General features: G+C 58.7%; 50 protein-coding genes (1 of these 50 cut by a window edge). 24 read left to right on the forward strand and 26 right to left on the reverse strand.

The window, feature by feature from the left end:
* Positions 1-642 precede the first annotated feature (642 nt).
* A complete protein-coding gene (locus BFP95_RS29770; RefSeq protein WP_032900782.1) occupies positions 643-927 on the forward strand; it encodes a hypothetical protein in 285 nt (94 codons plus the stop codon).
* Between the two features lie 993 nt (positions 928-1,920).
* Here BFP95_RS29770 and BFP95_RS08095 read toward each other — a convergent pair.
* Positions 1,921-2,529: an RBBP9/YdeN family alpha/beta hydrolase gene (locus BFP95_RS08095; RefSeq protein WP_065909794.1), complete on the reverse strand. Its 609-nt coding sequence runs from the start codon at positions 2,527-2,529 to the stop codon at positions 1,921-1,923.
* A gap of 935 nt (positions 2,530-3,464) precedes the next feature.
* Positions 3,465-4,103 (reverse strand): TetR/AcrR family transcriptional regulator, encoded by a 639-nt coding sequence (locus tag BFP95_RS08100; RefSeq protein WP_065909796.1) that lies wholly within the window; start codon positions 4,101-4,103, stop codon positions 3,465-3,467.
* Positions 4,104-4,219: 116 nt separating this feature from the next.
* Between BFP95_RS08100 and BFP95_RS08105 the strand changes: the two genes are divergently transcribed.
* The 7 genes from BFP95_RS08105 (at position 4,220) to BFP95_RS08135 (ending at position 11,678) form a co-directional block, all read left to right on the forward strand.
* The gene (locus BFP95_RS08105) at positions 4,220-5,770 is read left to right on the forward strand and encodes an MFS transporter (protein WP_065909798.1); all 1,551 of its coding nucleotides are present in this window, start codon (positions 4,220-4,222) and stop codon (positions 5,768-5,770) included.
* A gap of 80 nt (positions 5,771-5,850) precedes the next feature.
* A complete protein-coding gene (locus tag BFP95_RS08110) occupies positions 5,851-6,453 on the forward strand; it encodes a hypothetical protein (protein WP_065909801.1) in 603 nt (200 codons plus the stop codon).
* 29 nt (positions 6,454-6,482) lie between these two features.
* On the forward strand, positions 6,483-6,791 hold the full coding sequence (locus BFP95_RS08115) for a hypothetical protein (RefSeq protein WP_065909804.1): 309 nt from the start codon (positions 6,483-6,485) through the stop codon (positions 6,789-6,791).
* Positions 6,792-7,236: 445 nt separating this feature from the next.
* Positions 7,237-8,088 carry a hypothetical protein gene (locus tag BFP95_RS08120; protein ID WP_065909806.1) on the forward strand — a complete coding sequence of 284 codons (852 nt, stop codon included), beginning with the start codon at positions 7,237-7,239 and terminating at the stop codon, positions 8,086-8,088.
* A 903-nt stretch (positions 8,089-8,991) separates the two neighbouring features.
* Positions 8,992-9,252 (forward strand): DUF6124 family protein, encoded by a 261-nt coding sequence (locus tag BFP95_RS08125; RefSeq protein WP_065909811.1) that lies wholly within the window; start codon positions 8,992-8,994, stop codon positions 9,250-9,252.
* A gap of 347 nt (positions 9,253-9,599) precedes the next feature.
* The gene (locus tag BFP95_RS08130; protein WP_065875327.1) at positions 9,600-10,109 is read left to right on the forward strand and encodes a hypothetical protein; all 510 of its coding nucleotides are present in this window, start codon (positions 9,600-9,602) and stop codon (positions 10,107-10,109) included.
* Between the two features lie 135 nt (positions 10,110-10,244).
* Positions 10,245-11,678 carry an ArnT family glycosyltransferase gene (locus tag BFP95_RS08135; protein ID WP_065909812.1) on the forward strand — a complete coding sequence of 478 codons (1,434 nt, stop codon included), beginning with the start codon at positions 10,245-10,247 and terminating at the stop codon, positions 11,676-11,678.
* Positions 11,679-11,692: 14 nt separating this feature from the next.
* Here BFP95_RS08135 and BFP95_RS08140 read toward each other — a convergent pair whose 3' ends face one another.
* On the reverse strand, positions 11,693-12,181 hold the full coding sequence (locus BFP95_RS08140) for a TIGR00645 family protein (protein ID WP_049711466.1): 489 nt from the start codon (positions 12,179-12,181) through the stop codon (positions 11,693-11,695).
* A 165-nt stretch (positions 12,182-12,346) separates the two neighbouring features.
* Here BFP95_RS08140 and BFP95_RS08145 point away from each other — a divergent pair, with 165 nt between their 5' ends.
* A complete protein-coding gene (locus BFP95_RS08145; protein WP_083224215.1) occupies positions 12,347-14,170 on the forward strand; it encodes a hypothetical protein in 1,824 nt (607 codons plus the stop codon).
* Between the two features lie 3 nt (positions 14,171-14,173).
* Here the strand turns inward: BFP95_RS08145 and BFP95_RS08150 are convergent, their stop codons facing one another.
* The gene (locus BFP95_RS08150; protein WP_049711465.1) at positions 14,174-14,482 is read right to left on the reverse strand and encodes a PA4575 family protein; all 309 of its coding nucleotides are present in this window, start codon (positions 14,480-14,482) and stop codon (positions 14,174-14,176) included.
* A gap of 413 nt (positions 14,483-14,895) precedes the next feature.
* Complete coding sequence (locus BFP95_RS08155) at positions 14,896-17,334, reverse strand: Lon protease family protein (protein WP_065875329.1); 2,439 nt, start codon at positions 17,332-17,334, stop codon at positions 14,896-14,898.
* 267 nt (positions 17,335-17,601) lie between these two features.
* Here BFP95_RS08155 and BFP95_RS08160 point away from each other — a divergent pair, with 267 nt between their 5' ends.
* The 4 genes from BFP95_RS08160 (at position 17,602) to BFP95_RS08175 (ending at position 21,209) form a co-directional block, all read left to right on the forward strand.
* Positions 17,602-18,090 carry a DUF3015 domain-containing protein gene (locus tag BFP95_RS08160; RefSeq protein WP_010206666.1) on the forward strand — a complete coding sequence of 163 codons (489 nt, stop codon included), beginning with the start codon at positions 17,602-17,604 and terminating at the stop codon, positions 18,088-18,090.
* Between the two features lie 93 nt (positions 18,091-18,183).
* Positions 18,184-20,037 carry an Lnb N-terminal periplasmic domain-containing protein gene (locus BFP95_RS08165; protein ID WP_065891137.1) on the forward strand — a complete coding sequence of 618 codons (1,854 nt, stop codon included), beginning with the start codon at positions 18,184-18,186 and terminating at the stop codon, positions 20,035-20,037.
* A 247-nt stretch (positions 20,038-20,284) separates the two neighbouring features.
* Positions 20,285-20,641, forward strand: a complete 357-nt coding sequence (locus tag BFP95_RS08170; protein ID WP_065875333.1) for a hypothetical protein — start codon at positions 20,285-20,287, stop codon at positions 20,639-20,641.
* Positions 20,642-20,711: 70 nt separating this feature from the next.
* Positions 20,712-21,209, forward strand: coding sequence for a GreA/GreB family elongation factor (locus tag BFP95_RS08175; RefSeq protein WP_065909813.1), 498 nt, complete (start codon positions 20,712-20,714; stop codon positions 21,207-21,209).
* Here the strand turns inward: BFP95_RS08175 and gdhA are convergent.
* Both gdhA and ettA read right to left on the reverse strand, forming a co-directional pair.
* Positions 21,206-22,543, reverse strand: coding sequence for an NADP-specific glutamate dehydrogenase (gene gdhA, locus BFP95_RS08180; RefSeq protein ID WP_065875335.1), 1,338 nt, complete (start codon positions 22,541-22,543; stop codon positions 21,206-21,208). The genes BFP95_RS08175 and gdhA overlap by 4 nt on opposite strands.
* A gap of 347 nt (positions 22,544-22,890) precedes the next feature.
* A complete protein-coding gene (gene ettA, locus BFP95_RS08185) occupies positions 22,891-24,555 on the reverse strand; it encodes an energy-dependent translational throttle protein EttA (RefSeq protein WP_049711458.1) in 1,665 nt (554 codons plus the stop codon).
* A 160-nt stretch (positions 24,556-24,715) separates the two neighbouring features.
* On the opposite strand from ettA, the gene BFP95_RS08190 reads away from it, so the two are divergent.
* The 3 genes from BFP95_RS08190 (at position 24,716) to glyA (ending at position 30,762) form a co-directional block, all read left to right on the forward strand.
* Positions 24,716-25,321 carry a LysE family translocator gene (locus BFP95_RS08190; protein ID WP_065875336.1) on the forward strand — a complete coding sequence of 202 codons (606 nt, stop codon included), beginning with the start codon at positions 24,716-24,718 and terminating at the stop codon, positions 25,319-25,321.
* A gap of 121 nt (positions 25,322-25,442) precedes the next feature.
* Positions 25,443-29,294: a bifunctional diguanylate cyclase/phosphodiesterase gene (locus tag BFP95_RS08195; RefSeq protein WP_065909815.1), complete on the forward strand. Its 3,852-nt coding sequence runs from the start codon at positions 25,443-25,445 to the stop codon at positions 29,292-29,294.
* A 214-nt stretch (positions 29,295-29,508) separates the two neighbouring features.
* Complete coding sequence (gene glyA, locus BFP95_RS08200; protein WP_049711455.1) at positions 29,509-30,762, forward strand: serine hydroxymethyltransferase; 1,254 nt, start codon at positions 29,509-29,511, stop codon at positions 30,760-30,762.
* Between the two features lie 123 nt (positions 30,763-30,885).
* On the opposite strand, the gene yjiA is transcribed toward glyA, so the two are convergent.
* The 3 genes from yjiA to BFP95_RS08215 all read right to left on the reverse strand — a co-directional run bounded on the left by yjiA (position 30,886) and on the right by BFP95_RS08215 (position 34,275).
* Complete coding sequence (yjiA, locus tag BFP95_RS08205; protein WP_065875338.1) at positions 30,886-31,845, reverse strand: GTPase; 960 nt, start codon at positions 31,843-31,845, stop codon at positions 30,886-30,888.
* Between the two features lie 150 nt (positions 31,846-31,995).
* Entirely contained in the window at positions 31,996-32,193 is a 198-nt protein-coding gene (locus BFP95_RS08210) for a YbdD/YjiX family protein (protein ID WP_003176208.1), read from the reverse strand.
* Positions 32,194-32,208: 15 nt separating this feature from the next.
* Complete coding sequence (locus BFP95_RS08215; RefSeq protein WP_057024512.1) at positions 32,209-34,275, reverse strand: carbon starvation CstA family protein; 2,067 nt, start codon at positions 34,273-34,275, stop codon at positions 32,209-32,211.
* 174 nt (positions 34,276-34,449) lie between these two features.
* Between BFP95_RS08215 and BFP95_RS08220 the strand changes: the two genes are divergently transcribed.
* Together BFP95_RS08220 and BFP95_RS08225 are read left to right on the forward strand one after the other, a co-directional pair.
* On the forward strand, positions 34,450-34,818 hold the full coding sequence (locus BFP95_RS08220; protein WP_065875339.1) for a PilZ domain-containing protein: 369 nt from the start codon (positions 34,450-34,452) through the stop codon (positions 34,816-34,818).
* A 9-nt stretch (positions 34,819-34,827) separates the two neighbouring features.
* Positions 34,828-35,574, forward strand: coding sequence for a sulfite exporter TauE/SafE family protein (locus tag BFP95_RS08225; RefSeq protein ID WP_065909817.1), 747 nt, complete (start codon positions 34,828-34,830; stop codon positions 35,572-35,574).
* A 27-nt stretch (positions 35,575-35,601) separates the two neighbouring features.
* Here the strand turns inward: BFP95_RS08225 and BFP95_RS08230 are convergent, their stop codons facing one another.
* Genes BFP95_RS08230 through katB form a run of 4 tightly spaced genes read right to left on the reverse strand, consistent with a single transcriptional unit; the run spans position 35,602 to position 39,895 of the window.
* Positions 35,602-36,336: a hypothetical protein gene (locus BFP95_RS08230; protein ID WP_065909819.1), complete on the reverse strand. Its 735-nt coding sequence runs from the start codon at positions 36,334-36,336 to the stop codon at positions 35,602-35,604.
* A 16-nt stretch (positions 36,337-36,352) separates the two neighbouring features.
* Positions 36,353-37,720 carry a DNA repair protein RadA gene (gene radA / locus BFP95_RS08235; RefSeq protein ID WP_065880426.1) on the reverse strand — a complete coding sequence of 456 codons (1,368 nt, stop codon included), beginning with the start codon at positions 37,718-37,720 and terminating at the stop codon, positions 36,353-36,355.
* Between the two features lie 35 nt (positions 37,721-37,755).
* Positions 37,756-38,295, reverse strand: coding sequence for an ankyrin repeat domain-containing protein (locus BFP95_RS08240; RefSeq protein WP_065875342.1), 540 nt, complete (start codon positions 38,293-38,295; stop codon positions 37,756-37,758).
* Between the two features lie 58 nt (positions 38,296-38,353).
* Complete coding sequence (gene katB / locus BFP95_RS08245; RefSeq protein ID WP_065909821.1) at positions 38,354-39,895, reverse strand: catalase KatB; 1,542 nt, start codon at positions 39,893-39,895, stop codon at positions 38,354-38,356.
* Between the two features lie 287 nt (positions 39,896-40,182).
* Here katB and mscL point away from each other — a divergent pair, with 287 nt between their 5' ends.
* On the forward strand, positions 40,183-40,602 hold the full coding sequence (mscL, locus tag BFP95_RS08250) for a large-conductance mechanosensitive channel protein MscL (RefSeq protein ID WP_065880427.1): 420 nt from the start codon (positions 40,183-40,185) through the stop codon (positions 40,600-40,602).
* A gap of 44 nt (positions 40,603-40,646) precedes the next feature.
* Here mscL and BFP95_RS08255 read toward each other — a convergent pair whose 3' ends face one another.
* A complete protein-coding gene (locus BFP95_RS08255; RefSeq protein ID WP_065909823.1) occupies positions 40,647-41,423 on the reverse strand; it encodes a ferredoxin--NADP reductase in 777 nt (258 codons plus the stop codon).
* Between the two features lie 383 nt (positions 41,424-41,806).
* On the opposite strand from BFP95_RS08255, the gene BFP95_RS08260 reads away from it, so the two are divergent.
* Positions 41,807-42,517 carry a helix-turn-helix transcriptional regulator gene (locus tag BFP95_RS08260; RefSeq protein WP_065909825.1) on the forward strand — a complete coding sequence of 237 codons (711 nt, stop codon included), beginning with the start codon at positions 41,807-41,809 and terminating at the stop codon, positions 42,515-42,517.
* Between the two features lie 161 nt (positions 42,518-42,678).
* Positions 42,679-43,803 carry a methyltransferase gene (locus BFP95_RS08265; RefSeq protein WP_065875347.1) on the forward strand — a complete coding sequence of 375 codons (1,125 nt, stop codon included), beginning with the start codon at positions 42,679-42,681 and terminating at the stop codon, positions 43,801-43,803.
* 68 nt (positions 43,804-43,871) lie between these two features.
* Here the strand turns inward: BFP95_RS08265 and BFP95_RS08270 are convergent, their stop codons facing one another.
* Genes BFP95_RS08270 through BFP95_RS08280 form a run of 3 tightly spaced genes read right to left on the reverse strand, consistent with a single transcriptional unit; the run spans position 43,872 to position 46,500 of the window.
* On the reverse strand, positions 43,872-44,039 hold the full coding sequence (locus tag BFP95_RS08270) for a DUF2474 domain-containing protein (protein ID WP_010562540.1): 168 nt from the start codon (positions 44,037-44,039) through the stop codon (positions 43,872-43,874).
* A gap of 12 nt (positions 44,040-44,051) precedes the next feature.
* Complete coding sequence (gene cydB, locus BFP95_RS08275) at positions 44,052-45,059, reverse strand: cytochrome d ubiquinol oxidase subunit II (protein WP_065875348.1); 1,008 nt, start codon at positions 45,057-45,059, stop codon at positions 44,052-44,054.
* Between the two features lies 1 nt (position 45,060).
* A complete protein-coding gene (locus BFP95_RS08280; protein WP_065880430.1) occupies positions 45,061-46,500 on the reverse strand; it encodes a cytochrome ubiquinol oxidase subunit I in 1,440 nt (479 codons plus the stop codon).
* Between the two features lie 320 nt (positions 46,501-46,820).
* Between BFP95_RS08280 and BFP95_RS08285 the strand changes: the two genes are divergently transcribed.
* Positions 46,821-48,059 (forward strand): MFS transporter, encoded by a 1,239-nt coding sequence (locus BFP95_RS08285; RefSeq protein WP_065875350.1) that lies wholly within the window; start codon positions 46,821-46,823, stop codon positions 48,057-48,059.
* A gap of 74 nt (positions 48,060-48,133) precedes the next feature.
* Here the strand turns inward: BFP95_RS08285 and BFP95_RS08290 are convergent, their stop codons facing one another.
* From BFP95_RS08290 to BFP95_RS08305, 4 genes are all read right to left on the reverse strand, one after another.
* Positions 48,134-50,317 carry a xanthine dehydrogenase family protein molybdopterin-binding subunit gene (locus BFP95_RS08290; RefSeq protein WP_065909828.1) on the reverse strand — a complete coding sequence of 728 codons (2,184 nt, stop codon included), beginning with the start codon at positions 50,315-50,317 and terminating at the stop codon, positions 48,134-48,136.
* The gene (locus tag BFP95_RS08295) at positions 50,314-51,303 is read right to left on the reverse strand and encodes an FAD binding domain-containing protein (protein WP_065880431.1); all 990 of its coding nucleotides are present in this window, start codon (positions 51,301-51,303) and stop codon (positions 50,314-50,316) included. Before BFP95_RS08295 ends, BFP95_RS08290 begins: the two co-directional genes overlap by 4 nt.
* Positions 51,300-51,806, reverse strand: a complete 507-nt coding sequence (locus BFP95_RS08300; RefSeq protein WP_065875353.1) for a (2Fe-2S)-binding protein — start codon at positions 51,804-51,806, stop codon at positions 51,300-51,302. Before BFP95_RS08300 ends, BFP95_RS08295 begins: the two co-directional genes overlap by 4 nt.
* 95 nt (positions 51,807-51,901) lie before the next feature.
* Positions 51,902-52,348 carry a DUF4879 domain-containing protein gene (locus BFP95_RS08305; protein ID WP_065875354.1) on the reverse strand — a complete coding sequence of 149 codons (447 nt, stop codon included), beginning with the start codon at positions 52,346-52,348 and terminating at the stop codon, positions 51,902-51,904.
* Between the two features lie 173 nt (positions 52,349-52,521).
* Between BFP95_RS08305 and BFP95_RS08310 the strand changes: the two genes are divergently transcribed.
* Together BFP95_RS08310 and trmA are read left to right on the forward strand one after the other, a co-directional pair.
* Complete coding sequence (locus BFP95_RS08310) at positions 52,522-53,817, forward strand: NCS2 family permease (RefSeq protein ID WP_034117796.1); 1,296 nt, start codon at positions 52,522-52,524, stop codon at positions 53,815-53,817.
* Positions 53,814-54,893 (forward strand): tRNA (uridine(54)-C5)-methyltransferase TrmA, encoded by a 1,080-nt coding sequence (trmA, locus tag BFP95_RS08315; protein WP_065875355.1) that lies wholly within the window; start codon positions 53,814-53,816, stop codon positions 54,891-54,893. Before BFP95_RS08310 ends, trmA begins: the two co-directional genes overlap by 4 nt.
* On the opposite strand, the gene BFP95_RS08320 is transcribed toward trmA, so the two are convergent.
* From BFP95_RS08320 to BFP95_RS08335, 4 genes are all read right to left on the reverse strand, one after another.
* Positions 54,876-55,346 (reverse strand): DUF2442 domain-containing protein, encoded by a 471-nt coding sequence (locus BFP95_RS08320; protein ID WP_065875356.1) that lies wholly within the window; start codon positions 55,344-55,346, stop codon positions 54,876-54,878. The genes trmA and BFP95_RS08320 overlap by 18 nt on opposite strands.
* On the reverse strand, positions 55,343-55,771 hold the full coding sequence (locus tag BFP95_RS08325) for a DUF4160 domain-containing protein (protein WP_065875357.1): 429 nt from the start codon (positions 55,769-55,771) through the stop codon (positions 55,343-55,345). The genes BFP95_RS08320 and BFP95_RS08325 overlap by 4 nt, the downstream gene beginning before the upstream one ends.
* Before the next feature lie 135 nt (positions 55,772-55,906).
* The gene (locus BFP95_RS08330) at positions 55,907-57,223 is read right to left on the reverse strand and encodes a TolC family outer membrane protein (protein ID WP_065875358.1); all 1,317 of its coding nucleotides are present in this window, start codon (positions 57,221-57,223) and stop codon (positions 55,907-55,909) included.
* On the reverse strand, positions 57,220-57,671 hold the end of the coding sequence (locus tag BFP95_RS08335) for an HlyD family type I secretion periplasmic adaptor subunit (RefSeq protein ID WP_065875359.1). It continues 874 nt past the right edge of the window; 452 of the gene's 1,326 nt are visible here — the last part of the coding sequence; its start codon lies off the right edge, out of view — the gene reads right to left on this strand; the stop codon is at positions 57,220-57,222. The genes BFP95_RS08330 and BFP95_RS08335 overlap by 4 nt, the downstream gene beginning before the upstream one ends.

The following is a 57,671-nucleotide window of genomic DNA, read 5'->3' on the forward strand; positions in this document are numbered from 1 at the left end:
TGAGGGCAAGGCGCAGAGTTGTAAAGCGCCGGGTGGGTGCTGTTGGGGCTGTTCGACCGTAAGGACGGCAATGACCAATACGTGGAGTACCACTTGGGCCAGCCCGCCGAGGCGACTGGGAGCGCGAGGGTATATCTGTCTAAGAGACTGCAAAAGTAAGCCCGGCGCGTTACCAATAACGCCGCTCACGTTCAAAAGGCCGCTACACCTAAGCCGGGTGTGTGGGCCTTTTTTTGCCGGCGGAAACCACACCCCCATACAGTGGTTTTACGCACTGATGCGCCCTCACTCGAAAAGGAAGCGCAGCCATGCCCTTACCCCGCTACGTGGTTTTCCCGTCGAGGAGTGCGGCCACAACAATTCACTAGCTCTAGCAATTGCACTCTCTGGGGGCGAAGGTGGCAAGACAAAAGTTCAGGGCGCATACGAGAATGATTTCCTCAGCACCGACAGCCACGAAAAGGCTATGGCAATCTACGCCGAGCACTCGGAGCCCTAACCCTAGGCTCAAGTTCGCTCCCTTTGGTCGCATAGCTTGATTGTCGCCTTCGGGTCGTCAGCTGCCGGTAGAGATAAGCTGCAACCGACCCTGTGCTGTCGCTTGTACCCCCCGCCCCACTTGAGCAGTGAAGGAGTCCCTATATGAAAAAGCCCCCCTTGTACCTCTTTGCCAAGGTGCGGTGCATTTGTGAGTATCGCCCCAGTGTTACGGCTATCGTGCTGTTTGGTCTCGAGGTTGAGGGTGAGGACGAACCACCGGTTTATATGGAGATTCGCTTCATTGATTACACCAGCCAGCAGATTGAAGGGGACCATCTGATGCTTTCGCTGGAGGAAGCACTTGAGTACGCTCAAGCTGATTACGGTATCCACCAGACTGATTGGCGTGCGATGAACCAAGAGGAAATTGATCGGATTACCTGGTAGCTAGAGCAGCTACCGGGCCTGTTCCTGACTCGGCGTTGAAAGACGAGTGAGAACCGCAACTGATCAAGAGGAGCCCCTTCCGATGATCGCTCGCAAGACGTTGCAGCCCTCAAGGCCCCAGAAGGAATCCGTTTCGGACATTGTAGAGTTCGGTAATTTGACTGCTCGCCTGCCGCTATGAGTCGAATGCCAGATCGCAGCTCGACGTTGCACTTAAAGCTGTCAAGGTTGCCTAATGCCCTAGGCAGCGTCCGATCCGAAACTGCCATTGCGTCTTTTACACGCCGAGAACGGCTTGGGCTTGGATTCGTTCGAACCTTTCGTGGATGGTTCAGTGCAGAATTTGCGCGATGGCAAATCCCTCTTCGAAACAGGTGAAGCCAAGGATCAGAAAACTGGCTCTGTGGGCTACTGCGAATAGTTGCCAGACAGCGAACAGCATCCTCCCACTGCGCCAATGCAAGCCAGGTGAGTATTTCCAGCTCGAACCAAATATGCTGCCAAGCCGCGTCGGCTTGGATCAAGGCAGTGTCTTGCCATAAAGATTCGGTTTGCGCGACAAAAGCCGACCATGCAAAGAGATTCTTCGACGCTTGTTCGCTCTCGCTGAGCCAGTACGTCCTGGCACCCATAAAATATCCCCTGGCATTGATCCGTAAGTGGCAGCCATCGGCTAGGCGTGAATCACACGCCCTTCAGTTAACATCGATACCAGGATAAAGATCCGCAAGTGGGTGGTAATCGGGATCTTCAAAACGACTATTGTTGTAATGCATTTTGGCAGTAGGCCCCTCGCCTTCGTACGTCACCTCAGAATTGGGAGTCAGATGCCATCCGGTCCCATCTTTGTCGCGTTCGATCAGCGACGGATACAACGTACATGTCCCGCCCGAACCGGATGTCAGCATGAGTTGGTAATAGCGTCCGGCTTGGAGCGTGAACTTTGCCGAGACATAGCAGTAACGAGTGCGTGTCCCGTGGATACGCCAGCGGCTAAATCTGTGTCTCGTGCCCAAGAAGCCTCGCAATAACCGTATATATTTCTGGAAACTGTACAAATCCCTCGCGGTCGAGAAAATGTCCCCCACCACTAACGACTTGTTGCTCGGCTTTGAGGTTGCGGGACAGTTCGATAGATGCTGCAGGCTCAACAATTGAATCGTTGTCGGAAAACAGCGAGATGATTTTCTGTGTACGACGGCAAACTTCCGCGTGGTCCAGCGGTGCATCTGTGAAGGCGTGTAGCTCTGGCAACGTAGACACCGTTCTATCGAAGCCGGAGACCAGCAAGACTCCGCCAGTTAAGGTGTGTGCGGGTAAGGACAACAAGTGCCGTAGAGCAGCGATGCATCCAAGACTATGCCCTATGAGGATCGTGTTTGTGTCAGCTGCTGGCAGTGATTGCTGCAACGCCAATGCCCATTTTATTGGATCAGGATTGAACGAATCAGGCATAGCTGGAATGCTAACTTGCGCGCCTTGCTCCCGTAGCACCTCCGCCAACCAAGGAAACCAGTTCACATTGGGCGAGGCAGTATAACCATGCACAATTACAACGTGTATACCGTCATAGCGGTTCGATGTTCTGTTGACTGCATGCATATTGGGTATCAGAGATCAGCGGATTGATCGGTCGCTGATACTACACTTTCTACTTTCGGCCGGCGAGGATGTCACAGCTGAGAAATTGAGCTAGCTGGATAATTCCCTGCAACGCGTGTCGTGGTATGCGTCCAATCGCGGCCATCGGCAATGCGGTTGTAATCTAGGGCTGATGGCAATTCGTGGCCGTCAATGACCACGACTCGTGCTGGTCACTCCGTTGAAAATGGCTGGTGAAATGCGATGCAAACGAGTGGTCAAGTGAGGGCCAATTTCGCATGAGTGACACAAGACCTGATTTCGGCAAACTTGCCCTCCGTCCAGCCACAGGGTGCGCAAAATTCCCGTGGTATTGCCTAAAGGCGTTGGTTTTTGTGCTGTTAGCGCCGGAAAGTATGCATAGTGGGAGCACTGCCGCAAGAAGCGATGTAGTCGTGTTTTTTGCGGCACAGGCGGCAATGGCAATGGATCACTGATTTGGATGTGGCGGGGATGGCTCCTAGGTGACGTCTGCGCATAAGCAGCTTCCTTGGTACACCGTTGTCGTACGCTTTTCCGATCATGCGAAAATGTCAGCGTAACCGTCCAATTAAGTCAGTCGACTACCCGTCAAGATACTAACTAACCAAACCGTCGAGGGCGTGGGTGGCTCACAATTACACTGCGATTTATCGGGCTGGCGAGTTGGAGGGCTGATGGGGTTTTCGCGAGCAAGCTCGCGCCTACAGGCGTGAGATGTCGGGGGGACGTATGCATAGCCCCAGGTCAGCGCCTTTCCAGCCAGGCAAGCCTGAGCATTTCATTTGCCTCGGTCGGTTACGAGGCCCATGGTAGCTCCCTTAAGCCACCGATATCCTGAGGCAACGCCAAGTAGAACGATAAGGCACCGAAATATACTGGCGAGCGTCTGCTTCTGGCCGAAGCACCGCCTCCGATCAGGCTTGTTTGACGCCGTTGGGTAACATCAGCAGGCAAGCATCAGCAACGGCATGGGCAAACGGGGCGAAGTCCTCGGTATTAGCGGCGATGATGTGATCAGTCGCGCCATGGACGCCCGCATAAATGAGCAATGCCACAACGCTCGGATGTTCTGGCGCCCAATTGCCGGCCAGCTTCCCCCCTTCAATAATCGCAAGCAATTGCTCGAGAATAGCGTTCTTCGAGCCGTTGGCACGATCATGATGGTGGTGGTTCACGTAGACGATATCGTGGATACGATATGTCTTGACGTAGGTTTCGATGTTGGCGTGAATCCAGGCGCGAAGACGCTCTTCCCAGTCATCGGCAGCGCAGCGCGCCATTGCATTGTCCAGGCTGAGCATGAAGCGCTCGGTGTAGCGCACGGCCAGGGCGTCAAGCATTTCGTTCTTGGAAGAAAAGTAGTGATAAAACGTGCCCTTGGCCACTTGAGCTGACTCAACGATCTCGTTGATCGTGGTGGCCTCGACCCCCTGAGCTAGAAAAAGCTCCTCGGCTGCCGCCATCAGTTCATCAAGACGTACTTCGGCGGGTTTGGTCCGGGGCTTGGGAGCACGTTCGGTCACCGGAGCTTTTACGGGGGCTTTGGTTTTCATCGTCTCGTTTCGAACAGGTCGTCAAATGAAATCAGTGTAAAGGAGGGAACCAATCGAGGTGGTAAAAAGTTGGAAAGCTCCATTGACCGACGGTCGGTCGGTTAATATCATGAGGCATGAACATTGATCGCTCTGCCTCAGATAACCCGGTCACCCGCCCCTTTCCACGCATAGCGGCGCTATGTGCAGCCTACTTGGGCACGTTTCTCGCCACGCTGGATATCAGCATCGTGAACGTGGCACTGCCGACACTGCAAGACGCGTTGCAAACGGATATTTCCGGTCTTCAATGGGTCGTCAATGCATACACGATCTGTTTGTCAGCCTTCATGTTGTCTTCGGGGCCCATCGCCGATCGTTATGGGCATAAGCGGGCTTGGCTGGCAGGTGTGGGGCTGTTTACTGTCGGCTCAGCAGTTTGCGTTATGGCATCCAACCTGGATTTACTGCTGTTCGGGAGGGCGGTGCAGGGAGTCGCCGGTGCGCTTCTGATCCCGGGTGCCCTGCCAATTCTCAGCCATGCATTTCCAGACGCTGAAGAGCGTGCTCACGTCATTGGTGGCTGGTCGGCGTTCAGCGCATTGGCGCTTATCCTGGGGCCATTGCTGGGTGGCTTGTTGCTCCATGGCATAGGTTGGCAGAGTATTTTTGTTATCAACCTGCCTCTTGGGATGATTGCCATAGGCCTGGGCATCTGGGGGATCAGGGAGCGCAAGCAGCAAGCGCGCACAGCGCTGGACCCGGCAGGGCAAGTGCTCAGCGTCGTGTGTCTTGCCAGCCTGACTTATGGGCTCATCAGTATCGGCCAGCCGGGCTTGAACCCTTTGATACCCATAGCGGCGCTGGCAGTTGCCCCGGTGGTGTTTTTTTTGTTTATGTTTGTAGAGCGGTGTGTAGATCGACCGTTATTGCCACTTTCGCTGTTTCGCAGGCGTTCGTTTGCCGTGGTCAACCTGGCCTCTTTTACCCTGGGTTTTTCGTACTACAGCTGCCTGTTCTTCTTCTCGATCTATTTACAGACGATTCAAGGCTTGTCGGTGGTTGAAACGGGTTGGCGAATGATGCCGCAGTTTCTGGTCACTGGCTGCGTGTCGATTTTGTACGGGCGCTTGAGCGCAGTGATGACATTGCGAAGACTTCTGGTGGCCGGTTATGGCGTGACGGCGCTGGCGATGTCTACCATGGTGACCTTCACAGCACATACCCCTTATTGGATTGTGGGCACCCTGTTCGGGCTTCTGGGGCTCGGAGCCGGTCTCGCAGTACCTGCCACCAGCATGGCGGTTATGACCGCCGCACCGATTGATCGTATGGGTGTGGCCTCTACCACGATGAACGCGTTGCGTCAGATGGGCATGACAATTGGCGTCGCCTTTTTGGGCACGCTCATGAGCAGCGAGGCGTCACGAGTGCTAACTGCCGCGTTGCGTGATCAAGGGGTAGCCAAAGCGCCTGAGATTGCGCGGTATGTGATTGCTCATGGTGTGGCATCAAGTGACTCGCTGATTGTTTCTGCACTTTTTGTTCCCGCGATGGAGCACGGGTTTCATGTGGCAATGATGGTTTCCGGGCTCGCCTGTGCACTGGTGGCCCTGATGCTGTTAATCACCTCTTTTGACGCCGACACCTTGCCATCGCCCCCACCGAAACACACAGATGGCGGCTGACTTTGCTTCAGAGTGGAGCCAGCCTTGAAATTCACCTGCAGTTCTGTGGTCTGTACAACAATCCCGTAAAGGACTGTTTTATGTCTATTCGCCGTACCCTCTGTTTCCTGACGCTGCCATTGTTCGCAGGTTGCCAGTATTTGCCCCACACCAACTACTTCACCGCGCCCGAAAACGAGCCCAACCCTGCCTGGGTACGTATCGTCGACTACACGCAGCACGCCGAAATTTACCAATACGAAAACGGCAAACGTTCGGGCGGCGCCGTTCGCACCGGCCCCCTGCCGTTCACCCATACACAAGACGTGGGCATGCCCAAGACAGGGCAAGACCTCACATGGGACTATTACGAAACGCGGATCCGACCCGGTATCGAAACGCAGGTGGATCTTTTCTGGGAGGGGTCACGCACTCGCTCCTGCCACATCTCGACGAAGTTTACTCCCCAAGCCGGACTCTATTACCAATTCAGGTTGACATCCGGCTCATCAGGCAGCTGTAGGGTGTACGCATCGCTGATTGAGCGCGACACAGAAGGAAACGGTTGGCATCTCACGCCGAATCCGCAGGTGACCTACAACGGTGATGGACCGACGGCCCAAACCTATTACCAGAACAGTAGGTTCGAGGACCCCGATTATCATCCACCTGAAGCTCTGTATCCGGGGATGGACATTTACTAGACAGGTGCACGACTACAAGGAATCGTTAATTGGCTAGCGCAAAATACTTCCGAAGGCTCGACGAGCGAGCCTCAGAAGATGTGTTCGCATGGGCGGCATTTGTCGCGCAAACAGAATTCCTGTGGAAAGACACAGCGTCAGTCCAGGACGCCGTCGCCTGGCAGCGTATTTGGTTCGAGCTTGAAATACTCAACGGACTTGCGTTGGCGCATTGGGAGGATGAGGGAAAGCCTATTAACTGGTCGAGCCGCTGGAATACCGACTATCGACAAGAAGCGGCGGCCCTGGCGAATGACTTGCTGGAGCTTTTGTGCGATGCAGAATCATCTGGAGGCTGAACCATCACGCTGGTCTCACGCAAAGTGCCCAGAAGTCGGATTGCGGCGAACAACGACCCGACGGTCAACTCAATAGGCATCTAAACCGCTCTTCAGGGAGTTCCTCTGCAAAATTGCGTCGGCTTTCAGCAGCACACCCTCAAATATGCCAGCTTATCCATACCCGTCCGCGCGCTTATGCAATAGAGCATTTTATAAACTGCTCACACCGTATTGTTCCTCACTGCGTTGATGCTCTTTTGGCTGATACTGCGCGTCGAAGTTGTAGGGTGATCACGGGATGACTGCTTCTGGCCGAAAGAGGTCTGTTATGAAAACCTGTTACTGGCCCGACCTTTCGTAGACGGGCAACCACGGGATCTGTACGCTTCTGAAAATCCCCCCAACCTGAGTAAAAACTTCTGGAAAGGAAATCCCTGCGTTGTTTTGCGATAGGAGTCGCGCCATGTTTTCAAAAAACAGACTGATCGGTTTGGCCGTGATGGTTTTTATAATATCGGTATGGGCGATGGCGTGGCCTGTATCGAAAGCGCTTCCTGGTGGGGCTTTCAGCGAACCGGTAGGCTCTGTATACAATGGACTGAACGTTCTTTTTACAGCACTGGCTTTTGGTGGAGTGATCATCACTTTGCTGTTCCAGGCCGAAGAAGCCAAACATGCAAGGCGTGAAGAAATCGAACGTTCTATATTCGATTTATTTCAAACGTTCACCTCTCAAGAGTTTCAAGACGTCAAGAACGGAGCATTTCGTGCCCTGCTGGCTGGCGTACAGAACGAGGAGTACGCGCATTTTCTAGCCAGTCGACTATACGCCGTGGATCAATTGCCTTTTCCGGCAACAGTTATTCCAATCCTGCGTGTACTCGATGAGTCGAAGGCGAACCTTGACGATGCTCAGATCGAGCAAGCGGATCGGGCTGATCGATTGAGGCTAGACAACGTGCTCAACTTCTTTGCACTGCTGGCACAGCGCAAGTCTTCGTCAATGGTCATCAAACACTGCGACTTTGCATACGATTGGTGGAGGCCAACTTTATGGCTAGTGGCACTACTGCAGCAGGAGCATTTTAAAAAGTCCGAAGCGATTCAGGTATATTGCAGAACTCGCAAGATCGCCGAGACTCTGATCGTACTGGACGAGATCTATGGGCACCCCCCTCTGACTTCGCCACTGGAGATACGTCATTATATTGATACGCATCCAAAGATTCTAATGTTTCGTAGAAAACCAGAGCAGCAAGGGTTGAGCAGTCATCAGCTACCAGTCAATGACTTAGAGCCCTATCCAATCCCATGACTCGTGCGGTGTCCTTTGCCGGCGGTAAGCCGAACAGGCGCATGTAATCCGGAGCTGAGCTGAGCTCTCGTAACCAATCTAGAACGCAGCCGCGGAAGCTGCGCGACGGGTTTTGAGCGTTGAACGTTACCCAGGTTTTGCAACGCCCGCTCAAGTCTTCGGGAGTGGCTTTTCCGCGAGCATCGCGGGCACTCAAATCTTTAATCGCGGAAATGTGAGTCGCTGCCCACATCGAAAGGTTGCCACGGGTCGATTTCTGTCGTTCGCGCCAGGCAGAAATTGGCCAGTTTCTGCCTGTCAGCACCTTCAGCCTCTTTCCAAATTTAACCTATGCTGCACGTAGATCCTACCTCCTCATAGATGAGAGGCAAGGGTGTCAAATCAATTACAGGCGACGAGCTAAGGCATGACTGTCTCGTGAGGTATTCCAATTGGTATTCCAATCAAAATAAAAAAATAAATTAATCTTAATAATCAATGACATAGAATATAGATTCAGATTACCCCGGCCCACCACTTCGAAGCATCGACAAAACCCGCCTAGTGCGGGTTTTGTTGTTTTTGGGTCTCTGAAATCACCGCCAAACCGCGCTTCGGATTTTTCCTTCAAGATGTCGCGCCCTTGGTGAACTGGTTCCACTCCACCTACCCGGCTAACCTCTCCACGTCGCTGCAAAATCAGCGACCGGGTTTAGCAGCTCGGTTAATATCAAGGCCTGCAAAGCCACCATCCGTTCAAGCGATGCTTTCAGCATCCGCTGGTTCGCATTATGGCGGCTGTGCGTGGGGCACTTTCGGGTGCGCTGGGTTCCTTGATTCCTGGTCTGCTAACCCGCGTACGGTCGCCACCCTTTTCGTTTAGCAGCGATGTCTGGCGACTCCACTAATCAAGGAGATTCAGCCATGAAAAAAATCACGCCCAATCCTCCAGCGACTCTCTTCACGGTCAATGAGAACATCGATCCCGAAACACTGCTGATCCAAGCCAGCGAAACCCTTGCATCGCTGGACGCAATCATCACAGACCTGGCCTTCGAACTCGACGGATTAACCCGTCAAAAACTCTTGGGTAGCCAGCAACTGGTGGTGCTGGGCGGATTACTCATCGAGCGTGTGCTCGTCACGCTGGCTTCCACCGCTGACGCGCAACCGTTCCCGACGTAACCTCAGTAGCAAATCAAAAAAGCCGAGTCGCGTGCAGGCTGACGCCGCTGAAAACGGTCCAACAACTCACCCTGGCAATCACCACTTCACACTGAGCTCAGGCTTTCACGCCCCTTTCACACTTGAGCGTCTATGGTAATCCCAGCTCCTTGTGAATATCCCTTTCAAGCCCGCTTCTCCCCATCGCGGGCTTTTCTTTGTCTGCGATTTGCCATCGTCTCATTTCCCCGGCTCACGCTCTCAGCGCACCACCCAAGGGGCACATCCATTACAATTCAATGCTGCACTACTGCCCTGTCTCCGAGAGACACCAGCGGCAGGCTCCGACTACAAGGACGAACGTCGCATTGAACAAAAACTCCTATGCCTACCTGATACCAACCACCATTGGCCTGCTACTCCTCATCGCGCTGATTCTGGTCTGGACATTCATTATCTGGCCGTCTGCACATTTCAACCCGATAGCTGAAAAGATCGCCCTGATCTCATCGCCAGCGCTGGCAATCATCTTGATGGTGTGGGGGTGGCATACCGGGAACTCCAGGTTCCTGCGCAAAAAACCGCTGGATCGATTAAAAGTCTTTTTCGGCTTGCTCATCGCCAGTGGCTTGGTGATGGATGCGCTGCTATCGGTGGTTATTCTGCTTACGAGCACGGTATTCAGCAGCTATGTGACTTCGTACGAATATGCAGCGGGAGGCAGGCATAATTGCGCAGGCATCCGGGTATTCGATACGGAAGTGAACAAACAGATTAAAATTTGCCGTACCAGCTACTACGGTGAACAGGGTTGGGTAAGGGTGGAAAAACGTAGTGGACCGTTGGGAATTGTTGTAATAGACACCACGCGCCTGTGACTTCCTATACCGCCCAATAGGCGCCCCTCACTATTCTCCCATCTGTTCACGAAACGTTCAGAAACACAGACGGATACTAGCCAACTGCAATGACCGTTCCCCCGGACGGTCCTCCTGCCTTGGTAGCCACAACCCATGACGCGTCCCGCTCCCCTATTACTCCTGCTTGCTGGTCTGTTGTTCTTCTTCGCCCTGGGTAACCATGAGCTGCAAGGCTCCACCGAAGCGCGCGTCGCCGGCATCGCCATGGCCATGCACCTGGACAATAACTGGGTGGTGCCCCAGTTGTTTCGTGAGCCCTTCCTGGAAAAACCGCCCCTGAGCCTGTGGATCGATGCCGGGGCCATTCGCCTGTTTGGCGGCACCACCTGGGCCGTGCGCCTGGCCTCGGCGTTTGCCGGGTTGTTCAGCGTGATGCTGCTCTATGGGATGCTGCGCCGGTTCGGACGGCCGCAGACGCTGGCGTTCAGCGCCGCGTTGATTCTGGCGACCATGGCCAGTTACTGGAGCAATGTGCGCGGCGTGGGCGAGGATTCGTTGCTCAGCCTGGGCGTGACCACCGCGCTGCTGGCGTTTTACCAAGCCGTGCGGCCCGATCGCCAAGGTTCAAGCGCTGGCGCATGGGCGCTCTTTACGGGCGGGATGGTGATCGCCACGCTGAGCAAAGGCGTGCTGGGCCTGGCGATGCCGGGCATTGTGATTTTTGTGTACCTGGCCAGCACCAGCCTGATGGACAAGCGCCTACGCATCGGCGACTGGCTCAAGCCGGCGCTATTTACCTTGTTGGCGCTTGTGCCACTGCTGATCTGGCTGGGCTTTCTGTTCCAGCGCGGCGGTATGCAGGCGGTGGGCGAAGTGCTGTGGACCAACAGCGTCGGGCGTTTCAGCGGCTCGTTTGTCGAGGCAGGGCACTATGAGCCGATGTATTACTACATCGCAAAACTGCCTCAAGCGTTCTTGCCTTGGAACATCCTGGTGTACCTGGGCCTGTGGCATTTCCGTAAAAGCCTGGTGCGCAACCGCTACCGGCTGTTTTTCAGTGTCTGGCTGGTGGGGCAGTTCACCCTGCTGACGCTGGCGTCCAGCAAGCGCACGGTGTACCTGATGGCACTGACGCCGGCCGCCGCCGTGTTGGCGGCGGAATATGCGCGGGTGCTGCTGGGCTGGCTGAAAGACCACAAGCCCGCGCTGTATAAACACCATAGAACACTGGTTGGCAGCGTTTTCACCCTGGCCGTGGCCTGCTACCTGGCAGCCGCCTTCTGGTTCGCGCCCAAGGCCGACGTGCGCCAATCGTTCGTGCCGGTGATCAGCCAGATCCAGGCGCTCAAAGACGAAGGCAAAGAAGTCGTGCTGTTTCAGCCCAATGAACGCATCGCCGGGGCCAGCGTGTTCTATCTGCGGGGCTACCTGCCCATCCTGCAAACCGAGGCCGAGTTGCACAATTACCTCGCCGCCAAGCCCGGCAACGTTGCATTGCTGGACCATACCAACGGTTTGAGCACGCCTGTGAGGGTCGCCAAGGAGATGTCGATCAATCGCCAGCCTTACTATTTCGTGGAACAGTAAGGCCAGCGCACACATCAGTGCTTGGTGAGTTTGTCCAGGTAGCCCATGGCGAACGCCGACACGACAAAGGTCATGTGGATGATCACGTACCACATCAAATGCTCCGGATCGACGTTCTTGGCGTCCATGAAGATGCGCAGCAGGTGGATGGACGAGATCGCCACGATGGAGGCCGCGACTTTCATCTTCAGCGACGAAGAGTCCATGGTGCCGAGCCAGTTGAGCTTTTCTTTGTTTTCATCGATATCCAGCTGCGAGACGAAGTTCTCGTAGCCGGAAATCATCACCATCACCAGCAAGCCACCGACCAGCGCCATGTCGATCAACGACAACAGCAGCAGGATCACCTCAGATTCCAGCATGGTAAAAACCGTGGGAATGACGTGGATGATTTCCTGGAAGAACTTCAGCGCCAGGATCAGCAAGCCCAGGGACAACCCCAGGTAGATGGGCGCCAACAGCCAGCGTGAGGCGTACATAGTATTTTCGATAAAGCGTTCCATGGGATCTCACACAGCGTGGCTAAAAATGGTGGCGAGTATACCAGCGGTTACAAAACACCTGTAACCACGAGAAAACTGACCTGGGCGGCATCTGTAAGAGAATTTTTCTGCTAGTGTCGAGCCCAATAAAAATCGGCTCGATGATGTCGGACAGGAAAAACTCAGATGATGGATGTGCGATCCCCTTTGGCCAATCTCGGCCTGTGCGCGGCATTGCTGCTGGCCGGCGGCTGCTCCCCCAGCGACGAGCAGAAGCAGGCCACCCTCGAAGAGAAAACCGCACAATTCGAACACTCCCTCGACAGCATCCAAGACCCCAAGCTGCGCGACGCCGTTGCCGAACTTGGCGGTTCACTGCTGTTACTGGAACGGGCACGGGTCAAGCTTGCCACCAAGCCCATCGAAGCCGAATACGGCGAAGACAGCCTGGCCCTGCTCAGGCACTACCCCACACCCCAGGCGCTGGTGGACACCTACATCAATGGCCTCTTCGTGCTGCGTAAAACCTCACACTCCGACTATTTGACGGACTTGCAGCCGGTCTTCCCGTTTAATTTCAGTGTCCCGGACCCATTCCCCTTTCCCCATGGCCTGGAATGGAAGTCCGTGACCTTGAGCAACAACAAGGTCATCCCCTTTCAGCCGGAATGGTCGGAAACCGATCCGGGCATCCAACTGAGCCCCAGCAGTTCCAACCTGACCAACCCCGACGACTTGACGGTGACCTACCCGTTTATCGACGGCATCGAAACCGAAAACAAGAGCCAGCCGCAACCCGTCAACCTAAAGGGCACCATTGAAGTGGTTGCGCCGGGCAAGGTGTTGACGTTTGATTTGTCGAAAAAGGACGTCGGCCACAAGCGTACCGAAGGCAATATCACCCTCAACCTGCTGCTCCTGGAGAAAAACTACGCCGAGATCGAGCTGATCAACAGCCAACCACTGGCACCGGAAGTGGGTGACGAGTCGCCCAACCCACTGCTGGTACAGGCACGGGACAGCACTGGGCAATTCCTCACACGCTCGGGCTCGATCAACGAAAGCAGCGCGCAGGTGGCGTTCTACGAGAAGCAACTGGCCGAAATGCGAAAGCAGAAAGTCTGGTCGGAGGCATTCGAAAAACAGCTTACCGATGAACAAAAAGCCTTCGAACACAAGCAGAGCAGCCATTACGCCAAGGTGTATTTCAATGGCGTGATCGACAACCTGCAGGTCAACGTACTGGATTTCTCCACCGCTACGCTTACCCGCAAAGACCTCGACCTGCCCGTGCTGCGCTTTGATAAGAACAGCCTGCAGCAAACCGTACAGGCCTTGCCAATGCCGGTCACCGTGTACGACGACGGCGCCGCCAGTTGGCTCAAAGACGCGAGCATGACCGAAGAGCAGCTGAAAAACAGCGTCACCATCAGCCAGTCGGTCGAGGACGCCAGTGCCGCACACATCGTGTTTGACCACCCGTTCACCTTCAATGACGACCTGGTGGGCAGTGAGCGCAACAGCAGCGAATCGCCGGTGACCTTCTTTACCGCCGACGAAAAGGGCGAACGCGGGGAGCCGATCGAATTGCCGACTGAGGCCTTCGAACTGAACCCGGCGCGCGGCACCCTCACCTATGACCTCAACCTGTTTCCGGAAAACCCGGCGTTTGTGGTGGGCTCGATTCCACTGTTCCTGGCGACCATCGAAAAAGCCGACATTGAGGTAGGCAAGCTCCCCAAAGGGCTGTCGCTCAAGGACAACGCGCTGGTCGTGGACCAGAAGGAATTCCCTGCCGACAGCTGGCGCTTCTACGCCAAGGACGCCAGCGGCAACTACCTCAAGGAAATCCTGGGAGTGAGCCACCGCGCCGAGGAATACGGCACGGCGCTGTTTGACGTGCATTATTTCTACGGCCAGCCTACGTCCCTGGAAAGCTACCAACGCACCGACCTCAGCACCGTGCAGTACGGCTTTGAAGTCAAGCTGGACAAGCCCGAGAGCAAATAGCACTCAGTGCTGGGTATCACCATTGAGCTGTCGCAGATGGGCCTGCATGTGCAGGCTCCAGATCTGCGGATCGCCCGCCTGCTCATAGCCATGCAGGGTCAGGCTATCAACGATGGATTCCAGAATGTTCTCCGCCACGAAGGGGCCGTGAAACGGGCCCTGGGACTTGATAGTGGAGGGTTGTTCGCCGGTCATTCCGGCGGCAAACAACAACGTCCACATGCCGTTATCGCCCGCGAGAGGGCGAATGGAACATTCGATACGGGTGACCAGGCCAAAGCACTGGCGGGTGAGGCAAAGGTTGCGCGGCATGGCGGCGACCCTCGTTAGATCGGTGTTCAACCTGCGCCTGGGGCGAGGCTGTCTCTATCCAGCGACTCCTGTGGATATCCCTTGAACACAGAATAGAAGAAAACCGCGACAAACCAAGGCTGTAGGGACCAACGGCGCTGGCCCCTCAACCTAAGTCAAATTTATGGCGGTTTCGTAATTTCTCCGAATACACCACCGTCAATGTGGGAGCTGGCTTGCCTGCGATGACTGACGTCCAGGCAACATCTCCGTTAACGGGTAGACCGCTATCGCAGCATAAGTATCTACACATCTTCAAAGTGAAATTGCGTAGCAGAGGGCACCCTCAAGATGTGTAGATACCTATGGCTATCGCAGCGGTGCGGCGACCCGACAAGCCAGCTCCCACACTTGACCGCATCACGACAAAAAAATCAGGTGGGTTTGGCTTCCGCCAACGCCTGCTGTGCCAACTCCTTCTCCGCCTCCTTCAAGTCTTCCTCGCTGATCATCTCGGCAATCGCGCGCAAGCGCTCTACCACGCGCGCATTGACCGTGCCTTCAGGGAACTGCCCTTCCGCATCCGGCTCACCGGCATCCTCACCCACCAGTAGGCTCAAGGCCTCATCCGCCTGGCGCACGGCATAGATGTGGAACTGCCCGGCGCGCACCGCCTGCAGCACCTTCTCATCAAGCATCAGCGTGGCGACGTTGGCTTGCGGAATGATCGCCCCTTGCTCGCCGGTCAGCCCGCGTGCTTCACAGAGGCGGAAGAAACCTTCGATCTTCTCGTTGACCCCGCCCACCGCCTGCACTTCACCAAACTGATTGATCGAACCGGTGATGGCAAAGCACTGTTTGAGCGGCGTCTTCGACAAGGCCGAGATCAAGGTGCACGCCTCGCCCAGGGACGCACTGTCGCCGTCCACGTAGCCGTAGGATTGCTCCAGCGCGATGCTGGCCGAGATCGCCAGCGGGAATTCCTGGGCATAACGGCTACCCAGGTAACCGGTGAGGATCATCACCCCCTTGGAGTGAATCGGCTGGCCGAGGTTAACCTCACGCTCGATGTCTACAATGCCGCTGCCGCCCGGGTACACCGTGGCGGAAATCCGCGCCGGCACGCCGAACGCCGAGTCACCGACCTCCAGCACCGTCAGCCCGTTGCACTTGCCTACGGCCGCGCCTGCGGTGTCGATCAGGATGACCCCGGCCAGCATGTCGTCGAGAATCCGTGCCGACACGCGCCCGGTGCGCGTGGCCTTAGCCTTGAGTGCGCGCTCGATATGACCGGCGTCGGTCATTTCGTCGCCCGCCAGGTGGCGAATGAAATCCGCTTCGCTGACCAGCTGGAACAAATCACCAATGCGCGCCGACAAGCGCCCCTGGTGTTCCGCCAAGCGTGCGCTGTAAGTGGCCAGCCGTGCCACCGCATCCGAGGTCAGCGGCGCCATGCCTTCTTCCGATGTGCGGGTTTTGAGCAATTGGGCGAACTGCTCCAGGCTCTCATCGACCATCGGGATGTCTTCGTCGAAATCCACCAGCACCCGGAACATCTCCTGGAAATCCGGATCGGCGTCCTGCAACGCGTAGTACAGCTGGCGGGAACCAATGATGATGACCTTGACCTGCAGCGGGATCATCTGCGGGTTGAGGGTCACCGTAGCCAGGCGGCCCAACTCGCCCAACGGCGATTCCATCTTCAGCTTGCGCGACTGCAGGGAGCGCTTGAGGGCGTCCCAGACAAACGGTTCGCTGAGCATTTTTTCGGCTTCAAGAATCAGGAAACCGCCATTGGCGCGGTGCAAGGCGCCCGGACGTAATTGGCGATAGGTGGTGTAGAGCGCGCCCTGGTCGGTGCTGTATTCGATACGGCCGAACAGGTTGTCGTAAGTCGGGTGCGGTTCAAATACCACCGGTGCGCCACCGTTGACCGGATGGCCCACCACCAGGCTTGGGCAGTACTGCTCTTCAAGCAGCTTGCGCGCCTGGGCGTCGGTCTTAGCGTCGTCCACCAGTTGCTCGACTACGGTCTTGAGCAGGTACACCTGCATGGCTTGCAGATAACCGCAGACAGCGGCGTTTTCCGCGTACTTTTCCGACAGCGGTGCGAGCAAAGGCTGCAGGGCCAGCGTGATGGTTTCTTCGTTGAACTGGCGCAGTTGGTTATTGGACTCACGTTTCCACTGCGGCAGGCTGGCCAGTTCCTCATTGAGACGTTCTTCCAGCTCGGAAATATCCGTGTGGAAACGCTCGCGATCGGCTTCCGGTAGCTGCGAGAACTCGGCCTCGTCCAGCGCCTTGCCGTCGAGCATCGGGGTAAAGGCGATATTGGAGCTGTCGCGGTATAGCGCGACGTCTTTTTCCAGGGCCAGGCGTTCGATTACGTCCAGGGCCTTGTCGTAGCGCTGGTTGAAGGCGCGGTCGATGGCACTCTTGCGCTGTTGATACGTCGGATGCTCGAAAACCGCCGGGAAGGTGGCGACCAGGTTGTCGACCAAGCCGTTGATATCGGCAATAAACGCCGCCGCCCCGCCGCCTGGTAGTTCCAGGGCGCGGGGTTCGCGAGGCTCATCGAAATTATTCACATAGACCCAATCTGCCGGGGTCTGCAGGCGTTTGCCTTCGGCTTTCAGGTAACGTTTGACGAACGAAAAGCGGCCGGTGCCGGGCTCGCCCATGACAAACACGTTGTAACCGGGGCGTGGCATGGCCACACCGAACTGCAGTGCTTCAACCGCACGTTCCTGGCCAAGCACACCGCGAAAGGGCTCCAGATCATTGGTGGTCGAGAAGCTGAACTGTTCAGCGGAGAAAGGGCGAGTCAGCGCTTCGGGCGCTAGACGCAAGCTGGCAGCAACAGGATCAGGCATCGGGCTTCCTTACATCAGGCGGGGCAGATAACGGCATTCTGGCTCCCGGTTACGCGCTCTGGCAAGGCGCGCTTGAGGGAAAGCATAGACGCGGGATGCGTCCCGCAAAAATAGTGCGACATCGCGAATTGTTTTATAAAAATACACGGAACCCTTAGAACGTGCCTAAACTCCAAACTGCGCGGGTTGGACTAATAACCGACCCCTAGGGCGCGTTGACGTGCCTGAACCCTTGTCCATTGGTTTGCACACAAAGAGAACAAAGCTATGAAACGGATCCTTCTCGGTACTCTCTTCACCGTCGTCTCCCTCAATGCAATGGCAGAAGCACCAGGTGGCCCGAACTGCGGTTGGGGCAACATGTTGTTTGAAGGCCAGCGCGGTACTCCAGCTCACTTCCTGGCCTCCACCACCAACGGTACTTCGGGTAACGCCACCTTCGGCATGACCTCGGGCACCAACGGTTGCAGCACCAACAGCGCCCTGAGCTATGGCGGCAAGTCCTGGATTGCCATGAATGGCATGATGAACGAGCTGTCCGAAGACATGGCCAAGGGTAACGGCGAAGCGCTGACTACCTACGCTGTGGTACTGGGTGTTGCACCGGAAGATCGCGAGCACTTTGCTGCCGTGACTCACGAGCACTTCCAGCAAATCTTCAGCAAGGCTGACGTGACTGCTGATGACGTGCACAACAACACCATTGCTGTACTGAAAAGTGATGCCCGTCTGGCGAAATACGCTACCCAGGCTTAAGCTCGACCTGCCCGCGCCTTTCGAGGCGCGGGTTTTATTTTTTCGACCTGTCCCCCCTTGGGTCTTTTTTTTATTTCGACTTAAGTAGCCCCCATGCTCAAACGCCTCGCTTGCCTGGCTCTCTTCGCCTGCGCCCCGCTGTACGCGGCACCGCACCTCGATGATCAACGTTTGCAGCAATTGGCCAATGACCCCTTCTGGTTATCCCTGGGCCACTACGAAGCCGGCAAGATCAGCGGCTGGCGCAGTTATGTCAGCGAAAAAAAGTTTTTCCTCGCACCTGACGGCGCCCATCACCCGGATGCGGAACTCAAGGCCACCGTCGACGCCCTTTACGCGCCGGCCAGCCTGGGTGAACAACACGCCCAGTGCGTGTACCCCGCACGAACCCGCTGGCTCAAGGATCAGTTGCAACTTACTGACCTGCCTGCCGTGGACTGCAAAGAATTCAAGCAGTGGTTCAAGGACGTCGCCCCCCATAGTGCGGTGATGATCTTCCCAGCGGCCTACCTCAACAGCCCCTCGTCGATGTTCGGCCACACTCTGCTGCGCATCGACCAGGCCGACGTGCAAAGTAACAACACTGCCCTGCTCAGCTACGCGATCAACTTCGGCGCCTATATCGAGGGCTCCGACAACAGCATTCTCTACGCCTGGAAAGGCTTGATGGGGGGTTACCCCGGCCTGTTCGCCCTGGTGCCCTACCAGGAAAAACTCTCCGAGTACCGTAGTCTCGAGAACCGCGACCTGTGGGAATACCGCCTCAACCTCACCCAGGTCGAGACCGAACGCATGGTCGAGCACGTGTGGGAGCTCAAGCAGATCCAGTTCGACTACTTCTTCTTTGACGAAAACTGCTCCTATCGCCTGCTGGAACTGCTGCAAGTGGCGCGCCCTGGCCTACGCCTGACCGAGCAATTTCCGCTGACCGCCATCCCGACCGACACGGTCAAGGCCGTGAAAGAGGCCGGTCTGGTAGAAAAGATCGACTACCGCCCTTCCCGCGAACGCGAACTGCTGGAGCGCGCCAAGCCACTCGACAGCGACGAGCAGCAATGGGTATTGAAGGTCAGCGACGACCAGAAACAATTGCAGGAGCCTGCCTTCAAAGCCCTGCCCCGCGAGCGCCAGGCCCTAATCATCGACGCCGCTTACCGCCTGGGCCGCTACCGCGCCAATGGCCTGGAGCGCGACACCGCCCGCTCCCAGCGCAGCTTCGAACTGCTGCGCGCGATCAATCAGAACCCTGCGCCCGACCTTAAAATCGTACCGCCCGGCCTGCCGGAAAACGGCCATGAATCGCGCACCTGGCAAGCCGGCATCGGCACCCGTGGCGACAAAGCCTTTGGCGAATACGGCCTGCGCATGGCCTACCACGACCTCAACGACAACGCTGAAGGCTTCCCCCTCGGCGCGCAGATCGAAATCCTGCAAATGAAACTGCGCCAGTACGAGGGCAACCACTGGCAACTGCAGCAACTGGACCTGGCCACCATCCGCTCCCTGACCCCGCGCAACGCGCTGTTGCAACCCTGGTCATGGCAAGTCACCGGCGGTCTGGAGCGCGTGCCTGGCAAACACGACGACGAAACCCTGGTCGCCCACGTCAACGGCGGCGCCGGCGGCACCTGGCAACTGCGCGACGACATGCTCGGCTTCGCCCTTGGCACCGTACGCGTGGAACACAACAACGACTTCAACGAAGCCATCTCCCCCGCAGCCGGTTTCAATACCGGGGTGTTGTGGAGGAATCCGCTGGGTAATTTGAGTTTGGAAGCCAAGGGTGATTTCTTCACCAATGGCGAAGTGCGGCGCAGCATCAGCTTGAACCAGCAGTGGGAGCTGTCACGCAACCTGGGGCTGCGGTTGAGTGCACAGCGCGAGTACAGCCACCTTTCCACGCCGGTCAACGAAGTGATGCTTGAAGTGAAGTGGTATCACTACTAATCAAAGCCTGACGAAGATCAAAATGTGGGAGCGGGCTTGCTCGCGAATGCGGTGTATCAGTCACTGGAAACTTGGCTGAGCCACCGCTTTCGCGAGCAAGCCCGCTCCCACATTTGGTGTTGTGTTTAGCCAAACACCATCGTGCGGTCCGCACTTACAACACCTTTCTCACTCTCCTTTCACACCTCCCTGACAAATCCCCTTCTAGACTCTCCCTATCAGCCGTGAAACGGCCAGGGAGTACGCCATGTGGCGGTCTGCGTTATTGCTGTGTGCGGTGGTGTGGCTGGCGGGTTGCCAAACGACCCATCAGGATTTACTGGCCAAGGGTTATCCACCGGCCTTTGCCGACGGTTTTGACGATGGCTGCAGCAGTGGTCGCCAGGCTGCCGGGGTGATCACCGGGGAGTTTCGCAAAAATGTGCCGCGTTATCTGAAGGATCGGCAATACGCCGAAGGCTGGGAGGATGGCTTTCGACAGTGCAAGGCCATGCGTGAAAACGAAGAGTTGCGCGACTACAGGGACAACCACTGGGATGACCGCGAGCGGGCTTGGCAGCATGAGAAAGACCGCGACGCCGCCAGGGCCTATCGCTCGCAATAGGTCGCTTTCAGACATCCATCGAAACTATTGCGCGGCGAACATGGCCCAAACTCCATAGAGGGAGAACACCATGAGCCGAGCTTTTGTAAACGAGGACAATGCTGCCGCCCAGGCTGATCAGCCGGTGGAGCGTCAGGTCAGTGAGCAGCCCAACCGTCTGACTGCGCAGGGTTTGGCGCAATTGCAGGCCAAGGTTGCGCAGTTGCAGCAGGAACACAGCGCTGAATCCGCCAAGGGCGAGCGCGCTGACAAACAACGCCAGGCCGACCTTGAACGGGATTTGCGTTACTTCAATCAACGGGTGGAGAGCGCCCAAGTGGTGGCACCGGCCACTTCCAGCGATAAGGTGCAGATCGGCAGTTGGGTGACGTTCGCCAATGAGCAGGACGAGCAGCAGCGCATTCAGTTGGTCGGTGAAGATCAGGCGGACGCCAACGCGGGCTTGATCAACTGGGGTTCGCCCCTGGGCCGCGCATTGCTGGGCGCCCAGGTGGGTGACGAGGTGCTGTGGCTGCGCCCCGTCGGCGATCAGTTGATCGAAGTGCTGCTGATTGAGCCCGAGGCTTAGACGATGCCTTGAGCCAGCATCGCGTCGGCGACTTTGACGAAACCCGCGATATTCGCGCCTTTCACGTAGTTGACCCGACCGTTTTCTTCGCCGTAATGCACGCAGGCATGGTGGATCGACTGCATGATGGCGTGCAGCTTGCTGTCCACTTCGCCCGCCGTCCACAGCAGGCGCATGGCGTTCTGCGACATTTCCAGGCCACTGACCGCGACACCGCCGGCGTTGGAGGCTTTGCCCGGTGCGAACAGAACGCCCGCCTCGATAAAGATATCCACAGCCTCCAGCGTGGTCGGCATATTGGCGCCTTCGGCCACGCAGAGGCAGCCGTTGCGCAGCAGGGTGCGCGCAGCATCGGCATTGAGTTCGTTCTGAGTGGCGCAGGGCAGCGCGATGTCGCAGGCCAATTCCCACGGGGTTTGACCCTTGCGAAACTCCAGGCCAAAACGCTCGGCCAGTTCGCTGATGCGGCCGCGTTGCACGTTTTTCAGCTCAAGCAAGGCCGACCATTGCTCCTCGGTCAAACCGCTTTCGGCGTACAGGGTGCCTTCGGAATCGGACAGGGAAATCACCTTGCCGCCCAGGTCCATCACCTTGCGCGCCGCGTATTGCGCCACGTTGCCGGAACCGGACACCGCCACACGCTTGCCCTCGACACGCTGGTTATTGCGCTTGAGCATTTCTTCGGCGAAGTACACGCAACCGAAGCCGGTGGCTTCCGGGCGAATCAGGCTGCCGCCGTAGGTCATGCCCTTGCCGGTCAACACCGAAGTGAATTGGTTGCTCAGGCGCTTGTACTGACCAAACAGGAAGCCGATTTCACGGGCGCCCACGCCGATATCGCCGGCCGGCACGTCCACGTCTGCGCCGATATGGCGGTACAGCTCGCTCATGAAGGATTGGCAGAAGCGCATGACCTCAGCATCGCTCTTGCCCTTGGGATCAAAGTCCGAGCCGCCCTTGCCGCCGCCCATAGGCAGCGAGGTCAGCGAGTTCTTGAAGGTCTGCTCGAAGGCGAGGAATTTCAGCACACCCAGGTTCACCGACGGGTGGAAGCGCAGGCCGCCTTTATAAGGGCCAATGGCGCTGTTCATCTGGATACGGAAACCGCGATTGACCTGGACCTTGCCATGATCATCCACCCACGACACCCGGAAGGTAATCGCGCGTTCCGGCTCGCAGATGCGCTCCAGGATGCCCGATGCCAGGTAGTGAGGGTTGGCTTCAAGAAACGGCCACAGGCTGCGTAGGACTTCTTCTACTGCCTGGTGGAATTCGGGCTGGTCTGGGTCGCGTTTCTTGAGGCGAGCGAGGAAGGATTCGACGGATTCGATCATGAAAAGTCTCGGCAGATTTTTAGTTGTTAACAGAGATTGAGCCGGACTTTATCAATTCGTTTCGCACTGCGACAGGGCAAAATGTCGCCTTTATGAATTTAAATGGTGCATTTGATATAAATAACTACATTATTTCGCCCCCAAATGGGGATTTCAGCTCAAACCATGCACCAATAGGTAGTCGGGCATCGCAGGTAAGCCAGCTCCCACATTGATCGAGTACATCCGCATCAGCGCGGTCAAGTGTGGGAGCAGGCTTGCCTGCGATGAGATCACCTCGGTCACCCTGAAAAGCACGCAAAAAAAACGGAGCCCTAAGGCTCCGCTCTTTCAAAACACCGACCCAATCAGGCCAGTTTCTTGTGGCGCACACGGTGCGGCTGGGCAGCAGCATCGCCCAAACGCTTCTTACGGTCCGCTTCGTACTCGGTGTAGTTACCTTCGAAGAACACCGCCTGGGAGTCATCTTCGTACGCCAGGATGTGAGTCGCGACGCGGTCAAGGAACCACCGATCGTGAGAGATCACAATGGCGGCGCCAGGGAAGTCCAACAGCGCTTCTTCCAGGGAACGCAAGGTTTCAACGTCGAGGTCGTTGGACGGTTCGTCGAGCAACAGCACGTTGCCGCCCTCTTTCAGGGTCAGGGCCAAGTGCAAGCGACCGCGCTCACCGCCGGACAGGTCCTTGACGAACTTCTGCTGATCGCCGCCCTTGAAGTTGAAACGGCCCACGTAGGTACGCGACGGGATTTCATAGTTGCCGATACGGATCTGGTCAGAACCGTCGGAAATCTGCTGGAACACCGTCTTGCTGCCGTCGAGGTCTTCGCGGCTCTGGTCCACGCAGGCCAGCTGCACGGTTTCACCGACTTCGATAGTGCCCGAATCCGGCGTTTCCTTGCCCATCAGCATACGGAACAGCGTGGATTTACCCGCACCGTTACCACCAATAACGCCGACGATCGCGCCTTTTGGCATGGAGAACGACAGGTTGTCGATCAGCACACGGTCGCCATAGCCTTTGGATACGTTCTTGAACTCGATGACCTTGTCACCCAGGCGCGGGCCGGCCGGGATGTAGATCTCGTTGGTTTCGCTGCGCTTCTGGAATTCCTGCGATTGCATTTCTTCAAAGCGTTGCAGACGTGCCTTGGATTTGGACTGACGCGCCTTGGCGCCTTTGCGCACCCACTCCAGTTCTTCCTTCATGGCTTTTTCATGGGCCGATTGTTGCTTGGATTCGGCAGCCAGACGGTCGGACTTGGCTTCCAGCCAACCGGAGTAGTTGCCCTCGTAAGGGATACCGGCGCCACGGTCGAGCTCGAGGATCCAGCCGGCCACGTTGTCCAGGAAGTACCGGTCGTGCGTGATTGCAACCACGGTGCCCGGGAAATCGTGAAGGAAATGCTCCAGCCAGGCGACGGAATCGGCGTCCAAGTGGTTGGTCGGTTCGTCGAGCAGCAGCATGTCAGGGGCCGACAGCAGCAGGCGACACAGGGCCACACGGCGCTTTTCACCACCGGACAGGAATTCGACCTTGGCGTCCCATGCCGGCAGACGCAACGCATCGGCGGCCACTTCCAGCTGACGCTCCAGGTTGTGACCGTCGCTGGCCTGCAGGATGGCTTCGAGCTTGGCTTGTTCGGCTGCCAGTTTGTCGAAGTCGGCGTCTTCTTCAGCGTAAGCTGCGTAAACCTCGTCGAGGCGCGCCTGGGCGTTCTTGATCACGCTGACGGCTTCTTCAACCACTTCGCGAACGGTCTTGGTCGGGTCCAGGATCGGCTCTTGCGGCAGGTAGCCGATGTTCAGGTCGGGCATCGGGCGGGCTTCGCCTTCGAACTCGGTGTCGACGCCGGCCATGATTTTCAACAGCGTGGACTTACCCGAACCGTTGAGGCCGAGCACGCCGATCTTGGCGCCAGGGAAAAAGGACAGCGAAATATTTTTCAGGATTTCCCGCTTCGGAGGGACAACTTTGCCCAGCCGATGCATGGTGAAGACGTATTGAGCCAAAATGTGGACCTCATGAAAAAGTGAGAACAGGCCTACGTAGCGTCATGGCGCTGTACATAGCATTGCGAATCCTCAAGGTTAACCTAAGTGGCCGAGCGTATCGAAATCTATCTGTTAGATTAGCCGCCCAACCCCTCAGAGGTTCCAGGAGACCCCCTTCATGCTTGGCGTCATTTCTGCACTCGGCTTGCTGCTATTAATGCCGGGCCCCACCAACACACTGCTATTGCGCTCGGGAATACTCACGGGGTTCAGGCGCGCCTGGCCGCTGAGCCTGCTGGAGTGCCTGGCGTACCTGACGCAGATATCCTTCTGGGGCTACCTGCTCAGCCATATAGGCGACAGCGTGCCTTGGGGGCTGAAGCTCGTGCAGTTCGCTTCGGTCTGTTACCTGATCAGGACTTCCTACCTGCTGTGGTGCCACCCCGACGAAACACTCAAGTCTGCACCTGAAGCACGCGTATCCAGACTGCATTTCTTTCTGCTGACGCTGATCAACCCCAAGGGTTTGCTGATCGTTTCGTTCATCGTCCCCGTGCAGACGTTTATCGACCTGACGTTATATGTGCAGTTCGTCGCACAGTTCACAGCCGTGGTGGTACCGGTGGGGTGCGCATGGGTACTGTTCGGCGCCCGCATCAGACATGGCGGATACGCCTGGCTGACGCCGCACGCCATCAACCGCACGGCCTCTGTGGTTATCGGCGTCTTCACGCTCGCCATCCTGACCCGCCTGGCCGACAGCCTGATCCACACAGGTGCCTGACTTGAGTCCTGCCAGGCGGGGCTGGCACTTTGCCACAAGTCAGGGCATGCTAGCCGCCCTCCGGGCGTCCGGCTTATAGTGCACGTCGCGCGCCAGTCCAGCCAAACCGCAGGATCACAGCTTGTCCAAAGTCACGCCGCCTACTCCCCTGCGCGCCGCTCATATAGCGCCGGGAGCGCCCCTGCACGGCACCCTCAAAGGCGCATTGGCGACGCTCGTCCTCATGCTGCTCGCCTTATTGTTCTGGCAACTGCTTGACCAGTTGCAGCAAAACCAGAAGAACCAGCAGCAATACACCATCGACTACAGTGCCGACCTGGCCGAACAGATCAGCCTGAACATGGCCCTGAGCGCAAAAATCGCTCTTAACCTACTCCCGATGGTCGAGCCACCGCGCGACAGCGAACAGCAACAGGCCTTGATGCGCACCTTGCAGCGCTCGCTGCCGGAGCTGCGCAGCGTCGCCCTGCTCGCCCCCAGCGGCGCGATGATCAGTGACAGCGCCACCGACAGCCAGGACGGCGCCTGGCTTGAAGAGCTGGTGCAGCGCAGCCACTCCCAGTCCTATTACCTGAGCAACAGCAACGACGGCACCCTCATCTATCTGCTATTGCACCAGCCCAGCGGCGGTTCAAGGATGTACTGGGCATTGCGCCTGGCGCCCAACTACCTGGCCAACCTCACCCCCCAGGACGGCCAGGGCCAACGCCCGATGTGGGTCATCGAGAATCGCGTCAACCACCGCGTCATCAGCCGGGACAGCGGCATGCCGGCCCAGTGGGCCAGCGCCCTCACACCGGACGAACTGAATAAAAGCGTACTGGTCACGCCCCTGAGCAAGAGCGACTGGCAATTGCGTGGGCTGTTCGACCGCACCGCCGTGTTGGAGCAACTGTTGCCGGCGTTTATCGGCAAATGCCTGTTGGGCCTGGCGTTCTCGCTGATCCCGGTGATCGTGCTGTTGAACATGCGTCGCCGCCAGCGCCAAGTGCATGAAGGCCGGCGGCGCTACCAGGACATTTTCGAAGGCACCGGCGTGGCCCTGTGCGTGCTTGACTTATCGGGCCTGAACGGTTTCTTCGACAAGACCCGATTGCAGACCCGTGAGCAATTGCACGACTGGCTGCAGGCCAACCCCGACGAGCGCCAGCGACTGCTCAAGGAGTTGCGCATCACCGAGGTCAACCAGGTGGCGGTGCGCCTGTTGAACGTGGGCTCCTGCGAGGAGGCCTGGGGACGCCTGATCGATGACTGCCCGCGCAATGCCACGTCCATCGGTTGCCAGATACTTGATGCTGTCCTGACCCAACAGAGCCAGTTGGAGCTGGAAATCCAGCTCAAGGACGTGGCCGGCAACGAGCAATACCTGTGGTTGGTGATGCGCCTGCCCGAGCAACAAGACGACTTCAAGGCAGTGATCCTCAGTATCAGCGATATCACCAGCCGCAAGCTGATCGAGCTGTCGCTGGTCGAACGGGAAAGCTTCTGGTCAGACGTGGTCCGCACCGTGCCCGACCACCTGTATGTGCAGGATGTGATCAGCCAGCGCATGATTTTCAGCAACCACCATTTGGGCCACACTCTCGGCTACAACAAGGCCGAACTGCAGCAAATGGGCGAGTACTTCTGGGAAATCCTGCTGCACCCCGAGGACGCCGAGCATTACCACGATTTGCGCCAGCAGCAGCGCAATGTCGGCTACACCACGCAGTTACACTGCCAACTGCGCTTCCGTCATCGCGATAACCAGTGGCGCCGTTTTGATATCCGTGAACAAGCCCTGGCCCGCGAAGAGACCGCGCAGATCAGCCGGATCATCGGCGTGGCCAAGGACATCACCGACCAGATCGAAGCCAGTGAATCCCTGCGCGACAGCGAACAGCGCTACCGCATGCTGGCCGAAAGCATCAGCGACGTGATCTGCTCCACCGACAGCCAATTGGCCCTCAACTATGTCAGCCCATCGGTCAATGCCGTGCTGGGCTATGACGTGGATTGGGTGTTCAAGAACGGCTGGCAGTCGATCATTGCCAACCCGCAGCAACTGACCGGCATTTATAGCCTGATGGAGCAGGTCAGCCGCGCGCTGGGCGATCCCGAGGCACTGAACAAGCTGCGTGATGACATTCAAACCCAGCTGTTCCTGTTCGATTGCCTGCGCGCCGACGGTCGCAAAGTGCCGATTGAGTTGCGCCTGGTGCTGGTGTGGGACGAACACGGCGCCTTTGAAGGCATCCTTGGTGTGGGTCGCGACATCAGCCAGCAGCGCCGCGCCGAGAAAGACCTGCGCATGGCGGCCACGGTATTCGAGCACTCCACGTCGGCGATCCTGATCACCGACCCGGCGGGGTATATCGTGCAGGCCAACGAGGCGTTCAGCCGGGTCAGCGGCTATGCGGTCAGCGATGTGCTCGATCAATTGCCCAACATGCTCACCGTCGACGAACAGCAGGAAGCCCACTTGCGCTACGTGCTCAAGCAACTGCATCAGCACAGCACCTGGGAAGGCGAAGTGTGGCTCAAGCGCCGCAATGGCGAGCATTACCCGGCGTGGGTCGGCATCACTGCCGTGTTTGACGATGAGGGCGACCTGGCCAGCTACGTGTGCTTTTTCAGTGATATCAGCGAGCGCAAGGCCAGCGAACAGCGCATCCACCGCCTGGCCTACTATGACGCCCTGACCCACCTGCCCAACCGCACGCTGTTCCAGGATCGCCTGCACACCGCGTTGCAGTCGGCCGAACGGCAGAAGTCGTGGGTGGTGCTGATGTTCCTCGACCTCGACCGCTTCAAACCGATCAACGACTCCCTGGGTCACGCCGCCGGCGACCGCATGCTTAAGGAAATGGCTACGCGCCTGCTGGGTTGCGTGGCCGAAGACGACACCGTGGCGCGCATGGGTGGCGACGAGTTCACGCTGCTCCTGCAGCCACGGGTCAACCGTGAAATGGCGCTGAACCGCGCGATCCATGTGGCCGAGCAGATCCTCGCCAGCCTGGTAAAACCCTTTGTATTGGAAGGCCGAGAATTCTTTGTGACCGCCAGTATCGGTATCGCCCTCAGCCCGCAGGACGGTAACGAGCTGAGCCAGTTGATGAAAAACGCCGACACCGCGATGTATCACGCCAAGGAGCGCGGCAAGAACAATTTCCAGTTCTACCAGTCGGACATGAACGCCAGCGCCCTGGAGCGCCTGGAGCTGGAAAGCGATTTGCGCCACGCCCTGGAACAGGACGAATTCGTGCTCTATTACCAGCCGCAGTTCAGCGGCGACGGCAAGCGCCTGACGGGCGCCGAGGCCCTGCTGCGCTGGCGCCACCCGCGTCGCGGGCTGGTGCCGCCGGGGGACTTCATCCCGGTGCTGGAAGAGTTAGGCCTGGTGGTGGACGTCGGCGACTGGGTGATCAGCGAAGCCTGTCGCCAACTCAAGACCTGGCACCAGAACAAGGTGCGCGTGCCGAAAGTCTCGGTGAATATCTCCGCGCGGCAGTTCTCCGACGGCCAGTTGGGCACGCGCATTGCCACAATCCTCAAGGACACTGGCTTGCCGCCGGCGTGCCTGGAGCTGGAGCTGACCGAAAGTATCCTGATGCGCGAAGTCAACGAGGCCATGCATATTCTCGACAGCCTGAAAAACCTGGGCCTGAGCATTGCGGTGGACGACTTCGGAACGGGTTATTCGTCACTCAACTACCTCAAGCAATTCCCTATCGACGTGCTGAAGATCGACCGCACCTTTGTCGACGGCCTGCCGTCAGGCGAGCAGGATGCACAGATCGCCCGGGCCATTATCGCCATGGCCCACAGCCTGAACCTGGCAGTGATCGCTGAAGGCGTGGAAACCCATGAGCAACTGGACTTCCTGCGTGAGCATGGCTGCGATGAAGTGCAGGGCTACCTGTTTGGGCGGCCGATGCCGGCGCATCGGTTTGAGGCGCAGTTCAGTAACGACGCCCTCTTCATGTTCGACTGAGTTTGTGTGGTTGGGGCTGATGGCCTCATCGCAGGCAAGCCAGTTCACACATCAAAATGTGGGAGTCGGGCTTGCCCGCAATAGGGCCGGCACTGGCACCGCTTATCCCTAAGTGAATCCCGCTTGTCCGCGACATGATGTCCTTTCATATGCCATCTAAAACCCATTGGGTTAGAATGCCCTCCTTTTCTGCCCCCGATCCTTGAGGACCGCCATGTTCAGCCGTGATTTGACTATTGCCAAGTACGACGCCGATCTCTTTGCCGCCATGGAGCAAGAAGCCGTGCGCCAGGAAGAGCACATTGAGCTGATCGCTTCGGAAAACTACACCAGCCCTGCGGTGATGGAGGCTCAAGGTTCGGTTCTGACCAACAAGTACGCCGAAGGCTACCCAGGCAAGCGCTACTACGGTGGTTGCGAGTACGTTGACGTGGTTGAGCAGTTGGCCATCGACCGTGCAAAAGAACTGTTCGGCGCCGATTACGCCAACGTCCAGCCGCACGCCGGTTCCCAAGCCAACAGCGCCGTGTACCTGGCCCTGCTGCAAGGTGGCGACACCATCCTGGGCATGAGCCTGGCCCACGGCGGTCACTTGACCCACGGCGCCAGCGTTTCGTCCTCCGGCAAGCTGTACAACGCCGTTCAATACGGTATCGATGCCAACGGCCTGATCGACTACGACGAAGTCGAGCGCCTGGCGGTCGAGCACAAGCCAAAAATGATCGTGGCCGGTTTCTCTGCCTACTCGCAGATCCTGGATTTCCCGCGCTTCCGCGAAATCGCTGACAAAGTGGGCGCGTACCTGTTCGTTGACATGGCTCACGTAGCCGGTCTGGTCGCCGCGGGCGTCTACCCGAACCCAGTGCCTTACGCTGATGTGGTCACCACCACGACCCACAAGACCCTGCGCGGTCCACGTGGCGGCCTGATCCTGGCGCGCGCAAACGCCGAGATCGAGAAGAAGCTGAACTCTGCGGTGTTCCCAGGCGCCCAAGGTGGCCCGCTGGAGCATGTGATCGCCGCTAAAGCGATCTGCTTCAAGGAAGCGCTGCAGCCTGAGTTCAAGACCTATCAACAACAAGTTGTGAAGAACGCCAAGGCCATGGCTGAAGTGTTTATCGCCCGTGGCTTTGACGTGGTGTCCGGCGGCACTGAAAACCACCTGTTCCTGCTGTCGCTGATCAAGCAGGACATTTCCGGTAAAGATGCTGACGCTGCCCTCGGCAAAGCCTTCATCACCGTGAACAAGAACTCCGTACCGAACGACCCACGTTCGCCGTTCGTCACCTCCGGCCTGCGCTTCGGCACTCCGGCGGTGACCACTCGCGGCTTCAAGGAAGCAGAGTGCAAGGAACTGGCTGGCTGGATCTGCGACATCCTGGCTGACCTGAACAACGAAGCCGTGATCGACGCGGTACGTGAGAAGGTCAAGGCCATCTGCAAAAAGCTGCCGGTGTATGGCGCTTGATAGCAGTTGCTTGAATAAGAAGCCCGGCTGAAGAGCCGGGCTTTTTTATGCCAATTCAAATGTGAAATACGGTCAATTGTGGGAGCTGGCTTGCCTGCTCCCACAGTTGGGCTGCGTTTCAAGTCAGGGTTGGTAGACCTTGGCAAAACCGTCGCGAATCTTCTGTTCCGGCAACTCATCGGCAATAAACACAATCACACTCTCCCGCGCCTCGCCTTCGGCCCACTCGGTATCCCAGTCGAAACCGTAGAGCTTCAGCACGCCCTGGAACACCATGCGTCGATCTTCCCCGGCAATGTTCAGCACGCCCTTGTAGCGCAGCAATTGCTTGCCGTGGTCTTCCAACAGTTCGTTCATGAACTCACTGAGGCGGTCGATATCCAGCGGCTGGTCAGTGCGCAGCACCAGGCTGGAAATGCGGTCGATGGACGGCGCGGCGCTCACCGGGCGCAGGCTCATGCCAGCATTGAGGTTGAAGCCACGCACATCGAGCAGTTCAGCCAAGTCGATGTTGCCATGGTCCACCACACGGATCGGCGCACGGCGGTTGATGCGGGTGAGGCGTTCGCTGAGCGCGTCGAAGGTGGCGTCATCCACCAGGTCGCGCTTGCTGACCAGCAGGCGATCTGCAAAACCGATCTGGGCCTGGGCGATGGTCTGGGTCAGGTGGTGCTCGGCGTGGGCCGCGTCCACCAGGGTGATGATGCCGTCGAGGATGTAGCGCTCGCGCAGTTCCTCGTCGATGAAAAACGTCTGGGCCACCGGCGCCGGATCGGCCAGGCCGGTCGTCTCGATCACCAGGCGATCAAACGCGATCTCGCCGCTGTCCAGACGTTCGAGCAGCAAGTAGAGGGCTTTGGTCAGGTCGGTGTGGATGGTGCAGCACACACAGCCGTTGGACAGGGTCATGACTTGCACCGGTTCTGCGCCCAGGAGCTGGGTGTCGATACCGGCGTCACTGAATTCGTTTTCAATCACGGCGATTTTCAGGCCGTGCTCGGCCTTGAGCAGGTGGCGCAGCAGGGTGGTCTTGCCGGCGCCGAGGAAGCCGCTGAGGATGGTGACGGGGATGGGAGAGGACAAAGAAAATTCTCCTGAAGGAACACAAAAACAAATGTGGGAGCGGGCTTGCTCGCGAATGCGGTGTATCAGTCAGCACATACTTAAACTGACAGACCGCATTCGCGAGCAAGCCCGCTCCCACAGTGGATCACTGCAAGCCCGAGTGCCGGGTCAGCAGCACTTAGGCCCACCCTTGCCACCGTAACGGGCTTCCTGGCGCTCCCGAAAGAACGCCTTGTAGTCCATCATCGGTTTGTCCGGGTGCTTGGTTTGCATATGCTCGACGTACGTGTCGTAGTCGGGCATGCCGACCATCAGGCGCGCGGCCTGACCGAGGTATTTACCGAGGCGACTGATGTCATTGAACATGGCTGCAATCCTCTATTACGCGTCCGGCACGGCCTGGAACGGGGCTTCTTTATCCGTACGTTCTTTGTTGCCCCAGGCGGCGACGCCGACTTTGAGCGCATAGAACAGGATGCTGAACACCACGAACAGGAACAGCGCCGTCAGCGTTGCGTTGGTGTAGGCGTTCCAGATCACGTGCTGCATCTGGTCGATGTTCTTGGCCGGAGCCAGTATCTGGCCGTTGGCCAGGGCATCGCTGTACTTCTTGGCCAGCGACAGGAAGCCGATCGCAGGGTTCGCGTCGAACAGCTTGATGAAGCCCGCCGTGGTGGTGCAGATCAGCAGCCAGACGGCTGGCAGCATGGTCACCCAGATGTAGCGTTGGCGTTTCATTTTGATCAGCACAACGGTTGCCAGCATCAGCGCGATACCCGCCAGCATCTGGTTAGAGATACCGAACAGCGGCCACAAGGTGTTGATGCCGCCCAATGGATCGATCACGCCTTGGTACAGCAGGTAACCCCACATGGCCACGCAACCAGCGGTCGCGATCAGGTTGGCCGTCCAGGACTCGGTGCGTTTCAGCGCCGGCACGAAGGAACCCAGCAGGTCTTGCAGCATGAAGCGACCGGCACGGGTACCGGCGTCCACCGCCGTCAGGATGAACAGCGCTTCGAACAGGATCGCAAAGTGGTACCAGAACGCCATGGTGTTTTCACCCGGCAGCACACTGTGCAGGATCTGCGCGATCCCCACCGCTAGCGTCGGTGCACCACCGGCACGCGCCAGGATGGTGGTTTCACCGATGTCATGGGCGACGGCAGACAGCGCCTCAGGCGTGATCGCAAAGCCCCAGCTGCTGACGGTCTGCGCCACGGTGACCACGTCCGTGCCGACAATCGCGGCCGGGCTGTTCATGGCGAAGTACACGCCAGGTTCGATCACCGACGCGGCAACCATTGCCATGATGGCCACGAACGACTCCATCAGCATGCCGCCGTAACCGATGTAGCGGGCATGGCTTTCACTGGCCAACAGCTTGGGCGTAGTGCCCGACGAGATCAGTGCGTGGAAACCCGATACCGCGCCGCAGGCAATGGTAATGAACAGGAATGGGAACAGACCGCCCTTCCATACCGGACCGGTGCCATCGATGAACTGGGTCAACGCCGGCATTTTCAGGTCGGGCATGGTCACCAGGATGCCGATCGCCAGGGCGATGATGGTGCCGATTTTGAGGAAGGTCGACAGGTAATCGCGTGGCGCGAGGATCAGCCACACCGGCAGTACCGCCGCGACGAAGCCGTAGCCGATCAGCATCCAGGTGATCTGGATACCGGTGAAGGTGAAGGCCTTGGCCCAGACCGGGTCAGCGGCAATCTGCCCGCCCAGCCAGATCGAGCCCAGCAGCAACAGCACGCCGATGATCGAAATTTCACCAATGCGGCCCGGGCGGATGTAGCGCATGTAGATGCCCATGAACATCGCGATCGGGATGGTCGCCATCACCGTGAAGATGCCCCACGGGCTCTCGGCCAGGGCCTTGACCACGATCAGCGCCAGCACCGCAAGGATGATGATCATGATCAGGAAGCAGCCGAACAGCGCGATGGTCCCAGGGATGCGGCCCATCTCTTCGCGGACCATGTCCCCCAGGGAGCGACCGTTGCGACGAGTGGACAGGAACAGGATCATGAAGTCCTGCACGGCACCGGCCAGCACCACGCCGGCAATCAGCCAGAGCGTGCCAGGCAGGTAGCCCATTTGCGCCGCCAGTACCGGGCCGACCAACGGGCCTGCACCGGCAATCGCCGCAAAGTGGTGACCGAAAAGGATGTGTTTGTTGGTCGGCACATAGTCCAGACCATCATTATTGACCACTGCGGGGGTGGCCCGCCGTGGATCGAGTTGCATCACGTTATTAGCGATGAACAGGCTGTAGTAACGGTACGCAACCAGATAGATGGCCACCGCAGCGACCACAATCCACAAGGCGTTGATCGCCTCGCCGCGGCGCAAGGCCACTACGCCCAGGGCGCACGCTCCTACAATTGCCAGCACCAGCCAGGGTAGATGGCGTAGCAGGCTATTATTATTTTTCATTTTTATATTCCAGCCAGGGTGGACAGAAAGGACAGCCATCCGGAGTTTAGCGCTACTGGCCTTAAAGGCCACCCCCCTACGTTGGTCTAGAGCCTTCTAAGGGTAAAAAAAGCAGAAATAACGGCCCGATGATGGCGCAGGGCTACAATCCTTCTAACCACAGAGGGTTTCACCATGACCGAGCAGCCGTCTGACCGCCGTCGTTTTCGCCGGATCGCCTTTGATGCCAAGACCGAACTTCGGCAAAACGGGCGCGAATGGCCAGTGCAATTAGTAGATTTGTCGCTAAAGGGCCTGTTGGTGCAACGGCCCGAAGACTGGAAGGGCAATAAGGCGCTGCCGTTCGATGTCGACATACGCCTGGATCCCAAGGCGCATATAAAAATGCAAGTGCGACTGACCCATGAGGATCATGGGCAACTGGGCTTTGTGTGCAAAGACATCGATCTGGAGTCGATCAGCCACTTGCGGCGGCTGATCGAGTTGAATCTGGGCGACCAGGAAGAGTTGGAGCGAGAGCTGGGTGCTTTGCTGGAGGTATGAACCGCCATTATGGTTGAGCATGAATGGCTGACAGGCGCTGGATTGGTGCTGCTGGGTGTTATAACGGGTTTTATCGGAACCAATACGGGAGGCAGCGTATTTCTAACCGTTCCAGTGATGATCTGGCTTGGGATACCCCCTCAGTCTTCGATAGCAACCGCTCGCCTGGCTTCGGTAGGCACTATGTTCGCCGGCTTGAGGCACTTTCATAACAGTGGAAAAGTGGATTACAGGCTAGCGGCCCCCGCGGCGGCACTTGGGTTGGCCGGCGCCTTGATCGGTGCAAGCCTGATCGTGCAAATAGACCCCGCGCTGCTGCATAAAATCATTGGCGGCCTGACGCTACTATTGGTGGCACTTTCACTCATCAGGAAGCCTCATTCACCGAAGGCCACCCCCTCATCGCTCAGACGCTTTTGCGGCTATGTACTGTTTGTTCCCGTGGGCATGATTGGCGGTTTATTTGGCGGACAAGCCAAGTTATCAACTTATTTGTATATTATTTTTTTTAAAAAAACGATCAGTGAATCAATTGGTACTCGGAAAGTCGGAGGTCTCATCCTCTCAGTTGGCTCGTTAATAATATTCGGTATCAGCGGCATCATTAATTGGCAGTACGGATGTTGCCTGATCATAGGCACGCTGGTGGGCGCCAATGCGGGCGCCAAGTTTGCTCTACAGAAAGGCGATAAGTGGATGGAGAGCGCTTTCAATGTCGTCGTCGTTGCCTTGGCGTTGAAAATGCTCTTCTGGTAGCGGTTCTCTCACGGGAAAAACGACAGTTCAGGGAAATGCCGTACGCGTGGGGAAGTCGCTTTCCGTGTCCCAGTAACCCGCTTTCTGGCTCACCGCGACCTGCCACTGCCCATCCACAAAACGATAGGTTTGGTAGCGGGTGGCAAAATCATCCTCGCCATTACCGTCCATAAATGAAGAAACTTGCAGCAGCTCATCCGCGCCACCTTTGACCGGCGATGCAACCCGCCACGCGGCCTTGCCGGTCTGGGCCAAGGTCAGCGTCTTGAACTTGCCGTCAGCGTCCTTGTAACTCATAGGCTCAAGTTTTTGCTTGGCCGGCAGCAGCAGTTGAGTTGCCGGGCCACTGTAACTCCCCATTGGCGCGGTCTGATCAATGATCAGAAAATACACCGCGTCCGGTAGGCCTTTGAGCGGGGCTTTCTTGACCTCGGCCAAGGGATAACCGAGGTCGTCGTGCGCGACTAAATCCCCCGACGCCGACAGCAATCGCACCTGGGCTCCGAGCAGCGGGTTTTCTACCAGGTCACCGGGTTCGTCGAACGAATCCTCATCCAGGCCACTGCCCCAACTGTCCTTGTGCATCTGGGCGCTGATGCGTTGATCTTCGAGTACCTGCAAGACGCTGCCGTCTTGCGTCACCAGTTTTTGGGCCAGGCGGTAACCGGCCGGCAGCTTGGCCGTGTCGGCCCACGCCATCGCAGGCAACCCGGCCAAGGCGATAAACAAGGCGATGACACCCCACCTACTCGATCGTTGCATTGCATCCATCCTTGATCTATTCGAAAAGTGCATCCAACGCCTGTTCCAACCGCGTCACGCCAATAATCGTGATCCCCGGTGGCGATTCCTTCGGTGCGTTGCCCTTGGGCACGATGGCGCGCTTGAAGCCGTGCTTGGCCGCTTCCTTCAAACGCTCCTGCCCGCTGGGCACCGGGCGTACTTCGCCCGACAGGCCGACTTCACCAAACACCAGCAAGTCATGCGGCAACGGCCGATTACGCAGGCTGGACATCACCGCCGCCATCAACGCCAGGTCGGACGCGGTCTCCAGCACCTTGACCCCACCCACGACGTTCAGGAATACATCCTGGTCATGGGTCGGAATGCCGCCGTGTCGGTGCAACACCGCGAGCAGCATCGCCAGGCGGTTTTGATCCAGACCCAAGGTCACACGCCGAGGGTTGGCCAGATGGCTGTCATCCACCAGCGCCTGCACTTCCACCAGCATCGGGCGAGTGCCTTCCCACGTTGCCATTACCACACTGCCCGGGACTTCTTCCTGAGCGCGAGTCAGAAAAATCGCCGACGGGTTGGAGACTTCTTTCAGCCCCCGGTCTGTCATGGCGAACACGCCCAACTCGTTTACCGCACCAAAACGGTTCTTCACCGCCCGCAGCAAACGCAGGCGGCCGTCGGATTCGCCTTCGAAATACAGCACAGTGTCGACCATATGCTCCAACACCCGTGGCCCGGCCAGCGCGCCTTCTTTGGTCACATGGCCCACGAGGAAGATCGCCGTACCGCTCTGCTTGGCATAACGCACCAGCAGCGCCGCGCTTTCGCGCACCTGGGACACACCGCCCGGTGCTGATTGCAATTGCTCGGTGAAAATGGTCTGGATCGAGTCGATCACCATCACCTTGGGCTTTTCGATACGCGCCGTGGCAATGATGCTTTCGATGCAGGTTTCGGTCATCACCCGCAGTTGATCCTGGGGCAAACCCAGGCGGCGGGCGCGCATGGCGACTTGCTGCTGGGATTCTTCGCCAGTGACGTACAGCGCCGGCATGCGACTGGCGATGCTGCACAGGGTTTGCAGCAGGATCGTCGATTTACCGATACCCGGATCGCCGCCGATCAGCACCACCGAGCCATCTACCAGGCCACCACCGAGCACTCGGTCGAGTTCGCCGGAAGCGGTGGAGAAACGCGGGATTTCTTCAACGCTGACTTCGGCCAACGTCTTGATCTGCGCCTGCTGCCCGGTCCAGCCGGCACGGCCGGTGGGGGCCGCCGCGCCGCCGCTTTCGATCATGGTTTCAGTCAGGGTGTTCCACGCACCGCATTCGCTGCACTGGCCGGCCCACTTGGGAAAGGTCGCGCCGCACTCCGTGCAGCCGTACATGCGCTTGGCCTTTGCCATTTGAGAACCTCCAACCGAAAAACCGCGATGATAGCTCAGCGCGGCGCCGGGGTCCGGATTTCACCGCTGGCCAATCGTGAAGCACTGTTGCCGATCGGGTCTTCGGCATTGAGGTCGGCGCCTTTGGCTTTCAGCTCATCCAACAGCTCGACGCGCTTGAACAGCCCGGCATACATGGCCGCCGTCTGCCCGGCGCCATTGCGCTGGTCGGGGTTGCAGTCGGTGGCCAGCAGGCGTTGGGCAATTTTCAGTTCGCCCTTGAAGATCGCGCCCATCAGCGCTGTGTTGCCGCGTTTGTCCTGCACGCAGGCGTCGGCACCGGCGTTGAGCAAGCGCTCCACGAACGGGCCCTGGCCGTGGTACGCGGCGAGGATCAACGCGGTGTAGCCCTTGTCATCCTGGGTGTTGAGGCTATAGCCGGAGTCGATAAAGGTATTGAGCATGTCGAGGTCGCCACGACGCGCGGCGTCGAAGTAGTAATCCTGCAACTGGGCCTTGAGCGCGACCGGGTCGGGCGACTCGGCGTGGGCGACAAAGGCCAGCATGGCCATCAGCAGACCGATAGAAATTCGCATGGGTGTTCTCCTGCCAAGGGTCGACGCCCGTCTCTGGGCGCCGACCATAACCAACGGATCAGTCAGTCAGTTTTTCCGCCAGCGCCTTCACGCGCGCCAGGTCCCCCTTGGCAACCTTGGCTACGCCAGTGCCGTACTCCGGGTCGGCTTTGTAAAGGAACGACAGGATGATGTGCTTGCTTTCATCATCGGTGGTTGCCAGCGAGCCGCCGAAGTTCTCGATCAGGTCCTGACGCTCTTTTTTATTGAAGGAGCGGTACAGATCACCGGCCTGCTTGAAGTTCTGCTCACGCTGGATCTTCGTCTGCTGGGTGCTGCCCGACAGGGCCGATTGGCTGTAGCGCGCGGTTTGCGGCTCTTCCCGAGGCTCCAGGCGGCTTGGCTGGTAGTTCACGCCGCTGGTGGTTTTGCCGAAATTCAGTGCGCCGTCCTGATTGCCATTGTTGACGGTCACGCGTGGCGCGTTGATCGGCAGTTGCAGGGCATTGGCGCCCAGGCGGTACATCTGGGTGTCAGCATAGGAAAACACCCGGCCTTGCAGCAGGCGGTCTTCCGACGGTTCGATGCCCGGCACCAGGTTGGCCGGGGCCATAGCCACCTGCTCGGTTTCCTGGAAGACGTTGGCCGGGTTGCGGTTGAGTACCATCTGCCCGACTTTGCGCTCGGGCACATTCGGCCAGATCTTGGTGGCGTCCAGTGGGTCGAAGTCGAACTTGGCCAGGTCTTCAGGCTTGAGCACCTGCACGTACAGGTCCCACTTGGGGAAGTCGCCCTTGTTGATATGCGTGACCAGGTCGTTGGTCATGTGGCTGTAGTCACGGCCCTGCACTTCGGTGACTTGCTTGGGATCAAGGTTCTTGATGCCTTGCAGGCTCTTCCAGTGGAATTTGACGTAGTGCACTTCGCCCTTGGCGTTGATCAGCTTGTAGGCGTGCACGCCGTTGCCATCCATTTCCCGATAGCTGGCCGGGGTGCCGGAGTCGGAGTACAGCTCGGTCAGCGTGCGCGTGGACTCGGGCACGTGGGAGAAGAAGTCAAAGCGACGGGAGTCGTCATCGAGGTTGGTGCACGGGTCAGGTTTGAACGCGTGGACCATGTCCGGGAACTTGATGGCATCGCGGATAAAGAACGTCGGGAAGTTGTTGCCCACCAGGTCCCAGTTGCCGTCGGCGGTGTAGAACTTGGTGGCGAAACCGCGCGGGTCGCGCAGGGTTTCCGGGGAGTGGTTGCCGTGGACCACGGCGGAGAAACGCACGAATACCGGTGTGGTTTCGCCCGCCGCGAATACCTTGGCCTTGGTCAAGTCGCTGAGGTTATCGGTGACCGTGAAGGTACCGTGGGCGCCGGTGCCACGGGCGTGTACCACGCGCTCCGGGATGCGTTCGCGGTCGAAGCGTTGCAGCTTCTGGATCAGTTGCACGTCTTGCAGCAGTACCGGGCCGTTGGCGCCGGCGGTCTGCGAGTTCTGGTTGTCACCCACCGCCGCACCGTTATCGCGGGTCAAGTTGGCGGCTTGCACAGAGAGGGACAGCAGGCTGGCGGTCACCAGTACCAGCGCGGTTCGCGCTGTAACAGGCCCGCGGCTCATTGGGGTTTTCATCAAGGTTTCCTCTGGTTTTTTTAATGCACATTCAGTTGTGCTTGCCAGAGGCTAGTGACCCGAGCGTCAGAAGATAAATAGAAAAGACGTACCAACCCGATTGATAAAATAATCTGGTAAGCACCTGATTTGGCGCGTATTTCGCGCGCGATTGATGGCACTTTGCAAACTATTTGCGATTTAATGTGTCGATAAAAACTAACATTGTTAACGGTTGTGTCAGGCAAGCCCGCTACGACTGACTTACACTGAGCCCCACCCTTCTCATCTGTAACAAGGAATAACCTATGGGCGTGATCAGTGAGTTCAAGGCCTTCGCGGTCAAAGGTAATGTGGTCGACATGGCCGTCGGTATCATCATCGGCGCGGCCTTCGGCAAAATTGTTTCCTCCTTTGTAGGCGACGTGGTGATGCCACCCATTGGTCTGTTGATTGGTGGCGTGGACTTTGGTGACCTGGCAATAACGCTCAAGGCCGCACAGGGCGATGTGCCTGCGGTCGTCCTGGCGTATGGCAAGTTCATCCAGAGCGTGATCGACTTTGTCATCGTCGCGTTTGCGATCTTCATGGGTGTGAAGGCGATCAACCGCCTGAAACGTGAAGAAGCCGTGGCGCCAAGCCTGCCACCGACGCCGACCAAGGAAGAAGTGTTGCTGGGTGAGATCCGTGATCTGCTCAAGGCACAGAACGACAAGCCGCTTCAGTAAATACCGGTTTGAAAAAAAGGCGCCTGCTTGAGGCGCCTTTTTTATTACCAGTAGTTTTCTACCGCCACCTGACCAGGGCGACGGCTCAGGCTCAGATTCATATCGCGCTGCTTGAGCAACTGCCGCGTGTCATCAACCATCTGCGGGTTGCCGCAGATCAGCACACGGGAGTGCTCCGGGGCCAGCTCGACGCCGGCCGCGCGTTCCAGTTCGCCATTTTCAATCAGCGTCGTGATGCGCCCATTCAGCGCGCCTGGGTGTTGTTCACGGGTCACGATAGGAATGTAGGTGAGCTTGTGCGCGTATTCGGCCAGGTACTCGCGCTCGCCCAGTTCCCTGATCAGCGCCTGATAGGCGAGCTCCTTGGCTTCGCGGGCGCTGTACACGAGGAGGATACGCTCGAATTTCTCCCAGACCTCGAAGTCCTGCAGGATCGACAAAAACGGCGCCACCCCGGTGCCAGTGCCCAGCATCCACAAATCGCGACCATCGACGAAACGGTTCAACGTCAGGAATCCGGTGGCCTGGCGTTCCACCATCAAGGTATCGCCCACCCGCAGGCGACTCAGCTCACTGGTGAACTCACCGCCCGGGACAACGATCGAGAAAAAATCCAAGTGCTCATCAAACGGCGAGGACACTAAGGAATAGGCGCGCCAGACGGTGCTGCCATCCGCCTTGGTCACCCCCACGCGTACGAATTGGCCGGCAGTGAACCGGAAACCGGGATCGCGGGTGGTGCGCAGGGTAAACAGGCTGGGGGTCAGCGATTGCACATCGAGCAAGGTCTGGCGGGTGAATTTCTCAGCGCTGGCCGTCATGGGGGCCTCCGTTCAACAGGTGCCCTAGTGTCCCTCAAAGTGGCGCATGGAAACACCTATGGTTGGTAGTGGTATCGCGCGATGCGTGCAGTAGTGGCTATCCAATTGCACCGCCAATCAATTTGCTATTAGCCTTTCAACCCTGTCTATAAACACGTTGTTAGCTGATCGTTACACCGCCTTTAAACGCCTAATAAACCGTGACATTCAGACGGCCCGCGGCCAACGCCAGCAGGTTCCTTTGCAGAAAAATTCTTAAAGACCTGCGCGCCAAAACGAAATTTTCCTCTCGATATGTAGCCGTTGTCCTACACTCATTTTCGTGCAGCGTTGGGGGTCCAGGACGTACCTCAAGGCACGGAGAATTCCATGGAGTAATACCAATGATTAACTGGCGCAACACACGGCTTCCCAAACTGGAAGGCGAAGATGAGGTCACCAGCGTGTTTGAAATGGTGGGCATCAGAACGCTAGAGCTCGGCTTCCAACACTGTTCCTTCAAGATGAGCGCTAACCTGCCAAAAAACCAAGTCAATCCGATTGAATTCACCAACTACCCAAATGAATGGAAAACAGTCTATGACCAGGCGAGCTTCTTTGGCGTAGACCCGGTGGTGAAGCATTGCAGGGAGAACCCGCTGCCCATTGTCTGGAAGGAAGAAACCTTTAAAGACGTACCCAGCCTTTGGTCATTGGCGCAGACGTTAGGCGTGCACATGGCGCTGACCATAACCGTCCATGATTTCCGGGGCATGTTCAGCATGTTGACCCTGAGCCGTGGTAAAGGCGCAATCACGCCGGAAGAGCTCTACGAAAAATCCGGGCTGATGCTGTGGTTGTGTCACGCGATGCATACAGTTCTGGCGCATAAATACGCCGACAAACCCAGCACCCACCCCGCCAGCCTATTGACCCCGCGTGAAACGGAAGTGCTCATGTGGTCCGGCAAGGGCAAGACCGCAGCGGACATCGCCGCCATCCTTTGTTTATCCGAACGCACTGTAGGCTTTCATGTCTGCAGTTGCCTGAAAAAACTGGGGGTCAACAACAAGATCGCCGCCGTGCTCCGCGCCGCGCAAGACGGGATTATTTAACCCGCCAACAATCACCGCATGTAATCCCGCTGAAAAAAAAGTAACATTTGCGGCCAATTCTGAGTGTTGAGCAGCCCCCCCGGGAGGCCGCCCGTGGTTCACTCAGACGTCTCGGCTGGCCACTGCCGAACACTTATCGTTTACCCAGAGCCTCCCCCGCCATGCCCCTGCTCGAAAGCCCCTTCGCCCAGCTCGATCTGATCCGCCAGCCAGAGCAACATAATGATCCGCTGCAAGCCTTCGATGCGGCAGACGAGTACCTGCTCAATCATCTGGCCGAACAGCAGCCGACGACTGATACCCGCGTATTGGTGCTCAATGACAGCTTCGGCGCCCTGGCCGCCAGCCTACAAGGCCACGTGCAGGTAACCTCCAGCGGCGACTCATTCCTGGCAGCCCAGGGCCTGGAGAAAAACCTGGTGCGCAACAGCAAGGCGTTTGACGCTGTGCCGTTCATCCCGGCCAGCCAGGCCCCGGCCGGGCCTTTTGACCGCGTACTGATCCGCGTGCCGAAAACCCTGGCCCTGCTCGAAGAGCAACTGATCCGCCTGCAAGGCCAACTTGCGCCGGGCGCCGAAGTGATTGCCGGGGCGATGATCAAGCACTTGCCACGGGCGGCGGGCGAGTTGCTGGAGCGCTACATCGGGCCGATGCATGCATCGCTGGCGGTCAAGAAAGCGCGATTGCTGATCGCCACTGTTGAAGATCGTCCCGCGGCTGTCTCGCCGTATCCGACCCGCTACACCCTGGACGCGCCAGCCATCGAGTTGCTGAACCACGCCAACGTGTTCTGCCGCGAAAGCCTAGACATCGGCACCCGTGCGTTCCTGCCGCACCTGCCGAAAAACCTGGGCAGCGCGCGGGTGGCAGACCTGGGGTGTGGCAACGGCGTACTGGCGATTGCCAGCGCGCTGCAAAACCCCGAGGCGCAATACACCCTGGTGGACGAGTCCTATATGGCCGTGCAGTCGGCGGCCGATAACTGGCAAGCAGCGCTCGGTGAGCGCGACGTCATCGTACGCGCCGCCGATGGCTTGGCCGGCCAGGCGCCCGATTCGCTGGACGTGGTGCTGTGCAACCCGCCGTTCCACCAGCAACAGGTGGTCGGTGACTTCCTCGCCTGGCGTATGTTCCAGCAGGCGCGTGAAGCACTGGTAGTCGGCGGCGCCCTCTATATAGTCGGCAACCGCCACCTGGGTTATCACACCAAGCTGGCACGCTTGTTCCGGGGCGTCGAGCAAATCGCCACCACGCCGAAATTCGTGATCCTCAAAGCGCGCAAATAAAAAAGGCCCCGCCACTGCGAGCAGAGGCGGGGCCAAAAAACCGTGCCGCAAGGCAACGGGATGGGATGTCAGTGGGTGGTCAAGCCAGCCGCGTTCATGAACATGCGCATAAGGCTCGCCACGACGAACAAGGCCAGCACGCTGCCAGTCCAGATCATCGCCAGCCACCCCAGGCGCCGCCACAACGGCTGTTTCTCGGCCTGTTCAATCTCGTGCAACGTAGGCTTGCCAGACATGAGACGACCCTCCTAGTGATAACCGTCTTCGTGGGTGACCTTGCCGCGGAACACGTAGTAGCTCCAGAAGGTGTAGCCCAGGATGAACGGGATGATGAATAACGTGCCCACCAGCATGAAGCCCTGGCTTTGCGGCGGCGCGGCAGCGTCCCAGATCGACACCGATGGCGGAATGATGTTCGGCCACAGGCTGATACCCAGGCCGCTGTAGCCCAGGAAGATCAGCACCAGTGTCAGCAGGAACGGCGTGTAGTGCGCGTTGCGTGCCACGGCGCGGAACAGACCGTACATGGTCACCAGCACCAGGATCGGCACTGGCAGGAACCAGAACAGGTTTGGCAGGGTGAACCAGCGCGAGGCAATTTCCGGGTGCGTCAGCGGCGTCCAGATACTCACGATGCCGATCACGGCCAGCACCACGAACGCCAGGGGCCGCGCCAGGTTGTGCATCTTCTCCTGCAACGGGCCTTCGGTCTTCATGATCAGCCAGGTGCAACCGAGCAACGCATAGGCCACGATCAACGCCACACCGCAGAACATCGTGAACGGCGTGGCCCAGTCCAGCGAACCGCCGGCGAACTGGCGATTCACCACCGGGATGCCATCGATAAACGCCCCCAGCGCCACGCCCTGGAAGAACGTTGCAGCCAACGAGCCGCCGATAAACGCCTTGTCCCACAGGTGACGCTTGTGGTCTTTGGCCTTGAAGCGGAACTCGAACGCGACCCCGCGAAAAATCAGCCCGATCAGCATCAGGATCAGCGGCAGGTACAGCGCCGACAACACCACCGAATAGGCCAGCGGGAACGCGCCGAACAGTGCCGCGCCGCCCAATACCAACCAGGTTTCGTTACCGTCCCAGACCGGCGCCACGGTGTTCATCATCACATCACGGTCGGTCTTGCCTGGGATAAACGGAAACAGGATGCCGATCCCCAGGTCGAAGCCGTCCATGACCACGTACATCATGATGCCGAAGATGATGATCACGGCCCAGATCAGCGGAAGATCAATACCCATCTCAATTCCCCTTGTGCTGGATGTCGTCGTGCTCATTGTCGGTGCCGTCATCGGCAGCAGACAAAGGACGTGCCGGCGTGCGTTTCTGGCCAGGGCCGCCGTGGGTTGGCTCGGTCACGTCATGGGCCACAGGGCCTTTGCGCACCAAACGCATCATGTAGCCAAGGCCCGCACCAAACAGCGCGAAGTACACCACCACGAACAACACCAGGGTAATGGTCATCTGCGCCAGGCTATGCCCGGACGAAGCATCCGCTGTGCGCATCAAGCCGTAGACCACCCACGGCTGGCGGCCGATCTCGGTGGTGAACCAACCTGCAAGGATCGCAATCAGGCCGGATGGGCCCATCCACAACGCCAGGTACAGGAACGGTTTGGACGTGTACATCTTGTCGCCCCGGCGAAGCCAGAGGCTGAACAGGCCGGTGAAGATCATCAGGAAGCCCAGGCCGACCATGACCCGGAACGACCAGAACACGATGGTCGAATTAGGACGATCTTCCGGAGGGAAGTCCTTGAGTGCAGGCACCTGTTTATCCAGAGAGTGGGTCAGGATCAGGCTGCCCAGGTACGGAATTTCCACCGCGTATTTGGTTTTTTCGGCCTTCATGTCGGGCCAGCCAAACAGGATCAGCGGTGTCGGTTCGTTGCCTTTGTTTTCCCAGTGGCCTTCAATCGCGGCGATTTTCGCCGGCTGGTGCTTCAAGGTATTGAGGCCATGGAAGTCGCCGATCACCGCCTGGATAGGCGCAACGATCAGGGCCATCCACATCGCCATCGAGAGCATTTTGCGGATCGCCGGATTGTCCTTGCCGCGCAACAAGTGCCAGGCCGCCGAGGAGCCGACAAAAAACGCGGTGGCCACGAAGGCCGCCGTGGCCATGTGCGCCAGGCGATAAGGGAACGACGGGTTGAAGACCACGGCGAACCAATCGGTTGGGATCACGCGGCCGTCAATGATTTCAAAGCCCTGGGGCGTCTGCATCCAGCTGTTGGACGACAGGATCCAGAAGGTCGAAATCAACGTACCCACGGCCACCATCACGGTGGAGAAAAAGTGCAGGTTGCGCCCGACCTTGTTCCAACCGAATAACATCACGCCGAGGAAACCGGCCTCGAGGAAGAAGGCCGTGAGCACTTCGTAGGTCAGAAGCGGCCCGGTAACGGCGCCGGCAAAGTCCGAGAAGCGGCTCCAGTTGGTGCCGAACTGGTAGGCCATGACCAAGCCGGACACCACGCCCATGCCGAAGTTGACGGCAAAGATCTTCGACCAGAAGTGGTAGAGGTCACGGTAAGTGTCGTTGTGGGTCTTGAGCCACAAGCCTTCCAGCACCGCAAGGTAACTGGCCAGGCCGATGGTGATCGCCGGGAACAGGATATGGAATGAGATGGTGAACGCGAACTGGATTCGGGCGAGATCTAGCGCCTCCAAACCGAACATAAGTTTTCCTCTTTCAGGTAATACCGAATGCCGGCCGGCGGCCTGCAATCACTGCCCCCATCGATATGGAGTACGCCGAATTTCAATTCGTTTCTTTTTTTGTCCAATCACGCTGGGATGCTTGCCTGGCCTGCCGCCTTGCACTGACGCTGCGAAGGCATTGACCTGGATCAAGCATTGCTAAAAGAGTAGTCCCATTTTTGCGGTTGGCCTGTGTGGTCTTTTGCCGCGTGACAGACTGCCTCAGCTCAGTTCTTGCAACTATCTGTTACAACTTAATGATAATCTCGGCGCTTCCTCCGGCCTTGACCCGAATTCCGATGCCTAGCGAACCTGCGTTGTTGTTACGTCACCATCGCCCTTTCATCGCGTTCTGGCTGGCGCGCATCTTCACCGCCAGCGGTTTCCAGATGCTCACCGTGGCCATCGGCTGGAACCTTTACCAACTGACGGGCAACGTGCTGGACCTGGGGTTGGTCGGCTTGGTGGAATTCGTGCCGCGCGTGCTGTTCATGCTGCACACCGGGCATGTGGCCGACCGCTATGAGCGACGTAAAGTTGCCGCCATCTGCCAGACCGTGCAGGCGTTTATCGCCTTGTCCCTGGCCATTGGTGGCCTGACCGGCAACGTGACCCGCGAGATGATCTTTATCCTCGCCTTCCTGCTGGGCGCCGCGCGCTCGTTTGAAATGCCCACCACCCAGGCCATGCTCCCGAGCCTTGTGCCCGCCGCTCTGTTCCCACGGGCCGTGGCCTCGTCGCAGTCGGCCCAGCAGCTGGCGACCATTGTCGCGCCGGCCCTTGGCGGTTTGCTTTACGCCTTTGGCAGCGTGTGGGTGTATGGCCCCACGGTGGCGCTGTACCTCATTGCGTGCGTGCTGACCCTGAATTTGCCCGCGCGCCAGACGCCGCTGAACAAAGCCAAGGCGACCATGGACTCTCTGCTCGCCGGTATCCGCTTTATCCGCAGCCGCCCGGACATTCTCGGTGCCATCTCCCTCGACTTGTTCGCCGTGCTGCTGGGCGGTGCCACCGCGCTGCTGCCAGTGTTCGCCAAGGACATCTTGCTGACCGGCGCCTGGGGCCTGGGCCTGTTGCGTTCGGCACCGGCGGTGGGCGCGTTATTGATGTCGTTATGGTTGGCGCGGTTCGCGGTGGACCGGCATGTGGGGCGAGTGATGTTCACCGCCGTCGGCGTATTCGGCGTGGCGACCATCGCGTTCGGCCTGTCTACCTCGTTCTGGTTTTCCCTGGCGGTGCTGGTGGTGCTGGGTGCGGCGGACATGATCAGCATGGTGATCCGCGCGTCGTTCGTGCAACTGGAGACACCCGATGAAATGCGCGGGCGGGTCAGTGCGGTCAACGGTTTGTTTATCGGCGCGTCGAATCAGTTGGGCGAGTTTGAATCGGGCATCACCGCCCACTGGTTCGGCACCGTGCCTGCGGTGGTCATGGGCGGGATCGGTACGCTGGTGGTGACAGGGGTGTGGATCAAGCTGTTCCCGACCCTGGCGAATCGGGATCGGATGCATGTGCCGGTGGAAGAGCCCAAGGTTTAAGCCACACCGCAAAACACTGTGGGAGCTGGCCCGCCAGCTCCCACACTTGATCTTCAGTGGCTTGGAGATTGGCGTCAAAGCACTTTGTCCAAGGTGATCGGAAACTCCCGCACTCGCTTCCCCGTAGCGTGATAAATCGCATTCGCCACCGCCGCCGCCACACCCACAATACCGATCTCACCAACCCCCTTGGACCCGAGGGCATTGACGATCTCGTCGTGTTCTTCGACAAACACCACGTCAATCTCGCCGATATCAGCGTTGACCGGGATGTGGTACTCCGCCAGGCTATGGTTCATGTAACGCCCCAATTGATGGTCGATCTGGGTTTCTTCGTGCAGGGCCATGCCAATACCCCATACCACCCCGCCGAGGATCTGGCTGCGCGCCATCTTCGGGTTGACCACGCGCCCGGCGGCAATCGCGCTGACCACCCGGCTGACCTTGATCGTGCCCAGGTCTTCATCCACGCGCACCTCGACAAATACTGCCGAATGGGTGGCAGTAGCAAACCCCTCGCGCTGCTTGTCGGGCTCGCTGTCGACCTGCACTTCCAACGCGTCTTCGCCACTGTTCTTGACCAACTGCGCCAACGACACACTGACGTCACCCGTATGCAGTTGGCCGTCTTCAAAGCGTACGGCCTCGGCCTCCTTGAATACCGGATACGTCTGCCGGGCAACGGCCAACAGCTTGGCGTTCAACGCTTCGCAGGCCTGCTGCACAGCCGTGCCGACGGAGGACACCGTAAACGACCCGCCCTGCAGCGGCGCAGTGGGCAACGATGAATCCCCCAACAGAAAGTCCACGTCCTCAACCGCCACGCCACTGGCCTGGGCCGCGATCTGGGTCATCACCGTGTAGGTGCCCGTGCCGATATCGGTGGTGGCGCTGCTGACGGTCAGTTTGCCCTTGGCATCAATACGCGCCTTGGCGCTGGCCTTCATCTGCATCGCCTCCCACACGCCGCCGGCCATGCCCCAGCCGATCAACTGGCGGCCGTCGCGCATGCTGCGCGGTTCCGGGTTGCGTTGGTGCCAGCCGAAACGCTCGGCACCTTCGCCGTAACACTCGCGCAGGGCTTTGCTCGACCAGGGCTTGTCTTCGTTCTGATTGCGTTCGGCATAGTTGATCAGCCGCAGTTGCACCGGGTCCATCCCCAATGCGCTGGCCAATTCGTCCATGGCGCACTCCAGGCCGATCACCCCGAGGGCCGCCCCAGGTGCACGCATGTCCAGCGGCGTGAATACATCCAGTGGCACCAACTTATAAGTCAGCTGCACGTTATCGCAGTGGTAGAGCATGCCGCTCCATTCCACCACGTGCTCACTGAAATCCTCGAAGCGCGACGTCTGGCCAATCGCGGTGTGCCCCAGTGCCAGCAGGCGGCCGTTGGCGGCGGCGCCCAGCTGCAAACGCTGCAAGGTGCGTGGGCGGTAGCCGAAGGTGAACATCTGCTGACGCGTCAGCGTGACCCGCACCGAGCGCTTGAGTGCCAGGGACGCCATCACCGCCAGCGGCAATTGGTACTGCGGGCGCAGGCCGGAGCCAAAGGCGCCGCCGACAAATGCCGCGAAGATACGCACCTGGCTTTTATCCAGGCCGAAGACTTTTTGCACATAGGCCTGGCAGTTCTGCGGGCCTTGGGTCTTGTCGTGGATGTGCAGCGTGCCGTCCGGCTGAAACAGCACGGTGCTGGCGTGGGGCTCCATCGGGTTGTGGTGTTCGATAGGGGTGCTGTAGTGCAGATCCAGGCTGACGGCAGCGCCGGTCCATTCGGCCTGGAAGTTGCCGCGCGGCTTGGGCGGCGTCTGCGGCGACGCGTACGCCTGTTCCTGCAAGGCCAGCAAGTCGGTTTCAAAGGCTTCGGTTTCGTACTCGATCTCCACCAGGGAGCCGGCATGTCGCGCCAGCTCGAGGTTATCGGCGATCACCAGCGCCAGTGGCTGGCCGCTGTACAGTACCCGATCGTTGTACAGCGGGCGAAACGGCGAGCCGTCGGCGGCATCATCGTCCTGGAAAGCATCATCGTAGCTGGCGATTTTTGGCCGATTGAGGTGATGGAGAACCTCCACCACACCCGGCAGCGCCAGCGCCTTGGTCGCGTCGATACGCAGCACCCGGCCCTTGGCCACGGTGCTCGACACTACGCTGCCATGCAGCAGGCCTTCTTCGGGAAACTCACCGGCATACCGCGCCTTGCCTGTGACCTTGAGCAGACCGTCAACGCGGTCCAAGGGTTTGCCGATAGCACTCATGGGCGTTCTCCTGCGACAGCGGCGTCGCTCAGGGCGCGAATAATCCCCCGGCGTGCCAGCTTGATCTTGAAGCCGTTGTGTTGCAGCGGCTCGGCGTCTTGCAACAGGGCATCGGCGGCGTGACTGAAGGTTTCGCGGCTAACAACCTGGCCGATCAGTGCGGCTTCCACCGCGCGGTCACGCCAGGGTTTGTGGGCCACGCCACCCAGGGCCAGGCGCGCGTCGATGATGGTGTCGCCGTCCAGCTCAAGCGCGGCAGCCACAGACACCAGGGCGAACGCATAGGAGGCACGGTCGCGGATTTTCAGGTAATTGCTATGGTTTGCCAGATGATCGGCGGGCAGTTCGATGGCGGTGATCAGCTCATCGTCGGCCAATTGGTTGTCCCGTTGCGGCGCATCACCCGGCAGGCGATGAAAGTCGGCGAACTCAATGACCCGCGAACCGCCGCGCCCCTCTACATGCACCCTCGCCTCCAGCGCTGCCAAAGCGACGCACATGTCGGAGGGATGGGTCGCGACGCACTGTTCACTGGCGCCGAGGATCGCGTGAATACGGTTCAAACCGGTGCGTGCCGGGCAGCCACTGCCGGGCTCACGCTTATTGCACGGCACGGTCGCGTCATAGAAGTAGTAGCAACGGGTGCGCTGCAACAGGTTGCCGCCGGTACTGGCCATGTTGCGCAGTTGCGGAGAGGCGCCGGCCAGGATGGCCTGGGACAGCAGCGGGTAACGCTGTTCGATCAGCGGGTGCCAGGCCAGGTCGGCGTTGCTCACCAACGCGCCGATCAGCAGACCGCCACCGGCAGTCTCCTGAATGTCATTCAGGGGCAATCCGGTGATATCGATGAGATGCTCGGGGCGGCTGATGTTTTCTTTCATCAGGTCCAGCAGGTTGGTGCCACCGGCAATAAAGCGCGACGCGGCGCTGCTCAGATGAACCGCTTCTTTCACATCCGCAGGCTTGCTGTAGTGGAAGGGATTCATTGTTCACCTCCCACTACGTCTTCAATGGCATCGCGAATATTGCTGTAGGCCCCACAGCGGCACAGGTTACCGCTCATCAGCTCTTGGATTTGCGCCGTGTCGTGGGCGCGGCCTTCATTGGCCAGGCCGACGGCCGAGCAGATCTGGCCAGGGGTGCAGTAACCGCATTGGAAGGCATCGTGTTTGATAAACGCCTGCTGCATCGGGTGCAGTTGGTCGCCGTTGGCCAGGCCTTCGATGGTGGTGAGTTCGGCACCGTCGCACATCACCGCCAGCGTCAGGCAGGCATTGATCCGTTTGCCATCGCGCAAGACGGTGCAGGCGCCGCATTGGCCGTGGTCGCAGCCTTTTTTGCTGCCGACCAGGTCCAGTTGCTCGCGCAGCAGGTCCAACAGCGTGGTCCAAGGCAACACGTCCAGCTGGCGGTCCTGGCCGTTGAGGCGCAGGCGTATCGGGTGGCTGACGAACGGCTGGGCCGCCGCGCCATTGGGGGTCGCGCTCATAAACACCTCACGGGTTGGTGTACATCCGCGGCGTTAGAAAAGTCGCCGTCTCAGGGGTACGACTTCTCGTGGTTTTGAGCGTTCAAGAAGATTGATCAGCGGATATTGAGCAGGGTTTTCAGGGTATTTCGCGGGGGGTTGATCGAGGCGTTGCTGTATTCGAACCAGCCTTGGGCTTGGACATTCAGGTCAAACACATAGATGTAGCCCATCAAAGTGCCAGCCCCGCTGCAGGCCTCGCTGATGTTGCCGACCTGGCATACCGGCGTGCGCTGGCCGTTCAACACCGCGCCATTAAAGAGGCCAACCGGGTTATTGCCCAGGCCGACTTCCATCACAGAAACCCTGGTGGGCCCGCGGTGTTCACACATTTGGGTAGTGCTTACACGTTCCGGAATGGTCTCGCTGCACTTTGCCGACTCGACCTTGAACACACGCACTTCGCTCAAGGGCGGTGCAGTCGCGCCCCACGCCGGTGCTGCGCCGAGCAACAGGCTGATACAGGGGATCAGGGCTAGACTCCACGGGTTAGCGTTTTTCATGCTGCGGGTGACCTTCGTTTAAACGTCGGCGCAGTATGCCTCAAGGCCTCGGCTGCTGGTATGATGCGCCGCTTTTTCCGATCCTCTCTGAAACCAAAGGCGCTTGGCGCAGTTTGTGCTTTGACTTAGAGGTCAACAAATCACGACGCCACAGAGCGTCACAGGGAGCAGGCATGCTGGAAAAGCTGTTTCAACTCAAGGCACACAACACCAACGTGCGCACCGAGATCCTCGCGGGCATCACGACATTCCTGGCCATGGCCTACATCCTGTTCGTGAACCCGAGCATCCTCGGCGAGACCGGCATGGACAAGGGCGCGGTGTTCGTTGCGACCTGCCTGGCGGCGGCCATCGGTTCGACCGTGATGGGCCTGATCGCCAACTACCCGATCGCACTCGCGCCGGGCATGGGCCTCAACGCCTTCTTTACCTACACCGTGGTCCTGCACATGGGCCATACCTGGCAGGTTGCGCTGGGTGCGGTGTTTATCTCGGCGGTGCTGTTCTTCCTGCTGTCGATCTTTCGTATCCGTGAGTGGATCATCAACAGTATTCCCCTGCCCCTGCGCTCGGCGATTGCCGCGGGTATCGGCCTGTTCCTGGCGCTGATTGCGCTGCACAACGCCGGGATTGTGGTTGCCAACCCGGCCACGCTGGTTGGCCTGGGTGACTTGAAGCAACCGGCTCCAATCCTCGCCACCCTGGGTTTCGTGCTGATCGTTGCGCTGGAGGCCCTGGCGGTACGCGGAGCCGTGCTGATTGGCATCCTGGCAGTGACCATCGTGTCGATCCTGCTGGGCGTCACCCCGTTCGGCGGCGTGACCTCAATGCCGCCGTCCCTGGCCCCGACTTTCCTTCAGTTGGATATTAAAGGCGCGCTGGATATCGGCCTGGTGAGCGTGATCTTCGCGTTCCTGTTCGTCGACCTGTTCGATAACTCCGGCACCCTGATCGGCGTCGCCAAGCGCGCGGGCCTGATGGGCAAGGACGGCCACATGCCGAAAATGGGTCGCGCACTGATCGCCGACAGCACCGCCGCCATGGCCGGTTCGCTGCTGGGTACGTCGACGACTACCAGCTACATCGAATCGGCTGCCGGCGTGAGCGCGGGTGGCCGCACCGGTTTGACCGCCATCGTAGTAGCGATCCTGTTCCTGCTGGCGCTGTTCTTCTCGCCACTGGCCGCCAGCGTTCCCGCCTTTGCCACCGCACCCGCGTTGCTGTTCGTGGCCGTGCTGATGACCTCCGGCCTGGCCGAAATCGACTGGGACGACATTACCGTTGCAGCGCCGGTGGTGATCACCGCCCTGGCGATGCCCTTCACTTACTCCATTGCCAACGGCATCGCCTTCGGTTTCATCGCCTGGACCGCCATCAAGCTGCTTTCGGGCCGCTACCGTGAGCTGAACCCGGCGCTGGTGATTCTGTCGATTCTGTTTGTGATCAAGCTGGGCTGGTTCAACGCATGACTTTTGACGCCGCACGCTACACCGCTCAACTACAAGACAAGGTCACGCGCTTGCGTGACCTGCTGGCACCGTTCGATGCACCGCAGCCACAGGTCTTCGACTCGCCCCTGCAGAACTTCCGCCTGCGCGCGGAGTTCCGCCTGTGGCGCGAAGGCGGTGAGCGCCACTACGCGATGTTTTCCCAGGACGACAAGCGCACGCCGATCCTGATCGAAGAATTCCCTATCGCAAGCCTGCGTATCAACCAGTTGATGCCGCAACTCAAGGCCGCCTGGCAAGCCAGCGCCGCCCTGAGCCACAAGCTGTTCCAGGTGGAGTTCCTCACCACCCTGGCCGGCGACGCGATGATTACTCTGTGCTATCACCGCCCGCTGGACGAGCATTGGCACGCTGCCGCGAACCAGCTGGCTGCCGACTTGAACGTCAGCATCATCGGCCGCTCGAAGGGCAAGCGCGATGTGATCGGCCATGATTACGTGGTGGAAAAACTCGACGTTGGCGGGCGCACCTTCAGCTACCGCCAACCCGAAGGTGCCTTCACCCAACCCAACGGCACGGTGAACCAGAAGATGCTCAACTGGGCATACGAAGCCTTGGGTGACCGCCCGGATGATTTGCTTGAGCTGTACTGCGGCAACGGCAACTTCACCCTGCCCTTGGCAACCCGCGTGCGCAAAGTGCTGGCCACCGAGATCAGCAAGACCTCAGTGAATGCAGCCCTGAGCAACCTCGATGAAAACGCAGTGGATAACGTCACCCTGGTGCGACTCTCCGCTGAGGAACTCACCGAAGCCCTTAACGAAGTGCGCCCGTTCCGCCGCCTGCACGGCATCGACCTGAAGAGCTATGAGTTCGGCAGCGTGTTCGTCGACCCACCGCGCGCCGGCATGGACCCGGACACCTGCGAACTGACCCGACGCTTCGACAATATCCTGTACATCTCCTGCAACCCGGAGACGTTGGCGGCGAACATCGCGCAACTGCATGACACGCACCGCATTACCCAATGCGCGCTGTTTGACCAGTTCCCGTGGACGCACCATATGGAATCCGGGGTGTTACTGACTCGGCGGTAGTTCAACGTCCTCAGGTTCCTTCTTGCGTGGCCGCCCGCCCTTCTTGCCATTGGCTCGGGCGGCGGCGGATTTGGCGGCGCTGCTTTTGCGACCGTTGCGCGAGGCAACCAAACTGGTGGCTAGGTCCATCAGCGGTTTGCTGGTGGCGATCAGGCCCGTGACCGAAACATCCAAGTCCTGGGCCTCACAGCACAGCGCCTTTCCGCCAAAGCCGACTTCAAGTTGCTCAAAGTCCTCCAAGGAAAACCCCGCGAACTCGGGCAGGCCAGCCACCGGCAGTACAACGCGACTGCCGTCGCTGAAGCCGATGGAAATGCAGTTGTCCTCATAACGCACAGAGCTGGCGCGGGCATAAAGGTGCCGTGTCTTACGCCCTCGGGCTATCGCCTTTTCGACATCGGCCTCAGTGAGCGGTTTATAGGGGACAACTTTGGCTTTTACGATTTGCTTCATAGTTCAATCTCCACAAAACCCGGTGCCCTGACCAGATTCAAAATTGTTTTCTGCCCAACGACATCGTGCCGGGCACGCGCGATCACATAAACACCCGGCTGAATGATCAGCCCAGGCAACACCTCGCGGGCCTCCCAATCCCAGGAGTGATTCTCCAGGCAGACCGTTTGCAGGTATTCCCACCAGATCCTGCGTGCCCACGCCAGGTAATGCCGCTGCATGATCGCCTCGCGTATTTCTTCCAAAACCGCCAGGGGTGGCTGCCGCCGCTCAGGCTCGACATCCCACAACTCAACATCCCCATCCAGAAAACTGAAACGAAAACGCGCATCCCATCCGTTCCCCCTCACATGCACATGGGGCGGGCAATGCTCATCCCTGATAAACACCGAAATCACATATCCCTTGTAAGCGCCTACCTTCATCGTAACCCATCCGTTAGGTTATCTTCCGCCAGGTAACAATTTTCCCGTGCCACCCGACAACCGGCTTCATATTCCCGAAGCTGTTTCACAGATTAGTAACCACAAAAAACCCGGCGAATGCCGGGTTGTAACCACTCATGCCGACGGCTGGAAATACCCCGCCAGCGCGCGCAAATCCTGCTCACTCAGCAACCCCGCGTAATACTTCAGCTGAATCCTCGCCAGCAGATACGAATGCCGCGCATTCGCCAAATCGCGACGGGCGGTGAAGAGTTGTTGCTCGGCGTCGAGTACATCAAGGTTGACCCGCTCACCGCCGGTGACGCTCTTTTTAGTCGCGGTAACCAGGGCGGTGGCGGAGCTGACGGCCATTTCATAGGCACGCACTTTGGCCGCGCCGCTGGTATTGAGGTTGAACTGCTTGCGCAACTCCACCAGTGTCGCCGAGGTTTGCGCGTCCAGCTCATACTGGGCCTGGGACAGCTGGTTCGCCGCCTGGCGGGTGGAAGCCGACACCCCGCCGCCGGCAAACAGTGGCAGGCTGACCTGAATGCCGACACTGTTGGTGTCGTACTTTTGGTTGTAGCTGCTTTCCGAGTCAGAGCTGGTCTGGCGACTGGTGGCGTACAGGCTGACCTTGGGCAGGTGGCCTGCACGTTTGCGCTCCACTTCATAGGACGCCACGTCCAGGGCGTGGTGCTGGGATTTAAGCTCAGGGTTATTAGCCATGGCCATTTCGCGCCAGGTTTCGAAACGGTTCGGCTCCAGGGGCGGGATATCGAATTGGCGGGTCAGCGGCGCCAGCTCTTCGATCTGTAAAGGTTGGCCGACGATGGCTTCCAGCTCGCGCAAGGCGCTGTCCTGAGCGTCCTGGGCTTCGATTTCTTCAGCCTGCGCCAGGCTCAGACGCGCCTGGGTTTCCAGCACATCCGTGCGCGTGCCCTCGCCGCCTTTGAGCAGGCGATCATTAAGTTGCAAGCGCTCGGCAAACGCGCGTTTCTGCGCACGGCTCAGCTCGATACGTTCTTGCGCCAGCAAGGCCTGGCTGTAGGCATTGAGCACCCGCACCGCCAGTTCCTGGCTCTTGCCGCGAAAGTGCTCGTCGGCCATCAACGCCTGGGCGGTGCCCTGGCGAAATCGCGCATAGGCTTCGTAATCCAGCAACGGTTGCTGCAAGGTCAGAGTCGACGCGTAACTGCGGTAGTCACGGTCGCTGGTGACATCACCCGCCGTCACTTCAGACTCATTGCGCGAGTTGTTATAGCTCCACGACAAGTTGGGCAACAACGCCGCACGGCCGATCACGCGATTCTCTTCACCGGCTTCACGCGCCTGGATGGCCGCCTGAAAAGTCGGATCATTGCGCAGGGCCAAGTCGTACGCATCCAGTAAACCCAAGGCGTGTGCCGTCGAGGTACAACCGAAACACAAGGTAAACAGCAGCGCCTTCATTCTTCCACCAGGGCCATATGGGTGCGGTCCAGCAGGGGTTTGAACAGGTAGTTGAGCATCGAGCGCTCACCGGTCTTGACGAAGGTTTCCACCGGCATGCCCGGGCGTATCCGTACACCGTCGAGCTGCTGCATATCCGCCGCGCTAACCTGGGCACGCAGTGTGTAATACGGTTCGTCGGTGCGCTCATCGACCTGGCGGTCGGCAGAAACCAGCGTCACCTCGCCGGCCACCCGTGGCGTGGTGGCCTGGTTGAACGCCGAGAACAGCAACTCCACCGGCAAGCCCGGATGCACCTTGTCGACCATCTGCACTGGCACCCGCGCTTCGACCAGCAACGGTTCGCCTTGCGGCACGATGTCCATCAGTGCCTGGCCGGGCTTGATCACGCCGCCTTCGGTGTACACGTCCAACCCCACCACCACACCAGAGGCGGGGGCGCGTACCA

Origin of the sequence: Pseudomonas sp. 58 R 12, from assembly GCF_900005865.1 — a bacterium.
Lineage (GTDB): Bacteria > Pseudomonadota > Gammaproteobacteria > Pseudomonadales > Pseudomonadaceae > Aquipseudomonas > Aquipseudomonas tritici.

Excerpts from the sequence above, each read along its gene's own strand:
- BFP95_RS08280 (WP_065880430.1), bottom strand. The coding sequence starts at position 46,500 with ATGTTCGGTTTGGAGGCGCTAGATCTCGCCCGAATCCAGTTCGCGTTC.
- BFP95_RS08140 (WP_049711466.1), bottom strand. The coding sequence starts at position 12,181 with ATGGAACGCTTTATCGAAAATACTATGTACGCCTCACGCTGGCTGTTG.
- BFP95_RS08295 (WP_065880431.1), bottom strand. The coding sequence starts at position 51,303 with ATGAATCCCTTCCACTACAGCAAGCCTGCGGATGTGAAAGAAGCGGTT.
- BFP95_RS08255 (WP_065909823.1), bottom strand. The coding sequence starts at position 41,423 with ATGACGGCCAGCGCTGAGAAATTCACCCGCCAGACCTTGCTCGATGTG.
- trmA (WP_065875355.1), top strand. The coding sequence starts at position 53,814 with ATGACTTTTGACGCCGCACGCTACACCGCTCAACTACAAGACAAGGTC.
- glyA (WP_049711455.1), top strand. The coding sequence starts at position 29,509 with ATGTTCAGCCGTGATTTGACTATTGCCAAGTACGACGCCGATCTCTTT.
- BFP95_RS08105 (WP_065909798.1), top strand. The coding sequence starts at position 4,220 with ATGAACATTGATCGCTCTGCCTCAGATAACCCGGTCACCCGCCCCTTT.
- BFP95_RS08230 (WP_065909819.1), bottom strand. The coding sequence starts at position 36,336 with ATGCAACGATCGAGTAGGTGGGGTGTCATCGCCTTGTTTATCGCCTTG.
- BFP95_RS08265 (WP_065875347.1), top strand. The coding sequence starts at position 42,679 with ATGCCCCTGCTCGAAAGCCCCTTCGCCCAGCTCGATCTGATCCGCCAG.
- BFP95_RS08325 (WP_065875357.1), bottom strand. The coding sequence starts at position 55,771 with ATGAAGGTAGGCGCTTACAAGGGATATGTGATTTCGGTGTTTATCAGG.
- BFP95_RS08100 (WP_065909796.1), bottom strand. The coding sequence starts at position 4,103 with ATGAAAACCAAAGCCCCCGTAAAAGCTCCGGTGACCGAACGTGCTCCC.
- BFP95_RS08330 (WP_065875358.1), bottom strand. The coding sequence starts at position 57,223 with ATGAAGGCGCTGCTGTTTACCTTGTGTTTCGGTTGTACCTCGACGGCA.
- BFP95_RS08290 (WP_065909828.1), bottom strand. The coding sequence starts at position 50,317 with ATGAGTGCTATCGGCAAACCCTTGGACCGCGTTGACGGTCTGCTCAAG.
- BFP95_RS08135 (WP_065909812.1), top strand. The coding sequence starts at position 10,245 with ATGACGCGTCCCGCTCCCCTATTACTCCTGCTTGCTGGTCTGTTGTTC.
- katB (WP_065909821.1), bottom strand. The coding sequence starts at position 39,895 with ATGAAAACCCCAATGAGCCGCGGGCCTGTTACAGCGCGAACCGCGCTG.
- BFP95_RS08155 (WP_065875329.1), bottom strand. The coding sequence starts at position 17,334 with ATGCCTGATCCTGTTGCTGCCAGCTTGCGTCTAGCGCCCGAAGCGCTG.
- BFP95_RS08225 (WP_065909817.1), top strand. The coding sequence starts at position 34,828 with ATGGTTGAGCATGAATGGCTGACAGGCGCTGGATTGGTGCTGCTGGGT.
- BFP95_RS08310 (WP_034117796.1), top strand. The coding sequence starts at position 52,522 with ATGCTGGAAAAGCTGTTTCAACTCAAGGCACACAACACCAACGTGCGC.
- BFP95_RS08285 (WP_065875350.1), top strand. The coding sequence starts at position 46,821 with ATGCCTAGCGAACCTGCGTTGTTGTTACGTCACCATCGCCCTTTCATC.
- BFP95_RS08150 (WP_049711465.1), bottom strand. The coding sequence starts at position 14,482 with ATGCCGCGCAACCTTTGCCTCACCCGCCAGTGCTTTGGCCTGGTCACC.
- BFP95_RS08120 (WP_065909806.1), top strand. The coding sequence starts at position 7,237 with ATGTTTTCAAAAAACAGACTGATCGGTTTGGCCGTGATGGTTTTTATA.
- BFP95_RS08165 (WP_065891137.1), top strand. The coding sequence starts at position 18,184 with ATGCTCAAACGCCTCGCTTGCCTGGCTCTCTTCGCCTGCGCCCCGCTG.
- BFP95_RS08170 (WP_065875333.1), top strand. The coding sequence starts at position 20,285 with ATGTGGCGGTCTGCGTTATTGCTGTGTGCGGTGGTGTGGCTGGCGGGT.
- BFP95_RS08260 (WP_065909825.1), top strand. The coding sequence starts at position 41,807 with ATGATTAACTGGCGCAACACACGGCTTCCCAAACTGGAAGGCGAAGAT.
- BFP95_RS08110 (WP_065909801.1), top strand. The coding sequence starts at position 5,851 with ATGTCTATTCGCCGTACCCTCTGTTTCCTGACGCTGCCATTGTTCGCA.
- BFP95_RS08190 (WP_065875336.1), top strand. The coding sequence starts at position 24,716 with ATGCTTGGCGTCATTTCTGCACTCGGCTTGCTGCTATTAATGCCGGGC.
- BFP95_RS29770 (WP_032900782.1), top strand. The coding sequence starts at position 643 with ATGAAAAAGCCCCCCTTGTACCTCTTTGCCAAGGTGCGGTGCATTTGT.
- BFP95_RS08240 (WP_065875342.1), bottom strand. The coding sequence starts at position 38,295 with ATGCGAATTTCTATCGGTCTGCTGATGGCCATGCTGGCCTTTGTCGCC.
- BFP95_RS08305 (WP_065875354.1), bottom strand. The coding sequence starts at position 52,348 with ATGAAAAACGCTAACCCGTGGAGTCTAGCCCTGATCCCCTGTATCAGC.
- BFP95_RS08125 (WP_065909811.1), top strand. The coding sequence starts at position 8,992 with ATGAAAAAAATCACGCCCAATCCTCCAGCGACTCTCTTCACGGTCAAT.
- BFP95_RS08220 (WP_065875339.1), top strand. The coding sequence starts at position 34,450 with ATGACCGAGCAGCCGTCTGACCGCCGTCGTTTTCGCCGGATCGCCTTT.
- BFP95_RS08215 (WP_057024512.1), bottom strand. The coding sequence starts at position 34,275 with ATGAAAAATAATAATAGCCTGCTACGCCATCTACCCTGGCTGGTGCTG.
- gdhA (WP_065875335.1), bottom strand. The coding sequence starts at position 22,543 with ATGATCGAATCCGTCGAATCCTTCCTCGCTCGCCTCAAGAAACGCGAC.
- BFP95_RS08210 (WP_003176208.1), bottom strand. The coding sequence starts at position 32,193 with ATGTTCAATGACATCAGTCGCCTCGGTAAATACCTCGGTCAGGCCGCG.
- mscL (WP_065880427.1), top strand. The coding sequence starts at position 40,183 with ATGGGCGTGATCAGTGAGTTCAAGGCCTTCGCGGTCAAAGGTAATGTG.
- BFP95_RS08175 (WP_065909813.1), top strand. The coding sequence starts at position 20,712 with ATGAGCCGAGCTTTTGTAAACGAGGACAATGCTGCCGCCCAGGCTGAT.
- BFP95_RS08095 (WP_065909794.1), bottom strand. The coding sequence starts at position 2,529 with ATGCATGCAGTCAACAGAACATCGAACCGCTATGACGGTATACACGTT.
- BFP95_RS08320 (WP_065875356.1), bottom strand. The coding sequence starts at position 55,346 with ATGAAGCAAATCGTAAAAGCCAAAGTTGTCCCCTATAAACCGCTCACT.
- cydB (WP_065875348.1), bottom strand. The coding sequence starts at position 45,059 with ATGGGTATTGATCTTCCGCTGATCTGGGCCGTGATCATCATCTTCGGC.
- BFP95_RS08145 (WP_083224215.1), top strand. The coding sequence starts at position 12,347 with ATGATGGATGTGCGATCCCCTTTGGCCAATCTCGGCCTGTGCGCGGCA.
- BFP95_RS08160 (WP_010206666.1), top strand. The coding sequence starts at position 17,602 with ATGAAACGGATCCTTCTCGGTACTCTCTTCACCGTCGTCTCCCTCAAT.
- radA (WP_065880426.1), bottom strand. The coding sequence starts at position 37,720 with ATGGCAAAGGCCAAGCGCATGTACGGCTGCACGGAGTGCGGCGCGACC.
- BFP95_RS08300 (WP_065875353.1), bottom strand. The coding sequence starts at position 51,806 with ATGAGCGCGACCCCCAATGGCGCGGCGGCCCAGCCGTTCGTCAGCCAC.
- BFP95_RS08270 (WP_010562540.1), bottom strand. The coding sequence starts at position 44,039 with ATGTCTGGCAAGCCTACGTTGCACGAGATTGAACAGGCCGAGAAACAG.